The 57,671-nt window shown below is 60.4% G+C and carries 51 protein-coding genes and 1 pseudogene; 28 read left to right on the top strand and 24 right to left on the bottom strand.

Going from position 1 to position 57,671, the window contains the following annotated elements:
* Positions 1–500 precede the first annotated feature (500 nt).
* From WD430_RS19240 to WD430_RS19210, 7 genes are all read left to right on the top strand, one after another.
* On the top strand, positions 501–1,439 hold the full coding sequence (locus WD430_RS19240; protein WP_339106062.1) for a DMT family transporter: 939 nt from the start codon (positions 501–503) through the stop codon (positions 1,437–1,439).
* Positions 1,440–2,065: 626 nt separating this feature from the next.
* Entirely contained in the window at positions 2,066–4,129 is a 2,064-nt protein-coding gene (locus WD430_RS19235; protein WP_339106061.1) for an ATP-binding protein, read from the top strand.
* A 471-nt stretch (positions 4,130–4,600) separates the two neighbouring features.
* Positions 4,601–5,758 carry a hypothetical protein gene (locus WD430_RS19230; protein ID WP_339106060.1) on the top strand — a complete coding sequence of 386 codons (1,158 nt, stop codon included), beginning with the start codon at positions 4,601–4,603 and terminating at the stop codon, positions 5,756–5,758.
* A 493-nt stretch (positions 5,759–6,251) separates the two neighbouring features.
* Complete coding sequence (locus WD430_RS19225) at positions 6,252–6,905, top strand: ribonuclease HI family protein (protein ID WP_339106059.1); 654 nt, start codon at positions 6,252–6,254, stop codon at positions 6,903–6,905.
* 83 nt (positions 6,906–6,988) lie between these two features.
* Entirely contained in the window at positions 6,989–8,272 is a 1,284-nt protein-coding gene (locus tag WD430_RS19220; RefSeq protein ID WP_407067154.1) for a dicarboxylate/amino acid:cation symporter, read from the top strand.
* Positions 8,273–8,671: 399 nt separating this feature from the next.
* Complete coding sequence (locus tag WD430_RS19215; protein ID WP_339106056.1) at positions 8,672–8,965, top strand: hypothetical protein; 294 nt, start codon at positions 8,672–8,674, stop codon at positions 8,963–8,965.
* Positions 8,966–9,348: 383 nt separating this feature from the next.
* Positions 9,349–11,610: an AAA domain-containing protein gene (locus WD430_RS19210; RefSeq protein ID WP_339106055.1), complete on the top strand. Its 2,262-nt coding sequence runs from the start codon at positions 9,349–9,351 to the stop codon at positions 11,608–11,610.
* Between the two features lie 177 nt (positions 11,611–11,787).
* Here the strand turns inward: WD430_RS19210 and WD430_RS19205 are convergent.
* Positions 11,788–11,931: pseudogene (locus tag WD430_RS19205) on the bottom strand (PadR family transcriptional regulator); the annotation flags it as partial.
* Positions 11,932–12,107: 176 nt separating this feature from the next.
* Here WD430_RS19205 and WD430_RS19200 point away from each other — a divergent pair.
* Complete coding sequence (locus WD430_RS19200; RefSeq protein WP_339106054.1) at positions 12,108–12,758, top strand: hypothetical protein; 651 nt, start codon at positions 12,108–12,110, stop codon at positions 12,756–12,758.
* Between the two features lie 173 nt (positions 12,759–12,931).
* Positions 12,932–13,507, top strand: coding sequence for a DoxX family protein (locus WD430_RS19195; protein WP_339106053.1), 576 nt, complete (start codon positions 12,932–12,934; stop codon positions 13,505–13,507).
* Between the two features lie 63 nt (positions 13,508–13,570).
* Here WD430_RS19195 and WD430_RS19190 read toward each other — a convergent pair whose 3' ends face one another.
* From WD430_RS19190 to WD430_RS19180, 3 genes are read right to left on the bottom strand one after another with little or no spacing between them, the layout of a single operon-like run.
* Positions 13,571–14,569 (bottom strand): lysylphosphatidylglycerol synthase transmembrane domain-containing protein, encoded by a 999-nt coding sequence (locus tag WD430_RS19190; RefSeq protein ID WP_339106052.1) that lies wholly within the window; start codon positions 14,567–14,569, stop codon positions 13,571–13,573.
* Positions 14,566–15,246, bottom strand: coding sequence for a PHP domain-containing protein (locus WD430_RS19185; RefSeq protein WP_339106051.1), 681 nt, complete (start codon positions 15,244–15,246; stop codon positions 14,566–14,568). Before WD430_RS19185 ends, WD430_RS19190 begins: the two co-directional genes overlap by 4 nt.
* 60 nt (positions 15,247–15,306) lie before the next feature.
* Positions 15,307–16,221, bottom strand: a complete 915-nt coding sequence (locus WD430_RS19180) for a decaprenyl-phosphate phosphoribosyltransferase (RefSeq protein ID WP_339106049.1) — start codon at positions 16,219–16,221, stop codon at positions 15,307–15,309.
* 170 nt (positions 16,222–16,391) lie between these two features.
* Here WD430_RS19180 and WD430_RS19175 point away from each other — a divergent pair, with 170 nt between their 5' ends.
* Together WD430_RS19175 and WD430_RS19170 are read left to right on the top strand one after the other, a co-directional pair.
* Positions 16,392–17,483: an NAD-dependent epimerase/dehydratase family protein gene (locus tag WD430_RS19175; RefSeq protein ID WP_339106048.1), complete on the top strand. Its 1,092-nt coding sequence runs from the start codon at positions 16,392–16,394 to the stop codon at positions 17,481–17,483.
* 1 nt (position 17,484) lies between these two features.
* A complete protein-coding gene (locus WD430_RS19170) occupies positions 17,485–18,840 on the top strand; it encodes a DolP-mannose mannosyltransferase (RefSeq protein WP_339106047.1) in 1,356 nt (451 codons plus the stop codon).
* Positions 18,841–18,899: 59 nt separating this feature from the next.
* Here WD430_RS19170 and WD430_RS19165 read toward each other — a convergent pair whose 3' ends face one another.
* Positions 18,900–20,489, bottom strand: a complete 1,590-nt coding sequence (locus tag WD430_RS19165; protein ID WP_339106046.1) for a glycosyltransferase family 39 protein — start codon at positions 20,487–20,489, stop codon at positions 18,900–18,902.
* Positions 20,490–20,815: 326 nt separating this feature from the next.
* Here WD430_RS19165 and WD430_RS19160 point away from each other — a divergent pair, with 326 nt between their 5' ends.
* A complete protein-coding gene (locus WD430_RS19160) occupies positions 20,816–21,718 on the top strand; it encodes a DMT family transporter (RefSeq protein ID WP_407067153.1) in 903 nt (300 codons plus the stop codon).
* A gap of 105 nt (positions 21,719–21,823) precedes the next feature.
* Here the strand turns inward: WD430_RS19160 and WD430_RS19155 are convergent, their stop codons facing one another.
* From WD430_RS19155 to WD430_RS19130, 6 genes are all read right to left on the bottom strand, one after another.
* Complete coding sequence (locus WD430_RS19155; protein WP_339106043.1) at positions 21,824–23,788, bottom strand: ATP-binding protein; 1,965 nt, start codon at positions 23,786–23,788, stop codon at positions 21,824–21,826.
* Between the two features lie 66 nt (positions 23,789–23,854).
* A complete protein-coding gene (locus WD430_RS19150) occupies positions 23,855–24,415 on the bottom strand; it encodes a hypothetical protein (protein WP_339106042.1) in 561 nt (186 codons plus the stop codon).
* Positions 24,416–24,498: 83 nt separating this feature from the next.
* Positions 24,499–25,107, bottom strand: coding sequence for a metal-dependent hydrolase (locus WD430_RS19145; RefSeq protein WP_339106041.1), 609 nt, complete (start codon positions 25,105–25,107; stop codon positions 24,499–24,501).
* A 220-nt stretch (positions 25,108–25,327) separates the two neighbouring features.
* Positions 25,328–25,849, bottom strand: a complete 522-nt coding sequence (locus WD430_RS19140; RefSeq protein WP_339106040.1) for a pyridoxamine 5'-phosphate oxidase family protein — start codon at positions 25,847–25,849, stop codon at positions 25,328–25,330.
* Between the two features lie 67 nt (positions 25,850–25,916).
* Positions 25,917–27,281, bottom strand: coding sequence for a glutamate-1-semialdehyde 2,1-aminomutase (locus WD430_RS19135; protein ID WP_339106039.1), 1,365 nt, complete (start codon positions 27,279–27,281; stop codon positions 25,917–25,919).
* Positions 27,282–27,364: 83 nt separating this feature from the next.
* On the bottom strand, positions 27,365–27,730 hold the full coding sequence (locus WD430_RS19130) for a group 1 truncated hemoglobin (protein WP_339106038.1): 366 nt from the start codon (positions 27,728–27,730) through the stop codon (positions 27,365–27,367).
* A 382-nt stretch (positions 27,731–28,112) separates the two neighbouring features.
* Here WD430_RS19130 and WD430_RS19125 point away from each other — a divergent pair, with 382 nt between their 5' ends.
* The 5 genes from WD430_RS19125 to WD430_RS19100 all read left to right on the top strand — a co-directional run bounded on the left by WD430_RS19125 (position 28,113) and on the right by WD430_RS19100 (position 33,257).
* Positions 28,113–28,406 (top strand): PadR family transcriptional regulator, encoded by a 294-nt coding sequence (locus tag WD430_RS19125; RefSeq protein WP_339106037.1) that lies wholly within the window; start codon positions 28,113–28,115, stop codon positions 28,404–28,406.
* A 327-nt stretch (positions 28,407–28,733) separates the two neighbouring features.
* The gene (locus WD430_RS19120; RefSeq protein WP_339106036.1) at positions 28,734–28,955 is read left to right on the top strand and encodes a TRAM domain-containing protein; all 222 of its coding nucleotides are present in this window, start codon (positions 28,734–28,736) and stop codon (positions 28,953–28,955) included.
* Positions 28,956–29,860: 905 nt separating this feature from the next.
* On the top strand, positions 29,861–30,676 hold the full coding sequence (locus tag WD430_RS19110) for a PGF-CTERM sorting domain-containing protein (RefSeq protein ID WP_339106035.1): 816 nt from the start codon (positions 29,861–29,863) through the stop codon (positions 30,674–30,676).
* A 609-nt stretch (positions 30,677–31,285) separates the two neighbouring features.
* Entirely contained in the window at positions 31,286–31,549 is a 264-nt protein-coding gene (locus WD430_RS19105) for a hypothetical protein (RefSeq protein ID WP_339106034.1), read from the top strand.
* A gap of 358 nt (positions 31,550–31,907) precedes the next feature.
* Positions 31,908–33,257, top strand: coding sequence for an SGNH/GDSL hydrolase family protein (locus tag WD430_RS19100; RefSeq protein WP_339106033.1), 1,350 nt, complete (start codon positions 31,908–31,910; stop codon positions 33,255–33,257).
* An 880-nt stretch (positions 33,258–34,137) separates the two neighbouring features.
* Here WD430_RS19100 and WD430_RS19095 read toward each other — a convergent pair.
* The 4 genes from WD430_RS19095 to WD430_RS19080 all read right to left on the bottom strand — a co-directional run bounded on the left by WD430_RS19095 (position 34,138) and on the right by WD430_RS19080 (position 37,163).
* Positions 34,138–35,118 (bottom strand): sulfite exporter TauE/SafE family protein, encoded by a 981-nt coding sequence (locus tag WD430_RS19095; protein ID WP_339106032.1) that lies wholly within the window; start codon positions 35,116–35,118, stop codon positions 34,138–34,140.
* A gap of 2 nt (positions 35,119–35,120) precedes the next feature.
* Positions 35,121–35,363, bottom strand: coding sequence for a hypothetical protein (locus WD430_RS19090; RefSeq protein ID WP_339106176.1), 243 nt, complete (start codon positions 35,361–35,363; stop codon positions 35,121–35,123).
* Positions 35,356–36,843, bottom strand: a complete 1,488-nt coding sequence (locus tag WD430_RS19085) for an FAD-binding oxidoreductase (RefSeq protein WP_339106160.1) — start codon at positions 36,841–36,843, stop codon at positions 35,356–35,358. The genes WD430_RS19090 and WD430_RS19085 overlap by 8 nt, the downstream gene beginning before the upstream one ends.
* 173 nt (positions 36,844–37,016) lie before the next feature.
* Entirely contained in the window at positions 37,017–37,163 is a 147-nt protein-coding gene (locus WD430_RS19080) for a hypothetical protein (protein WP_339106175.1), read from the bottom strand.
* On the opposite strand from WD430_RS19080, the gene WD430_RS19075 reads away from it, so the two are divergent.
* Positions 37,107–37,904 (top strand): transcriptional regulator, encoded by a 798-nt coding sequence (locus tag WD430_RS19075; RefSeq protein ID WP_339106159.1) that lies wholly within the window; start codon positions 37,107–37,109, stop codon positions 37,902–37,904. The two genes, WD430_RS19080 and WD430_RS19075, sit on opposite strands and share 57 nt — an antisense overlap.
* A gap of 550 nt (positions 37,905–38,454) precedes the next feature.
* Here the strand turns inward: WD430_RS19075 and WD430_RS19070 are convergent.
* A complete protein-coding gene (locus WD430_RS19070; protein WP_339106031.1) occupies positions 38,455–39,186 on the bottom strand; it encodes a PspA/IM30 family protein in 732 nt (243 codons plus the stop codon).
* A 535-nt stretch (positions 39,187–39,721) separates the two neighbouring features.
* Here WD430_RS19070 and WD430_RS19065 point away from each other — a divergent pair.
* Complete coding sequence (locus WD430_RS19065; protein WP_339106030.1) at positions 39,722–40,591, top strand: hypothetical protein; 870 nt, start codon at positions 39,722–39,724, stop codon at positions 40,589–40,591.
* 527 nt (positions 40,592–41,118) lie between these two features.
* On the opposite strand, the gene WD430_RS19060 is transcribed toward WD430_RS19065, so the two are convergent.
* A complete protein-coding gene (locus tag WD430_RS19060; protein WP_339106158.1) occupies positions 41,119–41,190 on the bottom strand; it encodes a hypothetical protein in 72 nt (23 codons plus the stop codon).
* A 280-nt stretch (positions 41,191–41,470) separates the two neighbouring features.
* On the opposite strand from WD430_RS19060, the gene WD430_RS19055 reads away from it, so the two are divergent.
* Positions 41,471–42,304: an alpha/beta hydrolase gene (locus WD430_RS19055; protein ID WP_339106029.1), complete on the top strand. Its 834-nt coding sequence runs from the start codon at positions 41,471–41,473 to the stop codon at positions 42,302–42,304.
* Between the two features lie 14 nt (positions 42,305–42,318).
* On the opposite strand, the gene WD430_RS19050 is transcribed toward WD430_RS19055, so the two are convergent.
* Positions 42,319–43,224, bottom strand: a complete 906-nt coding sequence (locus WD430_RS19050) for a helix-turn-helix domain-containing protein (protein WP_339106028.1) — start codon at positions 43,222–43,224, stop codon at positions 42,319–42,321.
* 167 nt (positions 43,225–43,391) lie between these two features.
* Here WD430_RS19050 and WD430_RS19045 point away from each other — a divergent pair, with 167 nt between their 5' ends.
* Positions 43,392–44,474 carry a methyltransferase domain-containing protein gene (locus WD430_RS19045; protein WP_339106027.1) on the top strand — a complete coding sequence of 361 codons (1,083 nt, stop codon included), beginning with the start codon at positions 43,392–43,394 and terminating at the stop codon, positions 44,472–44,474.
* Between the two features lie 335 nt (positions 44,475–44,809).
* A complete protein-coding gene (locus WD430_RS19040; protein WP_339106026.1) occupies positions 44,810–45,895 on the top strand; it encodes an ATP-binding protein in 1,086 nt (361 codons plus the stop codon).
* 274 nt (positions 45,896–46,169) lie between these two features.
* On the opposite strand, the gene WD430_RS19035 is transcribed toward WD430_RS19040, so the two are convergent.
* A complete protein-coding gene (locus WD430_RS19035) occupies positions 46,170–47,240 on the bottom strand; it encodes a polysaccharide deacetylase family protein (RefSeq protein ID WP_339106025.1) in 1,071 nt (356 codons plus the stop codon).
* Positions 47,241–47,521: 281 nt separating this feature from the next.
* Here WD430_RS19035 and WD430_RS19030 point away from each other — a divergent pair, with 281 nt between their 5' ends.
* The 4 genes from WD430_RS19030 (at position 47,522) to WD430_RS19015 (ending at position 52,145) form a co-directional block, all read left to right on the top strand.
* A complete protein-coding gene (locus tag WD430_RS19030) occupies positions 47,522–49,054 on the top strand; it encodes a hypothetical protein (RefSeq protein WP_339106024.1) in 1,533 nt (510 codons plus the stop codon).
* A gap of 318 nt (positions 49,055–49,372) precedes the next feature.
* The gene (locus tag WD430_RS19025; protein ID WP_339106023.1) at positions 49,373–50,869 is read left to right on the top strand and encodes a sodium:solute symporter family protein; all 1,497 of its coding nucleotides are present in this window, start codon (positions 49,373–49,375) and stop codon (positions 50,867–50,869) included.
* A gap of 167 nt (positions 50,870–51,036) precedes the next feature.
* The gene (locus WD430_RS19020) at positions 51,037–51,387 is read left to right on the top strand and encodes a helix-turn-helix domain-containing protein (protein WP_339106022.1); all 351 of its coding nucleotides are present in this window, start codon (positions 51,037–51,039) and stop codon (positions 51,385–51,387) included.
* Entirely contained in the window at positions 51,384–52,145 is a 762-nt protein-coding gene (locus WD430_RS19015; RefSeq protein WP_339106021.1) for an MBL fold metallo-hydrolase, read from the top strand. Before WD430_RS19020 ends, WD430_RS19015 begins: the two co-directional genes overlap by 4 nt.
* Positions 52,146–52,183: 38 nt before the next feature.
* Here WD430_RS19015 and WD430_RS19010 read toward each other — a convergent pair whose 3' ends face one another.
* The 3 genes from WD430_RS19010 to WD430_RS19000 all read right to left on the bottom strand — a co-directional run bounded on the left by WD430_RS19010 (position 52,184) and on the right by WD430_RS19000 (position 53,583).
* A complete protein-coding gene (locus tag WD430_RS19010; RefSeq protein ID WP_339106020.1) occupies positions 52,184–52,516 on the bottom strand; it encodes a HalOD1 output domain-containing protein in 333 nt (110 codons plus the stop codon).
* A gap of 157 nt (positions 52,517–52,673) precedes the next feature.
* The gene (locus WD430_RS19005) at positions 52,674–53,078 is read right to left on the bottom strand and encodes a hypothetical protein (RefSeq protein ID WP_339106019.1); all 405 of its coding nucleotides are present in this window, start codon (positions 53,076–53,078) and stop codon (positions 52,674–52,676) included.
* 181 nt (positions 53,079–53,259) lie between these two features.
* Entirely contained in the window at positions 53,260–53,583 is a 324-nt protein-coding gene (locus WD430_RS19000) for a hypothetical protein (protein ID WP_339106018.1), read from the bottom strand.
* Positions 53,584–53,818: 235 nt separating this feature from the next.
* Between WD430_RS19000 and WD430_RS18995 the strand changes: the two genes are divergently transcribed.
* Together WD430_RS18995 and WD430_RS18990 are read left to right on the top strand one after the other, a co-directional pair.
* The gene (locus WD430_RS18995) at positions 53,819–54,973 is read left to right on the top strand and encodes a cobalamin-independent methionine synthase II family protein (RefSeq protein ID WP_339106017.1); all 1,155 of its coding nucleotides are present in this window, start codon (positions 53,819–53,821) and stop codon (positions 54,971–54,973) included.
* Positions 54,974–55,205: 232 nt separating this feature from the next.
* The gene (locus tag WD430_RS18990) at positions 55,206–55,526 is read left to right on the top strand and encodes a hypothetical protein (protein WP_339106016.1); all 321 of its coding nucleotides are present in this window, start codon (positions 55,206–55,208) and stop codon (positions 55,524–55,526) included.
* A gap of 21 nt (positions 55,527–55,547) precedes the next feature.
* Here WD430_RS18990 and WD430_RS18985 read toward each other — a convergent pair whose 3' ends face one another.
* Positions 55,548–56,039: a hypothetical protein gene (locus tag WD430_RS18985; RefSeq protein WP_339106015.1), complete on the bottom strand. Its 492-nt coding sequence runs from the start codon at positions 56,037–56,039 to the stop codon at positions 55,548–55,550.
* Positions 56,036–56,911, bottom strand: coding sequence for a ParA family protein (locus WD430_RS18980; protein ID WP_339106014.1), 876 nt, complete (start codon positions 56,909–56,911; stop codon positions 56,036–56,038). The genes WD430_RS18985 and WD430_RS18980 overlap by 4 nt, the downstream gene beginning before the upstream one ends.
* Positions 56,912–57,671: the final 760 nt, after the last annotated feature.

Raw genomic sequence — 57,671 nt, 5'->3', positions numbered from 1 at the left:
GTCGGCTCTATAGTGAAAATTAGCACTACTGCTCCGAAACGGACTCGAAATTTCTCTCCTGGCCCGGGGAGATCGCTCTCATTCCTTCTCTCTGTGGATATCACACGCTACAAGTAGATAGTACAGACGACCGATCACTAGATCAACGGCGGGGGAATCGACGGCCGCAGGGCCGAGATCTCTGAGGGCATCGTATACAATATAATATTTATTATAAATTCTGGGAGAATTATTTGGTTGGGAGGGTGATTATAGGACCGGAACGAATCGCTGGACACGATGGCCGCGCCAGCAAGGGAGCACGCCGGACGAGACGACCATCCTCGGATTCGACGCCAGTCTTTCAACCGCGTACACGAGGAACCGAAGAAGACGCCCGACGCGAGGGATGACGTGAGACGTGAGGTCGATTTCAGGAACGTAACGTGGCATAACGCAGTCTATGCCGTTTCGTTCTCCCGCGTCGTTGAGGCGGAACAGACGCACGACCTCCGGCTACGATGAGCTATTCTCTCTTCCACAATCGATATCGGAGCGCCGTCTTCTTCGTTATCTTAGCGGCCCTCTGGGGCGGCACGTATCCCGCGATAAAGATCGGTCTCGAGGATTTTCCGCCGCTCTTTTATGCCGCGTTACGACTCGACCTCGCTGCAATCGTGTTGCTTCTGTACGTCTCCCGTTCGTTCGATTACTGGTGGCCACGCGATGGTCGCGACTGGATAGCGGTTTTCTCTGGTGGGATCTTCACCCTCGCCGGACACAGCGTCCTCCAGAACGTCGGTCAACAAACAGTTCCGAGTGCAATCGCTGCGATCCTCGGCGGCTTGATTCCGGTGGTAACGATCGGCTTCGCCAAGATATTTCTCCCACAAGAGGAATTCGGTATACTCGAGTTGCTCGGTATTAGCCTCGGGTTCGTCGGAATTGCGGCGATTACTCGACCCGACCCAGCGAACCTTCTCGCAGCGGACACCATCGGCCAAGTGATCTTATTGCTGTCCGCCGCTGCATTCGCGCTCGGTGGCGTCCTCACTCAATGGGCGAACGCTGAGATGCCGTTCTCTCCGCGGACCGCGTGGGCGATGGTTATCGGCGCTCTCCTTACCCATGTCGCCAGTTCCGTGAGCCCGAACGAGTCTCTACAGCTCGTGCAGGTGTCTCCGCGAGGACTCGTCGCGCTCCTCTATCTTGGCGTATTCGTGAGCGCGATCGGGTATCTACTGTACTTTCATCTCCTCCCTCGGCTCGGGTCAGTCGAACTCAACCTCGTTACGTACGGAGCGGCAATATTCGGAACCGTATTCAGTTGGATGCTCTTCGACGAGCACGTTACCGTCCTTACCCTCGTTGGGTTCTGTCTCATCCTTCTCGGCTTTGTACTACTCAAACACGAGGCGTTCTACGAGGAATACAAAACCCGTAGAAAGCATTCAAACTAACTGCATCTCCCTCAGACAGAGGGAGGTAGAACCAAATCGGGCAACAGGCTGCCGGAATCGGTAGAGGTAGGAGATCGCTGAGTTCCGATTCTCGTGGTATCAGTCCTCGCTCAGTGCTTTCACTACAGTCGAGATTTCCCTGTACGACGACCCCGTCGAGAACGCTTCGGTCACGACCGCTCCGGGGCGATGACGCTGTCGCCTCCGACGGTCACACCGGGATTGATAACGGCCCGTCCACCGATCCAGACGATGTCACCGACTGGAACCGGGTTCGGGTACTCCGGCCCTTCGATTCGCTCGCTGTTCTGGAGTAACGACTACCGGCTATTTTCACTCAGTACGTGGGGTGACTCGAGGACGAAACACCGCGAGCGACACAGGAAAAGGAAACCGTCGCGCTCGCGGCTCGAGGTCAGCAGAAGTGTCGTCGCGCGGTACGCGACGGCTAGTTCGAGGACCGCGACGAGTTTCAGCTGTGGTCAGCGTCTCTGGCACGGAAGACTATCCCGTCAGCGTAGTGTGAGATAACCCCGATGCCCTCCTACGCGACCGCTTAAATCCGGAGCGAACGCAACTTCAGAAATCGACAGGGGTAAACCCCTTCCTGCAATATAACGCCACCAATGAGTCGCGGTGAGCGACATTCTATAAATGAGGTGATAGGAGAAGTCACCCGGGCGTTGATTCCGAACATCACCAAAAACGAGATACGACAACGCACTTGTGAGCAGTTCGCAGCGTCGGAGTTGTACTCCTTTGCGTGGATCGGTTGCTATGATCCAGAGAAAGAGGAGGTGATTCCGTCAGCCTCCGCCGGGATTGCGGAGAATACGCTCACTGGAATCACTCTCACTGAGGAGTCACCCCGAGCGAAACTGACAAAGGAAGCCGTGCGAACGCGGGAGCTCACAGTCGGACGGTATCCCGTTGACGATCCCCCGTCCGAGGATCGGCGTGACCGCGCCCACAAACACGACGACCGAACCTGCGCGGTCATCCCCCTCGTTTACGAAGAGACGCTGCACGGAGTCTTACATCTGGCTACCGACCGGTCGCACGGATTTGACGCAGTCGAGCGAGAATCGCTCGCAGAGTTAGGAGTGACAATCGCATACGCCTTCGAAAACGAGGCGTCGTCCGCGAATACTGATAGCACTGAGCGCAAGGAAACGGAAGCAGAGATGACGAAAGTGACCGTCGAGTCCGAGCAGGAGCGACGGCTTTACGAGACCATCATCTCCAGTACTCCCGACCTCGTCTACGCGTTCGACCTCGACTACCGCTTCATATTCGCTAACGACGCACTGCTGGAGATGTGGGGCCAAACCTTTGAAGAGTCCGTCGGGAAGACCCTGCGGGAAAACGGCTACGAGCCGTGGCACGCGGAGATGCACGAACGCGAGATCGACCAAGTCGTGGAAACGAAAGAACCCGTCCGCGGCGAAGTGGCGTTCCAACACGCCGAGCGCGGCCACCGAATCTACGACTACATCTTCGCACCGGTACTCAACGAGGAGGGGGAAGTCGAAGCCGTCGCCGGAACGACGCGCGACGTCACCGAGCGCAAGGAGGCCGAGGAGGCGCTTCAGGAGAGCGAGGAGCGATTCCGAGCGTTGGTCACCGCTAGCTCGGACGTAGTGTATCGCATGAGCCCCGATTGGACCGAAATGCATCACCTCGAAGGCAAGGAGTTCATCGCCGATACGCGCGAATCGACCGAGGATTGGCTTGATAGATACATTCACCCGGACGACCAGGAGCGTGTCATGGAGGCCATCGACGAAGCGATCCGGACCAAGAGCATCTTCGAACTGGAACATCAGGTAGAGCAGGTCGATGGGAGCCTGGGCTGGACGTTCTCGCGTGCGGTACCGATGCTGGATGAGGACGGTGACATCGTCGAGTGGGTCGGTATGGCGAGCGACATCACCGAGCGCAAAGAGTACGAGCGGAAACTCGAACAAACCAACGCCCAACTGAGACGCTCGAACGCGGAACTCAAGCGATTTGCCCACGCCGCCTCCCACGACCTCCAAGAGCCATTACGGATGGTCTCTAGCTATCTCCAGCTACTCGAAAATCGCTACGGGGACACCCTCGATGCTGACGCCAAGGAGTTCATCGAGTTCGCTGTCGATGGCGCAGACCGGATGCGGGAAATGGTCGATGCGCTGCTCGAATATTCCCGAATACATACCAATGAAAAGGACTTCGAGCCGATTGACTGCGAGACAGTCCTCGAGGAGGCGATGGAGAATCTCCAGATGGCAATCGCCGAAAGCGATGCCACCATCACGTCGGATGAACTGCCCACGGTGAGCGGCGATGAACGCCAACTCATTCAGCTCTTCCAGAACCTCCTCGATAACGCCATCACGTATGCAGGCGATGGCCCACCGACCGTCCACGTCTCCGCCGAGCGACGAGACGGCGAGTGGCTGTTTTCGGTCCGCGACGATGGGATCGGGATAGACCCAGCGGAAACAGACGACATCTTCGAAGTATTCAACCGCCTCCACACTCCTGACGAGTACGAGGGAACTGGTATCGGTCTCGCCATCTGCAAACGCATCGTGACGACTCACGATGGCCGTATCTGGGTCGAGTCCGACCCCGGCGAGGGGACGACGTTCTTCTTCACGATACCTGATAGTATCGCGGAAGGAACGGCACAGAAGGAGTGGTAACGGAGGAAGGGGTCTCGATTTCTCGGTCGAAGATGATCATAGCGATGGCTACCACACTCAATGAGGGGAGAACGCGGATTTGACGCGACGATACCGCCTGACGAGTAACTCTCTACCAGTACAAAGAACTGTTCGGACAACTGTGCGAGAGACAGCGCGCGGATCGGCTATACGAATCTCCGCAGATTCGGTCGTCCGATCTGGTCGGTACAGCGGCACCAATCAGTCAAGCAATTTACAGTGTGATTACTGGTTTCTGGGAATTCGAATAAACGATACTCCTTGGGGCCCCGAACCGACAATTGTGACAACCGATTTGTCGGACGGGAAAGTGTTGCATACGTTCGGAGTGGGGACGTCCGATGAATGAAAGCTGCTTGCCAAGATGATAAGTGTACTGATACCACGCCGGCGGCGTGATGAGCAGGACACAAACGAACCGCAGTACCGTTCCGTGGGAGTGAAAGTCTAATGGCGGTCATTGATACTCTCCTCGGAAGCGGCGTATTCGTGATGTTCCTCGCGGTCGTCGTTGGGATGGCGTTCGGCCGAATCGATTTCGGCCGTGGAATCAAGTTCGGCGTCGCGGGGCCGCTGTTTGCGGGGTTAGTACTCGGTCATTTCGGCTTCACGGTTCCGGATGCGTACTCGGGGCTAACGCTCGCCCTGTTCGTCGCCGCAGTCGGACTGATCGCCGCTCACGAGATCGAAGGGACTGTCAAGACGTACGGACTCAACTTCATCGTCATTTCGGTTCTGATGCCGACGATCGCCGTGGTCCTCACCTACGTGTGGGTGGTCCTCGTGTTCCCAGATGCGTCGACGGGCCTGATCATGGGCTCGTTCTCGGGGGCACTGACGAGCAGTCCCGGCCTCGGGTCGGCGGTCGAGGCACTCCCCGAGGCGGCCGCTCAGCAGTACCAGATCGGGCACTCCGTCGGTTACGTAGTCGGGGTACTCGTCATCGTGATGTTCCAACAGCTCTACCCGAGGGTGAGCGGTATGGATATTGACGACGAGAAACGGCAATTCTCCGAGAAGATACGTGATATCGGCGAGGAGGCGGCCGATATCGAGGTGATCACCTTTAGTGTGCTCGGATTCGCGCTCGTGCTGGTCGCGGGGTCGGTGCTCGGGAGCATTCCGATCCCGATGGGACCGATTGGCGTGATTACCCTCGGGACGACCGGTGGCGTGCTCATCACCGCCCTCGTCCTCGGGTATCTCGGCACGGTCGGGCCGGTCAATATGCGCATGGAAACGACGATCCTCTCTGAGATTCGGGCCTTCACGCTTGCGATGTTCCTCGCCGTGGTCGGGATCGACGCCGGGGCGGGACTGATCGAGACCATCGCGGAGTACGGCGTCGAAATCGTCGTGACCGCCGGACTCAACAGTATCGTCGCTATCATCGGTGGACTGGTTCTCACCAGGGTCGTTTGGGAGATGGACTGGATCCACGCCGCGGGCGGTATCACCGGCGGACACACGGACACGAAGGGACTCGCCGCGGCTATCGACGCCACCGACTCCGACGAGGTGGCTGCAGGATACGGAAACACCTACCCGTTCGCGCTCCTCGCAATGGTGATCTACGCGAAGGTTCTCGTGGCAGTTATTCCACTCTGAGGGTCGTTTCCCTCGTTCGATAAGCAGACCAACATTTTTCTCTGCGCTTCCTCGCTTCGCTCGGTCGGCAAAATGTCGATTAAAAGCATTCCTCCCTCCCCTCGGCTCGCGGTGGTTCGAGAGAGGTTCGCTCTCTCGTCATCAAGCGAACCCTTCAGTTTCGCGGACAGCGAGGGACCTCCGGTCCCTCAAGCAGTCGGCGCGAAGCGCCGACGACCTCGCGGAGCTTTGCTCCGCTCAGTCACGAAAGGCGCTTCGCGCCTTTCGATCGACTCCGCCGCTCGCCTATTCGCGGCCCTTCGCGCCGCGCTCTCCGGGTCGGTCGTCGGCCCGCTCGCTCACTGACTCGCGGCTTGCGCCGCTCCGGTGTCACCTGAAGAGATTATCCCGCTCGACCACCGAGGACCGATATGCAGTTGTGCGACCAGCCAACGAGATCATCCGGGAGCGAGGATGTGAGGGCCCGAAACCGAAGTCCGACGGGGGAAGTGACGTGACCGACGAACCCCTGCCGGTCGAACACCTCTCGCCGCTCGCCGCGCTCGTCGAGGAGGTACTCGCGGGCGTCGGCTACGAGGTGGCGGCCGCCATCGACGCCATCGACGACGCTGTCCCCGGCTACGGCGGTCTCTTCGACCCCGCGACCACTCCGGACGAGTTGCGTCGCGCGCTCGAGGGCCTGCTGGAGTCGGGACTCACCCGGCCATCCGTTCCTGAGCCGACGAGCGACGCGTTCGTCCTCTACGTCGACGGCAGTTCACGCGGTAACCCCGGACCCGCAGGTGCGGGCGCTGTCATCATGGACGCTGCGGAGGACCAGCTCGCCCGTCTCGGCCGACCCGTCGGCTCCCGGACGGGGAACAACACCGCCGAGTACGTCGCCCTCCAGCTCGGGCTCGCCGAACTGTTGGCTCGCTACGAGCCACGCAGGCTGGAAGTGCGCATCGATTCGATGACGGTCATCCGAGACGTCTGGGGTGGCGATGACCCGACGGAGCCGGGCGTCGAGACGTACAGCGAGGCCGTCGCGGCGGCACTGTCGAGCGTCCCGGACCACCGGTACACGCATCTGGCCGACAGCGACCCGAACCCCGCCGACGCACTGGCGACAGTGGGAGCCGATATCGCGGCCTTCGGACCCGGATAATAGACTGTTTCAAATAGAGTGACAAGGACAGCTGTTTAAATAACGGATCCCTGATTTCTGCCGTGTACTCAACAGCCGGTCAAGTGTGGCAGCGGTACCGGTCGGTGCCGTTGATCTATCGTATCACACTCGCATTCGTCCTCGGATCCGCAGCAGGGATCGCATTCGGCGAACAGATGACGATCGTCGAACCACTCGGAGACCTCTTCCTGCGACTCCTTAACATGCTGGTGATTCCGATCATCGTCTTCACGCTGCTGACCGGAATCCGTCAGCTATCGCCAGCTCGACTCGGCAAGATCGGTGGAGCGACTGTCGGCCTCTATGCGGTAACGACCACCATCGCAGGCATCATCGGACTCGTCGTCGCGAACGTCCTTCAACCTGGCCGTGGCGTCGAGTTCGCCGGCGGTGAGGCTTCGTCCCAGGCCCCTCCCTCGCTGACCGAGGTCGTACTCGGTATCGTCCCGAGCAACCCCATCACCGCAATGGCGGAAGGGAACTTGCTCGCAACCGTCTTCTTCGTGATCATCTTCGGCATCGCGCTCACCTATGTGCGTGCCCAACAGGAGGAACTCGCAGACCGTGTCGACTCGGTATTCGAGGCGTTCGAAATCGGCGCCGAGGCGATGTTTGTCATCGTTCGTGGTGTCCTCGAGTACGGTGTGATCGGCGTATTCGCACTCATGGCTGCCGGAATCGGCACCGAGGGAATCGGCGTGTTCTCGTCGCTCGGTGAACTCGTGCTCGCCGTCGCGATCGCGGTCGTCGTCCACATCACGTTCACGTACCTCCTCCTCCTCATGGGCGTCGTTGCTGACGTCTCACCGCTCGCGTTCCTCACCGGTTCGAAGGACGCGATGGTGACCGCCTTCGCTACCCGCACCTCGAGCGGCACACTCCCGGTGACGATGAGCAACGCCGAAGAAGACCTCCGCATCAAGGAGCGGATCTACTCGTTCGTACTCCCAGTTGGCGCCACAGCGAATATGGACGGTGCTGCCATCCGACAGGCGATTACCGTCGTATTCGCCGCGAACGTGGTCGGGCAACCACTCGCGCTCTCCGAGCAAGTACTCGTACTGATCGTCGTCGTACTCATCAGCATTGGTACCGCCGGCGTCCCCGGAGCGGGGATCGTTATGCTCACCGTAGTACTCAACCAGATCGGTCTCCCACTCGCGGTAGTCGGGTTCGTCGCTGGCGTCGACCCGATCCTCGGTCGCATCGCGACGATGAACAACGTAACTGGCGATCTCGCGGTTTCGACTGTCGTCGGCAAATGGAACGACGCGATCGACTTTGACAGCGGCGTCTGGACGCAGACGTCGACCGACACTGGAACTGTCGTCTCTGACGATGACTAGACGCAGGCGTATCGTCGGGCCATCCCGACCCTCGTTCAGAAAAGCCGCGCTCCGATACGTTCACCGCTGCGTTCGCATCCCCATCAGGCTGGGATTTTGAAGGCCCGACTCGCCACCCGACGCAACGGGTTCGACGTCGCGGAGACGCCACCGATCAGCGAAGAAGTTGATCCGATCGTCCAGACGCACCGAGCAGCTGTTCGAAGCGGAGCAGAGAAAAACAGCGGTGAGTGAGACGAACGGTTCGTCTCTTTTCGATTCCGGGTACTCGCTAGCGCTTGAGCGTGCGTCGGAGTGACTGGATTCTCTCACTGTCTACGGATAGTCACCACGGACGCGTATTGGACAGCTGTGTCGCAATGGACATACCTCTTTGTCCCTGGTTACAAGGCTGTATACATGGTCAGGGAAAATCCAGACATAGTTGAGAAATTATTAATTTCAGTAGTATTGCTATTTGCTCCAGTGATCATACTCGTATTGACAATCGGGTTCTTGATGCTCGCAGGGGGACTGGTTCTCGGTGAGCTCTCCGTGATAGAGCTACTCGAACTGTATATCCTCGAATTGATCCTGTTCACTGTGGGTTCCTATCTCCTCTTTCGGTTCCGGGAATACTTGGTCAAGGAACGACTCCCGAAGACTGTCGATAAGAGCGATGAACGGCGATCAGACGACAGTCCGGACAGATAAGGGGACACTGGAGAGGGTATTCCACCAATCGTCTGCCGAATATTTCTCCCTCCGTCTACATCTGATTTCGACTGCACAAAATCGGGCACTCCACAACCTGTACGTACCGCGGGTCACGCAGATTTTGCTTACTCACGCGCGGCGGCGATGGCGTTCAGGCAGTCGTCTCGAGGTGCTTCCGACGGAAACCCGACGGATGCTAGCTCGTTCGACACGTCCGAACCGTCGGAATCGTTCGAACTATCGGCATGTGACATCCGTTGGGAGCCACCCACGGAGACGCGGTATTGCCCCTGATCGCACGAGGAGCCGCCGAATCTCGCTTCGAATCCAGTGGTGATCCAACGCGAAGATTTAGGAGCGAGTAGTTCGATCTGCGCGACATGTCTCTCCTCTTCGAGAGCGCGATCGGCGACTTCGATCTCTCGGCTGCGACGCTCTATTCGCCGGCGGGCGACGATCTCGAGACGACGCGTGACGAACCCGTCCCGATCGACGGCATCGTCGAGTACGCGAGCTACCACGACCGACTCGACCATCCCGAGAAGGACGACTGGATCGCGATTCCGCTTCACGAACCCGACAGCGCCGCGCTGACGGGCGAGTATATCGCCTACACCGAGCACGCGCTGCACGGCGAGATCTTCGTCTACGACGGCGGCGACGACTACGATTCGATCGCGCGGGACGCGTTCGTCGAGTCGACGCTGGCCGGCCGGGTACGCTTCTGGCACTCCGACTACGCGCCCGACGATCCGCCGTCGTACTTCGACTCGCCGATCGCCGAACGCGAGCCGCCTCGGAACCCGCTCGCCGGCGACGACGCGGATTCGTTCTTCGACGAACTCGAGTCGTTCGTTCGGGCGGAGATGGACGCGCAACGCGACGTGAACCGGGAGAAAGCGGCCGGTTCGACGCCCGCGGCGCTCCGCGAGCAGGGGTTCGGCGCCGTTCCCTCGCTCTCGTCTCTCGGACGGCCGGACGACGGCGTCTACCGGTTCAGAATCGACACCGACGACGGACGCGACGAACGACCCGAGGATCGCTACCGGTACGTCCAGCGCGAGTTCGGCATCTTCGAGGGGAACGAAGTCCTGCTCTACCCGCCGAACGCGGAGCACGCACCGGACGCGTTCCCGATCGCGGCGACGGTTGATTCGATCGAGGGGCGGACCGTGAGTCTGGCCGTCGACTGGTACGCGATCGAGGACCGGTCGACCGTCGGCGGCTACCTCCGGCAGAAACGGCGGGGGTTCGCGGTGACGCTGCTGTTGAATCCCGTGCCGTACGACCGCGAACTCGAGGCGATCTCGCGCGTTCGCGAGCGCGACGACCACCGCGCCCTCCTGACGGGGGAGACGGCGGTGACCTTCGGCGACACCGCCGGCGTCAAGAGCACCCAACAGGACGTCGCGTTGAATCAGGAGCAGGAGCTCGCGGTCTCCTGTGCGCTCCTCGCGGATCACCTGTTCTGCATCCACGGGCCGCCGGGAACCGGAAAGACGCGAACGCTCGTCGAAGTCGTCAGGCGCTCCGTTCAGGCCGGCGACGACGTCCTCGTCTGTGCCGACTCGAACCAGGCGGTCGACAACCTCGTCGCCGGCTCGAGCACGGCGGAGACGGACGACGAGCGGTCGCTCCACGCCTACGCGCAGCACGGTGCCGAGGAGTTCGCACTCAGGCGGGTCAACGCCGGCAACTCGTCGAACGACGTTGTCAGCGAACGGTACGCGAGCTGCGACGGCCGGGCCGACGTCGTCGCCGCGACGAACAGCAGCGCGGCCACCCTCGATCGGGAGTTCGACGTGCTCGTCCTCGACGAGGCTACGCAGGCGACGTGTACCGCCTCCTGCATCCCGCTCGCGAGGGCGAACAAGGTCGTCCTCGCGGGCGATCACAAGCAGCTCCCGCCGTTCAGCGCGACCGAAGACCCGCCGGAGTCGGCGGCCGGGATGTCGCTGTTCGAGCACCTCTACGCCGACGGCGGCGTCTACGAGGGCGTCGGCGTCCAGTTGCGGACGCAGTACCGCATGCACCGCGACATCGCCTGGTTCTCGAACCGGCGGTTCTACGACCGGGCGCTGCGGCAGGGCCGCGACGTCGCGGCGCTCGAGGACCAACCGACGCTCGTCGGCTACGACGTCGGCGGCAGCGAGGAGACGATCGACCACTCGAAGCGCAACGACGCGGAGGCCCGACTCGTCGCGCACGTCGTCGACGAACTCCGCAGCGAGGCCGGACTCGAGGCCTCGGAGATCGGCGTCATCACGCCGTACACGGCACAGGTCGATGCGGTTCGGACGAAACTAACGTCACAGTTGGCTCGCGGCCGCGACGTCACCGTGGACACGATCGACTCCTTCCAGGGCAGCGAGAAGGTCGCGATCGTGATCTCGCTGGTCCGAAGCAACGCCGACGGTGAGGTCGGCTTCCTCGACCGTCCGCTCGACGGTCCACGGCGATTGAACGTGGCGATGACCCGCGCCGAACGGTTCTGCGCGCTCGTCGGCGACTGGTACACGTTGCGAGGTCCGCGGGACGGCGTTGGCGGCGGCACCGACCTCTACGACGATCTCCACTCGTTTCTCGAGAGTACCGGTCGGTTGCGACGGGTCGAACCGGAGTTCATCCCGGTTCCCGAGTGAGGATACTGATCGGCCACGATCGCCTTCACATCTCCTCGAGCACCCAGTCGTACTCGAGGTACTGGTCCTCCCACTCACGGCGGGCCCAGAGTACGTCTCGCCCGCGACTCGTGACGAGTAGGCGTTCGTTCGTCGATCCTTGATCTCCTTGTCGACAAGTCCGTTCTCGACGAGCGTGTCCAGGTTCGGATACAGCCGGCCGCAGTGGATCGGTTCCTCGCAGTAGTTCTCGAGTTCGTCTTCGACCGCGAGCCCGTGTGGCGCCTCCAATCCGGCGATCACGAACAACAGATCCCGCTGGAAACCAGTGAAATCGAACATTGATATATTTTTAATCATTGTCGCATTGACGGACGGACGCAGCGTTCGTCTCCCGCTTCGGTTCGCTCGCTTGCGAGGGCTCTGTGGTGGCCACCGAACGGGTATTTCGCTTCGGAACCCATCTGAAGGAGAAGATTTCAACGGAACTAATTATCCACTGAGAGACGATTTCCGCAATGCCCGCTGCGAACGCTATCGAACGACCGACCGAGGCTCTCACCGTCGCGAAGCGATATCTCAGACGCGAGCGGTTCCTCAATGCGCTCGTCGTCGCGCTCGTCGTATCGCTGTACGTCGGGACGTTCCTGCTCACCTCACTACTGCCGGCGATCGTCGTCGGAGCCGTATCGCTCGTCATCGCACGCGCTCCGATTCTTCGGTCTCGCGGGACGGTTCGACTCCGGACCGACGACGGTCCGGAAACGGTCCTTGAGAAGTTCAGCGGTCCGACGCCGCCCGTACTCGCCTTTCAATGGGGCGTCGCAGACGAGGTCATTACGAGAGAGCGCACGGCAGTCTACCGGACCTCGTATCTATTCGGCCTCCGCTCCGCCGATGTGACTGTTCGGACGGAGACGGAGACTGCACCGGACGGAACGTACCGAGTCGAGTCAGAGCTCGTGGTGAACGACCAACCGTGGGCGACGTACACGTCGACGATCAGTGACGAAACCGACCACACGATCGTCGACGTCGAGTATACCTCGAACCGGCGCTTCGGACTGCGACGCGTTCCCCAACAATTCCTCGCGGAACGGTACCGTGAGGATGCGCTCGCAGTTCAAGGATACACCGTCGTCGATCGCGACGCTTATTTCGGTCTCTGACGGCGGAATTCGCGACCTCTCCGGTTTTCGTGGCGACGGGAACAACGACACGAGCGAAGCGATCGGCGAGGATAGGATCTGTATAACTTATGAGAAACCATGCTATCACGTGTTCAAATATTTTTATATAGTTATCAAACCTCTATAGAAGTAGGAAGTTCGTTTCCGATACCATGACTACATCCGCAATCTCCCCAGACGCTCGCAACACCTTCGAGAGCACGATCGGCGGCTACACGGTCGGCGGCCGCGCCCACAGCCTGTCGGCGTGGTTCGTCCTCTCGCTTCGACTCATGATGGGTTGGGCCTTCGCGTACTCCGGTTTCACCAAGATCACCGCGGCCGAACCGTTCAGCGCCGGGGGCTACCTGGCCAACGTCGCGGCGACCAACGGCAACCCGCTGGCGGACGCGTTCACCTGGATGGCCGCGACGCCGTGGTTCGTCGAGTTCGCGAACGTCGCCGTCCCGTGGGGCGAGCTGTTCATCGGCCTCGGACTGCTCGTCGGTGCGTTTGTCCGCCTCGCGGCGTTCTTCGGCGCGCTGATGATGCTCATGTTCTACTTCGGAAACTGGGACATCGCGCACGGCGTCATCAACGGTGACTTCGCGTACATGCTCGTGTTCCTCGCCGTCGCCGCCTTCGGCGCCGGCCGGATCCTCGGCCTGGACCGACTCATCGAGAACTACGACCTCGGCGGCCAGACGCTCATCGAGCGCTACCCCGCCCTCGAGTACGTCCTCGGCTGATCTTTTCGGACGCTTCTGGACTGTTGCTCTCTTGAGTCTCGTCTGGCTGAATCGAATCGCCGATCACTCTTTTTGGGGCGTACGAGTCGCCTTGTACGTGAGAAACACGGCCGTGCCGAGCGCCGCGGCGTACCACAGCGTCCCCACGCGGATCACGACCGTCGCAGCGGCCGCGACGGCTTCGGGGTAGCCGAACGTGACCAGCACGCCGACCATCGACGCCTCCGCCGCCGCGAGTCCGCCGGGGAGCATCGACACCGCGCCGACGACCGATCCGAGGCCGAAGACGAACAGACCGATCACGAGTCCGGCTTCGACGCCGAACCCGTCGAGTACCAGCCAGAGCGCGACGCCCTCTAACCCCCACGCCGCGAGGCTGAACAGCGTCGAGACGACCAGTGGTCGGAGCCGGAACAGGCGGTACGCGCTCTCGTAGAACTGCTCGAGTTCGGTCGCGTACTCGCCGACGACCGGGAGCGACTCGAGCCGTCTGAGGACCGCCAGACAGGCCCGTCGCCACTGGAGTAGGCCGATTCCGGCTCCGATGGCGCCGAGGACGAGAGCGATCGGGAGCGACGAGCGACTGTAGACCAGCAGGCCGAGTGCGGCCATGGCGCTGAGCGCGATCAGGTCAGTGATTCGCTCGGCGCCGACGACGGAAGTGGTCTTGCTCGCGGGGACGCCCCGTTTGTCCCGGAGGAACCACGCCTTCCAGACCTCGCCGGCCTTCCCCGGCGTGACGACCATCATCAGGCCGCTGAAGAAGGTGATCGCGCTCGCGTCGAGCGGCACGTCCACCTCGAGGCGCCGGAGGTAGTAGTGCCACTTGGCGAAGCGGAAGCCGTAGCCGACGGTCGTCAGGCCGATGACGGCCCCGAACGTCCGCCAGCGCAGCGTGGCGAGCGCGCTCGTCACGTCGCCGACGTCCGCGTAGGCGGCGAGGCCGAGGAAGACGGCGACCGAGAGCAGTGCCGTCAGCCAGACGCCGTGGTCGCGGACGACCCGCCGGCACCGATCGACGACGGTCCCCCCGATTCCACCGGCCTCGCCGCTCGTCGTCACGGGAATCGCCCTGACGTGAGGATCCCGACGGCGCGACTGGAGGCGGTGCGAAACTGGTGGAGTTTCGTCGCGACGTGCCCCGAGAGGTAGCGTCCGCGACCGCCCGGCCGCACGCGTCCCTCGCGGACGGCGTCAACGAGCGACCCGCCGCCCTCGACGACCGTGTAGGCGCGGTCGACCTCCATCGGGAAGTGGGCGTCGCTCCCGCCGGTCGTTGGGAGGTCGTGGGCGGCCGCGAACGACGCCGCCCGGTCGTTGAACCGGCGGCGGACGCAGCGGGAGTTCATCGCTTCGATCCCGTCGACGACATCGGCGAGAGCCTCGAGGTCCGTCTTGTAGTACTGTCGGAGCGTGTCGAACGGATGCGAGAGGACGGCGACGCCGCCCTGTTCGTGGACGCGGTCGATCACCGTCAGCGGATCCGTTCGGGGCGGCGCCTCCGTCACGTCGAGGGCCAGCAGGTGGCCCTCGGTCGTCGTCACTTCGACGCCGGCGATCACCTCGAGATCGGCCGGCGCGGCGTCCCGAACGGCGTCGACGTTGGCGAGTGTGTCGTGGTCCGTGACGGCGATGCCGTCGAGTCCGGCGTCGGCCGCCGCTTCGGCCACGCGTTCCGGGGGCGTGCTCGAGCAGGGCGAGGCGTTCGTGTGGACCTGGAGATCGTATCGTCGTGTCATGGTAGGCTTGGTGCGGAGCGGGGTGAGACGGTCATCTCGGTTCGGTGTGGAGTGAAACGGTCACGCGATCACCTCGAGGAGTCGCGGCGGAACCCCGTAAAGGACCGCGATGACGAGGAGCCCCCAGAGGACGAGGTTGACGAAAAACGGGGGGTCGCCGAAGAGGAACTTCGGGTCACCGCCCAGATTCCGCGTGTGGGCGAGGAAGTGGTAGCGAAAGGCCGCGAAGAAGGCGAAGGGGAGCGTGGTCATCATCCACAGTCCGCCGCGGAAGAACGTGTAGAGCGAGTAGGAGACGACCAGCGCGGCGAGCACGGTGACGAGCAACTGGTCGAGCGTCTCCTCGGTGTACTCGGCGAGGGTCGCGCGCGACGCGGCCGGATCGTCGCTGACGATCATCTCGTGGCGGCGCTTGCCGAGCGCGAGCATCAGCGCCCCGAGGAACGTACAGACGACGAGCCAGGGGCTCAGGTAGACGTCGATGGCGACGACGCCGGCGACGGCCCGCAGGACGAATCCGATGGCGATGACCATCACGTCAACGATGACGATTTCCTTCAGAACCGCGGAGTAGAGCGCGTTCTGTGCGAGGTACGTGCTAACGACGAGGAGGAACAGCGGGCCGAGGTGCCAGGAGAGGCCGAGCCCGCCGACGAACAGCAGGGCCGCGAACGTCACCGCCACGGAGACCGGCACCTGCCCGCTGGCGATCGGTCGGTGTTTCTTCCGCGGGTGGTTGCGGTCCTCCTCGACGTCGAGGATATCGTTGCCGATGTACGTCGCGCCCGCGACGGCACAGAAGGCGACGATTCCGAGGACGACGTTCGTGACGGCGACCGGATCGAACAGACTCTTGGAGAAGACGAGCCCCAGAAGCAGGATGCCCTGCTTGTACCACTGCCAGGGCCGCATCTCCTTTACCAGTCCAGAGACGGTCCCCACGAACCGACGCCTGTCGGTGTAGGCGCGGGCCATCTGTCTCTTCGACTTCACATGACGGCAAAAAGTCCCGGCTTGCCTGTGACTCCCACACATCATATATCACGCGCTGGATGTCTCGGTTTCAATCGACTCGAGACTGTACGGATTCGATACACCTCGGTACACTATTGACCCATCGTATCGACGTTCAGCGTGATATCACGATGAGCGATAGTGAGCGTGCCAGCGACGACTCGAACGGCTCGCTTCTCGTCACCGGGGGGACTGGATTCCTCGGCCTGCACGCGTGCCAGTACTTCCGTGATCAGGGATGGGACGTCACCGCGTTCGATCTCAAGCCGTTCGAGCCGGAAGACGATACGGACGGAATCGACTTCGTCGAAGGCGACGTTCGAAGCGAGGCGTCCGTCGCCGATGCACTCGAGGAGAGCGATGCCACCGCGGTGGTGCACACGGCGGCCGCGCTCCCACTGTGGGACGACGACCGTATCCGAGAGACGACCATCGACGGAACGCGGAACGTGCTCTGGGCGGCGAACGACGCCGACGTCGAGCGGATCTGTTACGTCTCCTCGACGGCGGTGTACGGGACCCACGACACGCATCCCATCACCGAGGAGTCGCCGCTAGACGGAGTCGGCGCATACGGCGAGGCCAAGATCGAGGCCGAGAAGGTCTGTCAGGACTTCCGCCGCATGGGGATGTGCGTCCCGATCGTTCGCCCGAAGACGTTCATCGGCCCGAAACGACTCGGCGTGTTTCAGGTGCTGTTCGACTGGATCGAGGACGGCGCCAACGTCCCGCTCGTCGGCTGGGGGAACAACCGCTACCAGCTGTTGCACGTCCGCGACCTCGTCACCGCCATCGAACTGCTGCTCACCGAAGACGAGGACGCGGTCAACGACACGTTCAACGTCGGGACCGACGAGTTCGGCACGATGAAGGAGGACTTCCAGGCCCCGATCGACTACGCGGGGACGGGGAAACGCACCATCGGGACGCCCGCCTTTCTCACGGTCGCGGTCCTCCGCGTGCTGGACGAACTGAACCTCTCCCCGCTGTATCCGTGGGTCTACGAGACTGCCCACGAGGACTCCTACGTCTCCGTCGAGAAGCTGACGGACCTCGGCTGGGAACCCGAGTACTCCAACCGGGAGGCGCTCGTGGAGACCTACGAGTGGTACCTCGAGAACTACGAGGCCGACGAGGAGACCGACGAGAGCGGCCTCGACCACCGCGTCGCGTGGGACCAGGGCGCCCTCGCCGTCGCGAAGAAGATCTCACAGCGGATCTGAGATGCCCCCTCGGTCACGGTTGCTGTCTCGCAGTACGTGGCTCGCCGTCCTCGGACCGATCGTTGTCGTCCTGTTCGTCGCCGGGTTCGGTAGGCACCTGCTCGTCGACTGGCCGACGATCGCGACCGACCCGGCGTTCTTCCAGCACACGGGCTGGTACGTCCTCAAGGGCGGCGTTCCGTACGTCGACGTCTGGGACGTGAACCCGCCCGTTCCGTTCGGAATCGCGGCCGTGCTCGCCGCCCTCTCGGGCGGGAACATGCTCGTGCTGCATGGCCTCGGAGCGACGCTCACGACGCTCATCGCAGCCGCGAGCGTCCTGCTCGTCGCCTGGATCGCCCGCCACGTGACCGGGGACGACGCAGCGGCGATCGCCGCCGGTCTCGCGATGCTCGTCGTGCCGGAGCTCTTCCTCCTCTCCCCGGAAGGCGTCCGGGCACAGTTCTATGCGCTGTTTTTCGGCGTCCTCGCGCTCGCACTGGCGCTCCGCGACCGGCCGTTCCTCGCCGGCACCGCCGCGGCGCTGAGCGCCGGGTCGTGGCAGTCCGGGGCGGTTTTTGCGATGCTGATCGTCGGGATAGCGTATCAGCGAACCGGCGCCAAGGGCGCGCTCAGGGCGATCGCGGGCGGCGGCGTCGTGACCGGTGCCGTCGTCCTCGCGTTCGCGGCCACGGAGGGGCTCGTTCCCATGGTCGTCCAGACGGTGGTCGCCCCGCTGACCGCCGGATCGTCGTACACCCTGGCCGAGCGCGTCTACACGATACTGCTAGTGTTCGGCTACGGGTCGCTGCTCGTCCCGGTCGCGCTCTACGGCTGGGCGCGCGCCGCCGTCAGCGACGTCCGAGAGCGGTGGTGGATTCCGGCGGGCGGTTTGCTGCTCGCCTTCCAGGTGCTGTTCGTCGATCTGGACGGTTCGACGGACGCGTTCCTCTGGCTCGCCTTCGTCGCACTCGGCGTCGCCGTCGCGGTAGAACGCGTGACCGTGGGAGGATCGGTGACGACGAATCGACGCAATGACGACGCGTCCCGTTCCGTCCGCCGGTGGACGGCGGTCGCCGCCGTCGCGGTGATCGCGCTGCTCGTTCTCTCGGGTCTCGCCTGGCACTTCGGCTCACCGGCCTCGCAGTCGACGCTCCAGACGCGACAGGAGGCGGCCGAGCCGGAGGGGGAGTCCCTGCCGATAACGCCGGGCGACGGGAACGTCCCGTCGATGCAGACGATCTACTGGGAGCAGGCGAAACCGGAGACCTGTCACTACCGGCTGAGCTGGAACGAGGTGCGGTGGATCGCGATGACCGACGACCGACTGGATAGGCGACAGTGCGACGGGTGGCCGAGTCGAACCGATCGCGGCTAGGATTCGGCGCGTTCGGACTCGAGCGAGCGTGATCGACGAGCGGGCCGCCGGCGGCAGGTCTAGCCGCCGTTCGATGTTCGCTCGAGCTGGACCACGGCGATGCCGTTGTACCGGTTCACCTCGACGGGGCCGCGGTAGTCGTCGCGGCTCGCCACGGCGTCGACGATCCGCTGATTCGTCGACGAATCGGTGTACGAGAGCACGATCCAGACGTCGTCGCGTCCGTCGACGGACGACCTGATTTCGTCGGCCGACGCGTCGGGCGGGATCCGAACCGTGGGCACGTCCGCCGCGTCGAAGTAGTAGCCGAACGTCCGCTCGGTGAACGGTCTGCTCACGAGGACGACGTCGTCGCCGTCGACGTTCGACTCGACGTCGGCGGCGGCCGCCCGCCACTGCTCTTTCTGGTCGTCCTGATAGTACGTTGGGAGGGGCGCGACGAGGCCGACGAGGAGCACCCCGACGACGACGTACCGAAGCGACGGGCGGGAGAGCGTCCGCACGCCGACCGCGATCAGGAGGAAAAACGCCAGCGACGCCCCGATCGAGTAGCGGTCCACGAAGATCGGCGTGACGACGTGCGAGAGGGCGATCGGAACGAGCACCGGCACGACGAACCAGAGGAGGACCACGTACACGGCGTTTATCGATGGATTCTCCCGGTCGGTCTCCGTCACGCCCCGGTCGGCCTCTGTCGTCGCACCCCGGCCGATCGCCGTCACCGCGTCTCGGGCGCTCGAGAGCGCGAGCACCAGACAGCCCGCGACGACGAGCGAGACGAACAGCGGGTACGATTCGCCGAACAGGTGGCCGCCGAGGTACGCGGCGAACGTCTCTCTGACGGTCTCGGCGGTCGGCAGCGGAATCCAGGAGACGTTGCCCGCATCGCCGCCGCCGGCCGCCACCGTCCGGCGGAGCAACCGCACCAACCACGGGAGGAGGAGCAATGCGGTTATTCCCTCGAGGGCGATCCAGCGGCGGAGTGTCAGTCGCGACCGGGGAACGGTCCGGACCAGCGGCCGAGAGAAGACGTACGCGTTCTGGGCGAGTATCGCGAACAGCCCGAAGACGTGCGTGTACCCGAGGAGGATCGTGGAGACGACGTACCCGATATCGTCCCGAACGCCGCTCTCGTCGGTCGATCTCTCCGCCTGTATTCGCACGAACCAGTAGAGCGAGAGCGCGGTCAGCAGCGCGAGCAGATTGTACATTCGCACCTCCTGGGAGTACCAGACGTGGAACGGTGAGACGGCGACGAGCACCGCCGCGATCGCTCCGACTTCCCTGTCGAAGAGCCGTCGACCGACCCCGTAGAGGACGACGACGGTGGCGATTCCGACGAGGGCCGACAGCAGTCGCGTGGCCAGTTCGCTCGTTCCGAAGAGCGCCGACCAGCCGGACAGGAGGAGATAGTAGAACGGCGGATGGGGATCGTTCCCCGGGACGCTGATCAGGAGTTCGGACGGCGTGTTCGACGTGACGATCGTCACCGAGACGACTTCGTCGACCCAGTAACTCTCGGACTCCAGCCGAAACAGCCGGAGCGCAGCAGCGAGGAGTGCGATCGGATACAGTTCGATCGGAACGCCCGCCAACGAGCGGTCACCGAGTCTCTCCCCGTCGGTCTCGGTCGGCGGGGACGGCGACATAGTTCCGATAGCAACGACCCGAGGTATGAATGTTGGCCGGACGGAGCGATTCGACCGGCAACCGTAGCGGAACTCGGACGGACGCCGACCGGCATCGTGTCGCTCGCGGCGACGGTGATCCCGCCCCAGCCGTCGAACTCGAGTGGAACGAAGGCGATGCCGTGCAACAGACCGAACGACAGTGAGTATCAATCCCGTGAACTGATCGGTCGGATTCGACAGAATATTTCTACCCGCGGAAGAATTCGATACGAGAGAACTGTTTCAGTTCGTTGAATCCCGGTATGAATCAGTGGACGACATCGCTGGAAGAGCGGGTTGACCCGATGATCGGCGTCGCCGTCGCGATCGCCGCCATCAGTACGAGTGCGATCCTCGTCCGGTGGAGCGGTGCGCCGAGCGTCGTGAAGGCGTTCTACCGCGTGCTGTTCATGGCGGTCGCCGTCGCGCCGTTCGCGCTCCGCGACGCCGACGCCCTCCGAGCGATCTCGAGGCGCGACCTCGTCTTCGCGGTCGTCTCGGGACTGGCGCTGGCCGCCCACTTCGCGAGCTTTTTCGAGAGTCTGGAGTTGACCACGGTGGCCGCGTCGGTGACGCTGATCACTACCCAGCCGATATTCGTCGGCGTCGCCGCGGCGGCGCTCCTCGACGAGCGACTCACCCCGCGGATGATCGGCGGGATGGCCGTCGCGCTCGCGGGCGCGTTCTGTATGTCGGTGGGGCCGCTCGTCGTCGACCCGCTACTCGGCGGCGGCGACATCGTCGCGGCGCTCGGGACCGCGTTCGCGGGGAGCGCGACCCAACTCTACGGCAACGCCCTCGCGCTCGCCGGCGCGGTCGTCGGTGCCGTCTATACGCTTTCGGGCCGCTCACTCCGCCAGCGGCTTCCGCTGTTCGCCTACACGTTCGTCGTCTACGCCGTGTGTGCCGCCGCCCTCGGCTTCCTCGCCGTCGGGACCGATGCGCCGCTCCTCGGCTATCCGCAGACGGAATGGGTCCTCTTCCTCGCGATGGCCCTGTTCCCGGGCATGTTCGGCCACACGGTCATCAACTGGGCGCTGAAGTACGTCGAGTCGAGCGTCGTGAGCGTCTCGTTACTGGGCGAGCCCGTCGGGAGCACGATCCTCGCGCTCGCGTTGCTCGGTGAGGTTCCGGAAGCCGTGACGGTTCTCGGCGGCGCCGTCGTGCTACTCGGAATCTACGTCACGAACCGCGGACGGGCGATGTGAACCGTCGGTGTCTCCCGAATACGCGATAGTTTGGATGGCAGAACGATATCAGTAGGAAAGTGCGTTCGAGTCACCGACGAGCGATCGAACAACGAGTCTCCGAGATCAGTGCTGCTCGCCGCGATCGGACCCCTCCACCGCGCGGTCGTCCGCCGCCGGCAGGGTGACCGAGAACGTCGATCCCTCGCCGGGTTCGGACTCGAGCCAGATCTCGCCGCCGTGGCGTTCGACGATGCGCTCACAGAGCGCGAGTCCGATTCCCGTGCCGGCGTGCTCGTCGTGCGTATGGAGTCGCTGAAACACCTCGAAGATCCGCTGTTGATCGTCGGGGTCGACGCCGATTCCCTCGTCACGCACTGAGACGATCCACTCCGATCCGTCGCGTGTCACCGAGAGTTCGACGCGAGGCGGTTCGTCGCCGCTGTATTCGATCGCGTTGTCCAGCAGATTCTGGAACAACTGCCGGAGCTGGTCGGCGTCCCCGACGACGGTGGGGAGGTCCTCGGTCGTGATCTCGGCGCCGCTCCCCCCGATCTGAAGCTGACAGTCCGTTCGGACGTCATCGACGACGGCCTCGAGATCGACGGGTTCGAACGGGTCGCCCCGCGTCTCGATTCGCGAGTACTCGAGCAGGCTATCGATCATCGCCCGCATGCGCTCGGCACCGTCGACCGCGTAGTCGATGAACTCCTCGCACTCCGCGTCGAGTTCGTCCGCGTACCGGTCCTCGATGAGTTGCAGGTAGCTCGAGACCATCCGTAACGGTTCCTGGAGGTCGTGGCTGGCGGCGTAGGCGAACTGCTCGAGCCGCTCGTTCGACGCTTCGAGCTCCGCCGCGGCCCGCTTTCGCGTCGTGATATCGGTGAGCGCGCCGGGGAACTTGACCGGATTCCCGTCCTCGTCGCACCTGACGTGTCCGCGAGCGGACACCCACCGGAGCTCGTCGTCGGCGTTCCGGACGCGATACTCGGCTTCGAACTCGCCACAGGAGTCGAGGGCCGCCTCGATTTTCTCCTCCACTCGATCCCGGTCGTCCTCGTGGATCGTCGAGAGGAATCGCTCGAGCGGCTCGCCCTCGCGGGCGGCCTCGGGATCGACGCCGAACGTCTCTGCGAAAGAGTCGCCCGTAGCTATCTCGTCGTCGGGAATCGACCACTCCCAGGTGCCGACGGCGCCGGCTTCGGTCGCCGCCTCGAGTCTCGATTTGGCGTCGTGTAAGAACCGTTCGCGCTCCCGCTGTGCGAGCCTCGAACTCACCCAACTGCTCAGGAGTTCGACGAACGTGACTTCCCAGTCGGAGAACTCCTCGGATCGGGCCTCCGTCCCGTAGAAGCAAAACGTCCCGTAGGCGTCCTCGCCGGAGAAGACCGGCGCGCCGAGGTAGCAGGCGATCCCCCACTCCGGGTCCGCGAACTCCGGGGCCTGCGCCTCGACGTCCCTGAGGACGAGCGTCTGTTCGGTCTCGACGACGTGTTTGCAGTTGGGCAACTCGTCGACGGGAACCGTCGCCCCGGCCTCGAGTTCGACGTCAGCCGGGACATCGATCGCTTCGAAGACGTAGTCGTCGCCGTCCACGCACGAGAATGTCGCGTAGTCCGTTCCGACCGTCTCTCGAACAACTTCCAGGAGATCGTCGATCTGTTCGATGAACGGTCGGTCGGGCTCGGCGATGATCTCGTACGCGCGCCGCAGGGCCTCCTCGCGGTGCTCGAGTTCCTTCTGTCGGTGGACGTCGTCAGTGATGTCGTGCAGGGCGACGGACAGCCCCGTCTCGGAGGGGACGGCTCGCACCTCGAACCAGGCGTCGAGCGGGGAGTGGTACGCCTCGAACGTCACGGACTCCTGGTCGTCCATCGCGCGTTCGAACCGGCTTCGAAACGACGGGACCAGTGCGTCGGGAATCGCCTCCCAGAGCTTCGTTCCGAGCAGTTCCGCCTCGGTCCCCTCGAGAACTCGCTCGGCTTTCTCCTCTATGTACGTGACGCGCCACTCCGCGTCGAGCGCGAAGACCGCGTCCGTGAATCTCGCGTAGACATCGGCCGGCGAGGTGGGTTCGAAAGAGGGGGTCACGACTGTATCACTCGTTGTAGAACCGAAGACGCGGACGTGGAAAAGCCCTGTCCCACCGGAACCGATCTACGCGTCGCCCGGTTCGACGTCACCGAGGACGCGATCGCCGAACGCGACCACGAGTACGGCGCCGACCAGATCGAAGACGAGATCGAGGACGGTGTCGGTCCGCCCGTACGTGACGAGAATCGGTTCGAGACCGGAGCGATCGGCCGCGGTGTGAATAGCGTACTCGAGGAGTTCCCACAGCACACCGAGACCCGCGACGACGGCGACGACTCGCGGACCGGGATCACGTCCCCGCCGCCGGCTGATCGCGAAGACGACGGCACCCAGAATCGTCGCGGAGTGGGTGTGCGTGAGATGATCCCACCACTCGACGTCGTCATACGGGCCCAGCATTCCGACGGCGTGGGTGACCATTGCGGTATCGACGTACACGCGCTGCCACGGCCGGAGTTCGACGTCGTACAGCCGTTCAGCGAAATCGGGGAGGTACGTGCCGATGGCGGCGGCGACGGCGTTCACGACCGCCCCCGGGTTCCGCCGTCGGATTCCGACGAGGCCCACCACCAGCAGTGCGTATCGAATCCCTCGTTCCACCTCACGCTCGGCCGACGTCCTCATTGGTTACGCGATACTCACAATCGTGAGCGTATATAGATATCGTGACGAATTGCTACGCGTGTCTCGAGACGGCCGGACCCGCGCTACTGTGCCCCGCGGTAGCGCTCTGGGACGTACGGGAGTACCGGTGCCGGCAGCAGGGAGACGAGGTATTCGGCGAGGCCCGCGAAGTGCTTTCGGAACAGGACGTAGACGGCCGACACCGACAGCAGTGTGAGCACGACGACGGGAACGGGACCGTCGGCTGCGAGGAACACCGGCACTGCCGCGATTCCGGCGAGTCCGAGGTCCTCCGGGGAGCCGTCGTAGCGGACCCAGCGACGAGGCCGAATCCAGCGCCGGTGATAGTGGCTGTAGACCGCCCGCTCGGAACCGCCCTGCCACGGCCGGAGCTCGAGACCCCCGCCCGCGGCGTCGGCCGCGGCGTGGAGCGCCGCCGCAGCGAGCGCAACGGCGAGTGCGACGGTCGCCGGCGACGGCGTGAGAAGCGCGAGCGCGAGCCCCAGAGCGGTCGCGACGGCCGCGTAGACGGGATAGTGGAACGTCTTCCGGTGGCCGGCATAGAGATCGAGGTCCGGGACCAGGCCGCCAATCAGTCCGGCCGCGAAGGCGGTCGGGGCGAGCTCGGGGGCAACTACAAGGACGGGAAGAGCCAAGGCCATCCCCCAGAGCGCGTGAGTCGTCGCCATCATTCTGACCTCCTATAGTGGTCGGAATGATATATGTATTTCCCGCGGCCACGAGCGGATTCGACGACCGCGTTGATCGCTGGGACGGTACAACGCTGGTCCGATGATAGCGTTCGACCGGCGATCGACTGCCGGCCCCGATGTCGGTCTCGCCGTGATCTACCGCGGACGTCTCGAGTACCCGGTTCCGTCGCAACGCTATCGAGACGGCGTCGACGACTAATCACTCAGAGGGGCCGCTTTCGTCCGAGAACACCCACCGAGTCGCGTCGATCGGGTAGTTTTCCCACGCGAACACCGCGTCCGGATGGACGGCGAAGAACGGTGTTCCGTGACGGATATCGTATTTTTCCGTATACGCCGAATCGATCCGTTCGACGAGCGCCCCGTCCGTCGTTTCGTCGTCGATCCGCTCCGCGGTTCCCTCGAGAATGACGACCGCTTCGGCGTCCTCTCGGTGCACGACGATCTCTGCGTTCGCCGCGAGATTTCGAACCCATCGAGTCCGTTCGCCGCCGCCGCAGTAGAAGGTGTCCTCGAGCCAGACGCCCCACGTCGGTCGCGCGTGCGGTTTCCCGTCGGGACGGATCGTCGTGATCCAGTAGAACCGATCCGAAGCCATGTTCTCTGCCACGAACGCCCACGTGAGCATGCCGTCCTCGCTCTCGGGAATTCCGTAACTCTCCTCGGTCGCGGGACGCGACCGCTGTGATTCGTCGGGAGACGCTGCGTCGTTCTCGTCCATCAGTACCGATACAGAGGCGATGGAGAAGCTTAAGCGAGAGTTATCGCCCGTGTACGGGCCGCTATCGTCAGTTCGACTGCGAGAGGACGTCCTGATACGCCTCGAGTGTCCGCTCGATGTCGGCCTCGGTGTGAGCGTAGCTGACGAACTGACTCTCGAACTGGTTCGGCGTGAGCAACACGTCTCGATCGGCCATCGCCGGCCAGAAGATCCGTTTCCACCGGTCGGTTTTACCGGCCGCGACGTCCGCACCCGTTTTCGGGCTCAGTTCGAATCGCGGACAGTCCGGACGCTGTTTGCAACCGGCCGTACAGTGGCCGGCCATCGTTTCGGGTGCCTCTCGAGTGAACAGGAGCTTGAACATCGAATCCGTTCCCGCGACGGTGTATTCGGGTGCGTGATCCTCGACGATATCCTGAAGACCGGCTCGGAGCCGTTCTCCGAGTTCGTTGACGTGCGTATAGACGTCGTGTTCCTTCGCGAACCGGAGCGTCTCGAGTCCGGCGACCATCGTTACGGGGTGTCCGTTGAACGTCCCGGACTCGAAGACCGATCCCGTCGGAGTGAACGCCTGCATGATCTCGGCTCGCCCACCGATCGCCCCGACCGGAAATCCGCCGCCGATGACCTTCGCGAACGTCGTGAGATCGGGTTCCACGTTGTACTTCCCCTGTGCGCACTCTAATCCGCCGACACGGAACCCGGTGATGACCTCGTCGAAGATCAGCAGCGATCCGTAGTCGTCACAGAGATCCCGAAGCGTCTCGTGGTAGCCCTCGACCGGCAGGACGATGCCGTGGTTCCCCAGCAGCGGTTCGGTGAGAACGGCCGCGATCTCCGATCCGTGACGTTCGAAGACGTCGCGAATCGCCGCTTCGTCGTTGAACGGAACCGGAATCGTCTCGTCGACGAACGCGGGCGGAACACCCGCACTGCTTGGACTCCGTTCCTCGACGTCTCCGTCGACCAGGAACGATTCGTGACCGCCGTGGTAGCCCCCCTGCATCACGACGATTTTGTTGCGGTCAGTGTGGCCCCGCGCGAGTCGGACGGCTGCAGCCGTCGCCTCCGTACCGGAATTCACGAACCGAAGCCGGTCGACGCTGTCGACGTGGTCGATGATGAATTCGGCGAGTTCGACCTCCACCTCGGTCGGGATGCCGTACATCGGACCGTCAGTGACCGTCTCCGTGACCGCCTCGTGAACGGGTTCGGGCAAATCGTGACCGAGTAGCAGCGGCCCGTACCCCATGATATAATCGAGATACCGATTGCCGTCGGTATCGACGACGTGGGCGCCGTCACCGTGCTCAACGAACGCCGGTGTCGGCCGTGGATCGGCCCTGACGGGCGAGTTGACGCCACCGACAAGCGACTCGAGCGCTCGATCGTATAGCCGGTACGTGGACTCGGAACCGTCGTTATGAGACATCTCTATCCGTTATTATTTTTCCTCGAACTACAATCCGTTGATAAAATCGATACCCCTGTACCGGAGATCGAACGGTTCCGAGATCAGTCGGCCGCTGTGACGATCGCGTCCTGGTAGCTCGCGATTTCCTCGAGGACTGCCTGCCGATCGCTCTCCCCGACATCGAATTCAGCGAGCGCGTCGTCGAGATGGGTCGCGATCGCCTGGAAATCCGATGGGGTGATGCCCATATCCGCGTGGACGGTCTTCATCTCTCCGCCCGAGTACTCGACCGGGCCACCGGTGACCGAACTGATAAACTGGGCCTGGTGTGCGCGTTGTTTCTGCATATCGACGTCGTCGAAGTAGCCTGCGACCTGTTCGTCTGCCATGACGTGATCGTAGAATTCGTTGACGACCGCTGTGATCGCGTCTTCGCCACCGAGTCGCTCGTAGAGCGTTTCGCTCATCGATGGCGTGTACTGACTTGAGACAGGTAAAATTCGGTCCGAACAGGTTCGGGTCGAATGCCGATTGAGAGCGGTACAGAGAGTGTTGAACGACGGTTCGATACCGGGGTTGCGTCCGTAGCCGTCGAATGACTGGTAGAGTTCGTCCGCGAGTTCGCCCGCTCTAATCCACCAGCACCGTTCTCACTGAATATGTGGACGAACTCGACATCGACGGGCCCGACAGGGAACGGTTTGAGCCAGACGATAACGCACACGCGTCTCCGAGTCCGTTCGACTGAGCCGAGTGAACCCGCTGTGACCGAGTGAGCCAACCGTTCGATATATCCCTTCACTTATCTGTTTACGGAATTATTATACATCTATAGGGAGGAGTACCGGTATGTACGATCTCACCGGATTCCAGCGCGACCTGCTGTACACGATCGCCGGCCAGGATGAACCGCACGGGCTTGCGCTCAAAGAGGAACTCGAGGACTATTACGAGAAGGAGATCCATCACGGGCGACTCTATCCGAATCTCGACGAACTCGTTAACAAGGGACTCGTCGACAAAGGCGAAGTCGACCGGCGAACGAATTACTACACGATCACCGCTCGCGGTCAACGCGAGCTCGAGGCTCGGCGGGAGTGGGAAGACCAATACGTCGGCGAGTTGCTCTCGAAATCGGAGTAACGGAACTGGGAGTCGTGTCTCGAGGAGTTCGTGTATCGCCGTTCGTCTCGAGCGGTGGACCAGCATTCGACTTCATATAGCCGTCTCTACTGAGTTGCAACGGATCCGAACCGAACGTCAGAGTGTGGAAGGCGTGGAGTGTTCGCTCCGAAGCCTCGGACGAGGATCCGTTTCAGTCAAAGGAGGAGAATGCGGACGAATCGTCGGTGAGAGGCAACTTCCGTACAGGTATTGTGTTGACCGAGGCAGGGAACCGGCTTCTCGAGGGGCCCACCGCAAACCAGATACCGAAACACCGATATACACGTTCCACGTTAACATTCCTCGATGCACCCAGTAGAACCAGGCGACGAACGGCGCATCCAGATCAAAGAGTTCGGCGAAGAAGGCGACGGTATCGGCTACATCGACGGCTTCGTCATCGTCGTCCCCGACGCCGGGATCGGCCAATGGGTCACCGTCACCATCGACACCGTCCACGACAACTTCGCGCTCGCATCAGTCCGCGACGACGAACCTGACATCATACTCGACCACCCACTACCATAATAGCTCCTCACTGGACAGAGCGACAGACACGCCCAGCCAGTTCCGGATCACACTGCGGGCAGCAGCCAGCTTCCAGGCCTAACTGGACAGGAGGTCGTCCACGTACTGCTCCTCCCAGGCACGCCGGGCCTCGGTCTCTCGGTTCCCGCGCCGAGTAATCGAGGACACGTTCGTTCGGAAAAGCACTATCCTTCCTCTGCAGTTACCACTTTGCCTGCGTCCTTCAGCGGTCACATGGCTGGAGCCGCCAAACAGTAACCTGCAGACTGAGCAGTAGTCTTCCCGAAACCATTTATGGAGTCTACTATCTCGGATGGGGAGACCTCTATATAAATAATTTATGCATTTAGGGTTCTCAATTTGATACTACTATATGAGAATAGACCGACATGATACGTTCACTCCGAGAATTCCGACTGACGAAATCGGTGCGTAACGAGCAGTCCGATTCCGAGGAGCGCAATGAGGATCGGGTTGGCGGTGGCGGCGGCGAACGCTGCTTCGAAGAGCGAACGTCGGCGCCCGTAGTAGACGACACCCCCGGCGGCCGCGTAAAACTCGATAATTCCGACCCCCGTATAGACGCCGCATCTCACGGGAGAGACGCAGTCTCGAATCACCGTTTCGCTGCTCGAAACTATCGTCTAAATGACGTATAGAATGAAACTGTCCTGAAATCATCGCTAACTCGATTATAAATATAGCCGTGTGGGGCCGAGAAAGGCGATAGCCAACGGACCCAGAATACGGAGGGATACTCACCCTCGCAGATTCGAAACGACCGCATAGCGAAACAGAGACGGCGTCGACTCGAGGCGAAGTAGCCGCGGAACAGGACTGGTCACCGCTCCCGGATTCGCATGCGACCAATACCAACTGTGACCACCCGCCGCGATCTCCGCCGAATGCACGCCGTGAAACCGCCGGTACTGCACACCGGAGGCCGACGGCGTGGTACTGCAGACGGCGCCGGCGATTCGATGGAAATCCGCTCAGACACACCCGAAAACATGACATTCGAAATACCAACCCGAGAAACGCGATGGACCGTACTCGCCGCAGTGATGATCGCATCGATGGTCGCTCTATCGACAGTCGCTGCGGGCGCAGCAACCGCGGCCGCTGCAGATGCCGACGACGGTGCTGATACTGACCTCGAGATGACGGTCGATGCACCGAATTCGATCGAAACGACTGGATCGAGCACGTTCGACGTCACCGTGAACACAGCCGATGGCGAGCCAGCCACGACTGACGTCGTCTTCGAAATCAGTGGTGAGGGGATCCAGGAAGAAGTGACTGCCAGCACCGACGACACGGGGTCTGTCACCTTCACTGCTGAAGGGATTGCCCTCTCTGAAGGGGAATATGAGTGGACAGTCACCGCCGGTGACGAGGAACGTTCAGGGACACTCACTGTTACCGGTACCGCGGACGACGGTGCTACCGACGATACTGCTGATAACGACACCGAAGCTGCCGGCAACGATACTGCTGGCAACAACACTACTGCTTCAGAGAACGACACCGCTGCTGACAATACTACTGACAACGACAGCGAAGTCGCTGACAACGACACCGAAGCTGCCGGCAACGACAGCGAAACCGCTGACAACGACAGCGAAACCGAGGAGGACGAATCAGTTCCCGGCTTCGGCATCGCCGGTACGCTCTCTGCCCTGGTTGCAGGGACGTTGCTGTTAATCCGTCAGCGTAGCTAAGCACCCAGCGACCGGGACTCGGCACCTTTTGCCGACGTGTGACTTCTTTGCGGCGTGTCCGATACGTTGATGACCCTCACGTAGAGCGGCCATTGGAGAAGACTGAAATCGATTTCCCCCACAATTCGCGCATATAGTCTTCTTCCCCTTCTCACCAGGTGGGTAGACGTCTACCGAGACACCGCAATCTGAGACGGTCTGTGGCGACTCGAGCGGCCGGCCTTCGGGCTCGTTCGGAAACTGAACCCGGGGTTCGACTCGAGTAGAGGAGGCAAGTGACGCAGACCGAACGGTGCTCCATGAGCGTTCGAACGAACGTCTCTCCGGCCACTTTCCGGGAAAGCGAACTCATCGGTCTCTGATCGGAGGGGCTTGAGTCACTCGTGAGTGAGCGAGCGAACCACTTTGAAACGGCGCGTAAGAAACTGATAGCGACGAAGCGACGATTCACCCTCGAGCGAGCCAGCTGTCACGTCACCAAGTTCGGGAACGGAAGTTGCATCCGCGACCCATGACGGGCCGAGTGATCTAATTCGCATCCGTACCAGTGCCCGCTGTCGGCCATTGAAGGCCGAACGTTTAAATGCTCGACTATGGCAGCCACTGCCAATGCATTCTGAGGAATCTCTCAACTCTGCGTCCGAACAGATCATCAAGCAGGACGAAACCTACACGCATGAACGGCATGGCCTCGTCAAAGTCACCGGGATCTGGCAGGGCGTCCACAGCGTCGATCAGGCACGGAACACGACGGAGGAGAGCACGATCGTCATCCGGTACGCTCTCCTCGAGTCATCAAACCACCGGCCGACTCCCGATCTCGCTGATACGCTCGCCGAGTTTCTCGACGCGATCGACACGCAGAGCTACTGAACGGCTGGTTCATTGGAGTCGTCGTGCTGAACTCATCCTCTGTATTCAGCATGACTCGCGGAACATCATTTGAAACTGGTAGGAATCTCAGCAGTGACGTCGAATCTGAAAACCTCCGTGAAGATCCTGAGCAGGGGAGAATTCGAGACGCTTGCAGAGTCAAAAAGTCGCGACAGCGGTGAGCGAGTAGGGTGGGGTAGTTCATCTGATAGATTAGGGTAGAAACTGAGCGAAGTTCTTCGAGTGTTTCTCTGATTGTACCCAGAACAGGTAGGTATACTATTACTAAATATCACCCACCGGTGATTTGGCGTGGAATGGTAGTACGAAACAATGTCCAGCAGGGTGGGTACGGACAATGACTGGGTCGACCCGACGCGAGACGTTGAAGTCGCTCGGTGCGGTCTCGGGGCTGGTACTCGGCGGCACCGGCGCCAATGTGCTGACCGGCGATTCGCCGACGGAGAACGGGACGCCACCGGGACGTTCCGGCACTGAGTTCGTGGGAACGTGGACGGCGAGCCCGATGGCACCGACCGACGAGGGACTCTCCCAGGAGGGATTCGAGGACGAGACGCTTCGGCTGATGGTCCGGACGAGTGTCGGAGGGAACGGCGTCCGTATCCGCCTGTCCAATACGTTCGGTGACGAACCGGTCACGTTCGACCGAGCGTCTGTGGGGATACGAGCCGAGTCCGGTAGTGCTGCGATCGAATCGGGGACGCTCCGACAACTGACATTCGGCGGTGATGCCGACGTGACGATCACGGCCGGGGGTCGCGTCTTGAGTGATCCAGTGGACCTGCACGTCGAACCGGAGCAGGACCTGGCGGTCACCCTCTACGCGGCGGAACCGACAGGTCCCGCAACCCTGCACCACCTCGGGACCAAGACGTCCTTCGTCTCGGAGAGCGGCGACCACACGGATGAGACCGGTGCCGACGCGTTCGCGACGGAGATCTCCCAGTGGTTCTATCTCGACGGAGTCGAGGTGATCGCACCGGAGACGAACGGCGCGATCGTCTGCCTAGGCAACTCGATCACCGACGGCTTCGAATCGACCCGCGACGCCAACGCGACCTATCCCGACTTCCTCGCCGAGCGAATCAACGAGAGCGAGAGCCTACAGAAATCGGTGTTGAACGCCGGTATTTCCGCTAACCGCGTGCTCAGTAGGGGCGTCGGTGAAAACGCTCTCGCCCGGTTCGACCGAGACGTTATCGCCCAGACGGGCGTGACCGACGTGCTCCTATTGGAGGGAATCAACGATATCGGAGCTGGGGCGAGTCCCGAAGTCGAAATGGTGACGGCCGAGGAACTAATCGACGGCTATCAGCAGCTCATCCGCCGGGCCCACGCGAAGGGCCTGCGCATCGTTGGCGGAACCCTGACGCCGATGAAAGATAACCCGTACTACACGCCTGAGAGCGAGGAGATTCGACAGACGGTCAACGAGTTCATACGGACGAGCGGCGCCTTCGATGGCGTCGTCGACTTCGACAAGGCCATCCGGGACCCCGATAATCCCGAGCGGATACTTCCGGAGTACAATAGCGGTGATAACATCCATCCGGGGGACGCGGGGTACGAGGCGATGGCAGAGGCGGTCGACCTCTCGCTGTTCCAGGGCCGCGGTCGCGGCCGAAACGGTGGAGAGAGGCGCGGCAAGAACGAGGGCCGCGGACGGAATCTTGGCAACGCGGACTGAAGGCGCCACGCGAGTCAGCCCGGCGGTGATCCAGCCGGCACAGCCAACGCGGTCGCTTCGTCCGCGTACTGTTGCCGTTCCACGGCAGGGTAAGTGGCGGAAATAGCCGCATCAAGACTGGTGTCCACGGCTAGGGCTGACTATAGGACCTGATCACTGCCCAACCGGGAGGTCAGCGGTCTACGAGAGGGTGCTCTCTTGCACGGGCGGCTGTAAGCGTGGTCTCGTTACTGGCTGGTCTCTCGTTCGCTAGGTCGGCGTAGGTCCCTGCTCGAGACAGGTTCCAGAGCGGTCTCCGAGGACACCATACGACAGCGTCGTCGCGATCCGAGAGCGAGTGCTGGACGAGCTGTATCTTCTCGAGGCGTCGCCGACCGAAGATGACGATCATCTCGACGTCGTCGTATTCGTAACAGTAGATAGTAGACAATTTCGTTATTTAGAACTTCCACTGACGCTGAATCGACTCATCCAATAACTATAGATGCCAACATTTTGCTCTGCGCTCCCTCGCTAGCGCTCGGTCGCTCGGCAAAATGTTGATTAAAAGCACTCCTCCCTCCCCGACATGTCGGTCGTTGGCCCGCCCGCTCACTGACTCGCGGCTTGCGCCGCTCGTCTTTCCGCGGCGCGAAGCGCCGCGCATCCGTTCGCGCGCGGTGAGTGAACACTGCTCCGCCTGTACTTACTGCGAGTTTCACGACTAACACTGAATAAAGAAACCGTACTACCAGCTGATAACACCTACGTAGCCGCGGGGATCACCTTCCCGGTTCACGAAGTGGTCCGAGGCCCACTCCATCCCAGTGAAGAATAATACTGCGAATGGCCTATTTCGAAATGGGCTAGTTTGGAATTGGCTATACCGATGGTTAGTGGGTCAGGGGTGACCCACGCTCTCGAGCTCCCTGAGCGCAGCGATCGACGTGCAGACGATCGCACCACTGACCAAGACCGCGGTTCCAAAGATGAGGACTAGACTCACGGTTTCAAACATCTCAACGCCATACACAGCACTCACCTGCTTACTTCCGGTAGCGACACTCCCTGAGAGCAGCATCACTGCGAAGTATCCCTTGCTGTCAGCCTCGTTGACCAGCCGCGTCGCACTCGCACCGATGCGAGCACCGAGCGCGCTCCCGCCGAGTAACGCGGCGACAACGGGAATATTGACGGCGTTCGACTGGGCGTAGACGAACGTCCCGAACGCACCCGAAACCGAGATCTGGAGGAGGCTAGTCCCAGCAGCGATTGCAGTGGGAATGCCGAACCCGGTGACCATGACGGGGAGCAGAAGGAATCCCCCACCGACGCCGAGACATCCGGAAAGAATGCCGATGACTAACCCAACAACGAGGATAACCCACACCGAGACGGTTACACCGCCAGGGAGCGACACCATCGGTGGGAGTTCGATGGCCTGAACCGTGGTAGCGACTCGGCCCGTTCCCACATCTGTCCCGTCAGTACGGGCATCTCGGAGGACAGAGAGGCCGACGGCACCGAGAAGTCCGACGTACACCACGCTGATGACGACGTCAGCGCTGCCGAGATCAGCAAGCAAGAACACGATCCGAGTGCCGATCTCGATACCGAACGTCATTCCGAGAATCATCACCGCCGCCAGTGTGTAGCTGACCTGGCCGTGATCGCGGTGTCTGAGCGCACCGATGACACCGGTGCCGAAGACGAACGCGAGTCCGCTCCCGACGGCCACCGGTGCCGGATATCCGACCACCAACAGCGCTGGCGTCACGAGGAACGACCCGCCCATCCCGAAGAAGCCGAAGAGAATGCCGATGAGCAGGCCGAATCCGACGAAGAGACCGATCATCGAGATACCGAGGCCGAGAAGTTCCATGATCAGGTGCTCACGAGGATTTTACGGGCGGCCGGGCTAGCCACCCGCGCCAACGCCCCGTATCCGACGTACAGCACGAGTGCCTCCGCCAGAACGAAACCAACTGTGGCAGCAGCCTGCTCGGACTCACCGAACACGGGAGCGACTAGCAGGATGCTCAGCGACACCGCTAGTAGACTCATCAGCACGATCCAGCCTGTCGGTACCTGCCAGACTGTCGTACATTCGGTGTCTAGATTACTCATGGCATTCCCCGCTGTCGACTCGAGCGTTTTCGGACGGCGCGATGTTCTGATTGAGGCGGAACAGGTTCGTCGGGTCGTACTCGTCCTTGAGCGCGACCAACCGCTCGTACGCCGGTCCGAACGTGGACCGCATCATGTCGTCGCCCTCCTCGAGGAAGCCCGGGAAGTTCAGGTACACCGAGCCGTCCGAGAACTGGCGCATGTCCTCGAGACAGTCGCGCACCCACTCGACGTTGACGTCGTCGTCCTCCGGGCGTACCCAGTTCGCTTCGACGCCCAGCAGGAAGGGCGCGTGTCGCCCCGCGAACGCGCTGTCCTCGACGCCGACCCGAGCGATTGCGCCACCTAACTGCCAGACGTCCACCGTCGAGAGCGGTGACGGCGCCACATCGGACCAGTAGACGATTCGATCGATGGCGGACGCCGAGAGGCCCTCGAGGTACAGCGACTTCCAGTAGTAGCGCATCCCGTCGGGGTAGTCCTCGTCGAAGAGTCGCTGGAGCTCGACGTACGGCATCGGTCCGCTGAAGTCGGCGATCGGCTCGGCGATCTCTCGCAAGGGCGCCAGTGCGCGCTCGCCGTCCGCGACCGAGCCCGCGTAACAGCCCGCGATTGCGATCTTGAGTTCGTCCACCGTGTCCGTCGGGAAGAGGTCCTCGTCGGGCATCACACCGGACAGAGTGAGCAAGCTGACTTCCGGGGGCGCATCCGCGACGTAGTCGCGGTAGGCTTCCAATACCTCGACCGTTCGGTCACCCGAATAGAACACGAGGCAAATCGCCACGTCCGGGCCGACCGGGTGGAGGTCGAACTCGAAGTCGGTGACCACTCCGAAGTTGCCGCCGCCGCGGAGTCCCCAGAGGAGGTCCGGGTTCTTGTCCTCGCTGGCGGTCAGGTAATCACCGTCCGCCGTGACCAGAGTTACGGATACGAGGTTGTCACAGGTCAAGCCGTACTTGCAGCGGAGATGACCGATGCCGCCACCGAGCGTCAATCCCGCGACCCCTGTCTCCGAGACGGCCCCACCAGGCGTTGCCAGCCCGAAGGCTTGGGTTTCGTGGTCCACGTCCGCCCATGTAGCACCAGACTGAACCCGCGCCGTCCGTGCGTCAGGGTCTACCCACACGCCCCTCATCTCGGAGAGATCGATCACGAGCCCGTCGTCGCAGACGGCGGTTCCGGCGACGTTATGGCCACCACCACGTACCGCGACCAAGAGATCGTATTCGCGCGCGAAGTCCACCGCGCTGATGACGTCTCCGACGCCTCGACATCGGGCAATCAGGGCCGGATGCCTGTCGATCATCCCGTTCCACACCGAGCGCGCGTCGTCGTAGTCAGCGTCCGCAGAACGGCTATGCCGTTCTGATGGGCTCGAGGGAGCGCCGCTCTTTCGAACGTCACCGGCACGGATCAGATCGCCGTGGAATTCTGCTTCGAACCGTTCGATCCGTTCGATTGGGATAGCTTGTTGTACCATATAGAAGTGGACGCCAGCACGGGTGTTGGCCTCACCCATCGAGTAGGATTCGGCGTCGAGAGCACCGTTTCAGGCAGTGAGACGAATTCCGGAGCGCGTACGGGCTAGAGTTACTACCAGTGACAACTATTGTCTAGCAAGTGAGTCACATGGTTCCTGACCAAGACGACCGATTAGATGACGATGGCCGTCCGCCACCCGGATCGCCGGTTCTGGAGGCGATCCTGGAAAACGAACGGAACCGCCGCTATCTCGGCGAGCGTCTGGACGCCGCGGGCGATCGCGTCGATACGGATCTGCTCGGCGACATCGTCCGGCACGGTCCGATCCTCGAAGTACTGTTAGAGGAACCGCTCGATCGCCGGGAAATCGAAGCGCGCCTCGACGTCTCGCGGGCGACGAGTCACCGCTACACGCAGTGGCTCGACGAGCGGGGATTCGTCGAGAAGGAAAATGGCCGATTTCAGTTGACCTGGCGCGGCACAGTCATCGCCGAGGAGGCCCTCCGGTTCGAGGCGAACGTGCGGACCGCACACAGGATGACGCCGCTTCTGGATGCAGTCTGTGAGGATCACCGTGACTTCGTCCTCGAACCGTTCGTGGACGCGACAATCACTGTCGCGAAACCGGACGATCCCTACAAGCCCATCGAGCGGTTCATCGCGCTCGTCAGTGAGTCCGACACCTTCCGGGGATTCAATACGACGCACATGGCTCCGCTGATCCTCGGTGAGTTTCACCAGCAAGTGTTCGAGGAAACCGGCACCGAAATCATCTACCTCCCGCATATCGTCGAGAAACTCTTCGAGACGTACCCCGAACGTGCCCAAGAAGCGATCGATAGTGGGCATCTAGCCCTCCGGACGCGCGATGAACTGCCGTACGGGCTCGCGCTCTTCGACGACCGCGTTGGAATCGGTGGGTACGACGACGAGACGGGCCTGATGCAGGTGTTCGTCGATACGGACGCACCGATCGCATGGGAGTGGGCCGAGCGCGTCTACGCGTCAGTGAGAGCCGATTCCAGTCCACTCGACGCGAAGCCAGATCTGAGTCAGTGATACGGCACTCGATGTGACGGAAACGATTGACGACGGAATCTATGATCGGCGAGACCGCTACCTCGAAGAAGCCGAAACCGGGATGGTAGCATAATCACGATTTGCTCAGCCTCTCGGGTCAAGGTCAACGCCTAGGCAACCCTGACCGACACCGGAAGGGAATACTCCACCCGGTGGCCGGTAAGAGAGCATGTGGTGACTCCTTACCTCGGTGGGTGCGGTGGGTGCCGTGCTGATTTCTTACCGGCATATCTTGGTACCTAGTACCACAGAATAATTCTACTACTTGCATGAGACTATGACACTCAGCACGATACTATGAAGAACCGTGTACTATTACGGTTTGGCCTATTTCGAGATCGGTCGTGTATGTCCAGAGTGTCTGTAAACGCGGTTTCTCAGACGGACTTTTAGGCAGCAATGATATGCTGAATGTAAATTACGAGTAGCTGAGGGCTGAATACGATGCGCAGTCCAGACGAAGAAGTTACCAGAACGGGCATCTACAAATCAGATAGATGCCAGGACCAGTATCCTGAATATAGAGTATCTATTCAGCAAGGTGATCCGTCTGGGACTCCACGTCTCGTCCCAGTTGGACTTTCAGATCCTCGAGTTCCTGTTCGATTCTGTTATCGGTCGAGAGACGCTCCAGTTCGCGATCGATCTCGTCGCCTTCGGCGAGTATATCGTCGAGTGCGCCGGTCTCCTCCAGTTCCTCGAGGGCGGCCGCCCGCGCTTCCATCTGTTCGGTGCGTTCGGTCGCGCGTTCGATGGTGCGGTTCACGTCCGCTAGCTCACCGCCGACGCCGCTGAACGCCTCGGCAACGCGGGCGGAGGCCCGGGCGGCATCGTGGCGGGCCTTCAACACCTCCTTCTGTGTTCGGAAGCCCTCGATTCGCCCGCGGAGCGTGACTTGTCGTTCGACCATCTGGTCCTGCGTCGCTTGGAGACGCGCGATCTGTTCTTCCAGATCCGCGATCTGCTCGGTGGTCGTATGCTTCTTTTCGAGCGCACGCCTGGCCAGATCGTCTCGCTCTTGGCGGATCGCTTCACGGACCTGACCGTCGTGTTTCTCGACGTTCGATCGGAGGCGTGTGCGGTGCATTTCCAGGCGTTTCTTCTGGGTCGTTACTTCAGCGATTCCACGGTTGATCGCCTGCAACTCGTCGCGCAGCTGTTCGTACGAGTAGTCCAGTTCAGCCGAGGGATCGGAAACCCGGTTCAACAGCGCATTCGCCCACGACCGTACGGCGAACGAGAGCCGTCCGAAGAGGCTCACAGAACCCCCTCACTCTGACCAAGTTCGCGTGATCGATCGGTACCAACTATCGACATACGAGAACTACGAGAGAGATCCATTTAAGTGTTGGAGGAGGGTAGACGAGAGCCGCTACGACTACGTCCGCCTACTTTGGTTGCCGTATCAAGGCGTTGTTCGAGCTCAATATCGAGCAGGCGGGGAATGAACGGGTCGCCCTGTATTCACCATGACTCGCTGGACATCAGTGGAAACTGCCAGAAGCCTCAACGGTATGTCCGCACATGTAGTTACCGTTCAGTACAGGGAAAGTAGTTACCGAAGCAGCTATCGATCTATCCGAACTCTTCCAAAAGTCGCCTACTAAATATAGAGAAGGAGTCCATCACAACAGCAGCCCACAACTCATTTCTCCTTGCCGAACCCCACCGCTTCTTTGCCGTGGCGTCTTGACTTCACGAGCCACAACTAAGCAGCCCTCTGACTGTCCAGATAGCGACCGACTACAGCACCTTCAAAATATAAGGTTTATACTGGAGGTCTACCAGCATATATTGTGGTTGCGCCTGTCAAATTATCTGGGACGACAGCGCCAAGACAGGCTTTTGAGTCTGTGATCGCAATCGACGAAACCGGTATACACGAAGACAGGATACCGACTGTTGTAAGCGCCTCACTCATCGACAGGGAACAGTCAGTCCATATCGTGAAGGAACTTCTCAGTGCCGGTGCTGAGCCTTGGCTACAAAAATCGACAGACTTGGATACCGATGATATCTACAGGTTCTTCAGACAAACTGAGATACCGACCCGAGCGCGAGCAGCTTGGGGGTCACCTAATCGCGGCCAGCGGGCACTCATGGCTGTCGAGGCGATAAAAGAAGTCGTCCCAGCAGGGGTCTCACGCGACGGCGACATGACTAACTGTCTCGTCATACTGGATGGTCGTGTCTCAAACTTCGGGGGGAAACAGAATATCCTACGCTCTCGATCTGAGATACTTGACGACTACTTTGAGAACCAGAACAACGTCAGCATCGCTTTCGCCACACTTGAAAAAGGCGACAGAACATACCCTGAAGTCACTGTGGCGGATTGCGCCTGCAACGTATTTCGCCATCGAATAGAACAGGAGGAGGCAGTTGAACCAATAGACAACGTCCAGCGATTCGACAGTTCACGGTCTGTCCCGTCCGTTAATTTTGAGGACCGTGTTTATGAACTGGCTCCGAAAGGCGTCGCTCAGAAGAACACGTTTGAGTCGAAGGTGGCGGCGTGGCTGACAGGACACCGTCCATCAGAAGACGTACTCGGAGAGCTGTCACAGCGACAATTTGAGAATCTCGTGGAGAACCATATTGACGATGAAGATGTCTCTCAGTACGTTATCAACACCAGAAACCAACTGGGGAGTCAACAGGCGTGAGCCACTACCTCACTGCCCTTCCCAGGCCACGCACCACGGAACCGTGGTGTTGACCTGCTCCCGTGTTCATCTGGAATGTAGTACCCGTGCTACAAAAACATTCTGCTCTTAGAGCGGCCATGTAAATGTCTTGAGGGTCGGAGCAACCGTCCCCCTTGTGTCAATACCGATTTGATTCGCGTAGGTTGCCGTGCTGCATACGCGCTCCGTATCTCGCACGTCTGTCTGAACACCCCTTTGAGCGGGTAGAACTCTCGGTGCTCAGTCCGCATCTGCAGTGTACGGTTGGTTCACCGGTGTAACCGCGAAATAATCGATATCGTCGTGCCAAACCCATCCTCTGTATCGCGTACACCGCTTCTGACATCATCTCGGTAGTTCAGTGACTCTCTGCAAGATAGATAGTGCGAATGTGACAGACAATCTAATTCGATCTCCGAAAGTGGTGAACGCTCAGTAGATGTCTTGTCGGCGCCCGAGACGATGTCTGCGTAGTCGTTGATCTCGTCGATGTTGGAGTAGTTCCCTTAGAGGTGCTCGTGGCACTCGTGGAGCTGCCGCTCAAGGTCCTGATCGATAGTCGACACGCGGGCATAGATGGCCGCTTTTATCGATATCTATTCGTCACTCTCGATTTGCCGTAAAGACCCCCTCTACCTGACAGAGTAGTGGACAGGTATACCTTCTGGACAGCCGCTTGTGGGTTAGCTACTGATGGACTCCACTCCACGCAGAAACAGTGAGCGTTCTACCATAGCCTCGGTAGGCCACCGTATCGAGCAAGCCCTGGCGAGTCGTGCTTCCCGTTCAGACCGTGGGGATTTTTCACAAGATGACTCTATGTGATTGCGTCGCATAGATGACGAGGGTGAACCACCCATGGAAGAAGCAACACCACCAGACACGGGTGGTGACATGGAAACAGTCGCGTCCGCAGACGGGACGGAGATTGCCTTCGAGCGGACGGGAAGCGGGCCACCGCTCGTGCTCGTCCACGGGGGCGTCTGTGACCACAGATTCTGGGAGTTATCCGACGTTCGCGCCACCTTCGCGGACCACTTCACGGTCTACGCGATGGATTGTCGCGGTGTCGGTGAGAGCGGGGACGCAGACGAGTACGACCTGGAACGGGAGTTCGAAGACGTGGCTGCGATCGTCGAGGCGATCGACGAACCCGTAACCCTCCTCGGGCACTCATCGGGAGGACTCTTATCGCTCGAGGCGGCCCTGCGAACCGATAACCTACACAAACTCGTCCTGTACGAGCCACCCATTACGTTCGACGATCGGGAACTCTACTCCGAGGAGGTGCTCGCGGAAATGGAGCGGCTGCTGGACGACGGTGAAAACGAGCAGGTACTTGTCCTGTTCCTCCGAGAAATCGCTCAATCCACGCCGGAGGAAATCGACGCGCAACGCTCAGCCCCGGACTGGCAGGACCTCGTGGACGCGGCACACGTCTGGTCCCGCAGCGTAGCAGCGGTCGGCGAGTACGAGTTCAATGCAGCCAGGTTCGCCGATATGACGACGCCGACGTTGCTGTTGTCCGGCAGCGAGAGCCCTCCACTCTTGAAAGATGCGACGGCCCCGGTCAACGACGCGCTCCCGAACAGCCGGATCGTTACCTTCGATGGGCACGCACACGAGGCGATGCTCACCGGACCGGACCGCTTCCTCGAAGCGGTACTTAGATTCATCCGTGAAGAGAACTAACGACTGGCGATTGGTTACCGATCCCCCGAGTTGTCGAACGGAGTCGAGTCGGCCTTGATCGACGCGTAGACCCGTTCAGCCCACTCACGGGCGAGGGGTGAGTCCGTATCGACGAACGCCTGCATCAGGCCCGTCTCGTCGTCGTACCCACCGATCCCGACGCGTTCATCGAAGAGCGCGAGTCCATAGGGCAATTTCTCGCGGGTTCGGAGGGTAAACTGCCCGCGGTCGATCGCCTCGCCCGTTCGGGCCGGGTACGTGTCCGATAGTTTCTCGACGATGTGGGGTGGGTGAATGATCTCGCTTTCAGTGGCATCGAATATCTGGTGGTAGAACTCACCGAGACTCAACGGTGCCATGTGTGTCGTATTGAATCCCCGGAACGTCTCCGACTCGCTCACGAGCGAGATGAATCGTTCGATTGGTCGGTAGGGATCCTCCGGTTCCGCGACGGTGACGGTCGCGTCGACCATCGGTTCGATGGCGAACTCCGCGTGGTGCGGACAGATCATGTCCAATAGCGGCCCCATCCGATGGACGGCGCTCACGTTCGCCTCGAACCGGAGCACCTCGTCGGTGACTGCCTCGCCGTGTCCCGTCAACTGGAACCGACTATCGACTTTCTCGACGAACCCCTGTTCGTCGAGCCACTTCGTCAGGCGGTGACTCGTCGCCCGCGAGACGTCGAGGCGCGCTTCGATCTCCCGACGGTCCAGGGGCTCCTCGCGGAGCGCTTCGAGGACTGGGCCGTGCCGGACGATATCACCGAGCCGGGCCGTGTCGATGCGGGAACCGGCCGCGTCCATGCGCTTGCCGAGATACTTCTGGTTCCGCGCGTTCTGCAGGACGGCCTCCAGAATCGGTGATGCAGGCGGTTTGAATACAAGGTCGGATGTTCTGTCATCTTCAGGGGGATGCATGCCATTCACTGTCGTGATATACGATGGCACAGGTAGTAATGTTATCCCGTGCGATCACGATTCGGTTCACACCCTGAAACGTTCACTCACGTCCTGAAACGGCGTTCAGTCGGTCAGACACTATCTCCGTAGATGAGGCCAATATGTCTGCCGTACACAGTCCTAGCATGGCATCACCGACTCTCGCCGACGAACCGATCGATGAAGAAAAATTAGACGAACTCGTCGGAATGGCCGTCACCGAGCTCGGAGCGGCGTATTACGCGCCGCTGCTCGTCATCGGCGACAGGCTCGGTCTCTACGAAGCGTTGGCCAACGGCGGACCACTCACGCCCGGCGAGTTGGCCGAGCGGACCGACACCGTGGAGCCGTACGTCACCGAGTGGCTCGCCGCTGGAGCGGCTGGCGGGTACGTCACCTACGATTCCGAGACGGAGCGCTACAGCCTCACTCCAGAACAGACGGCACTGCTGGCCGACGAAGACAGCCCCGCGTTCCTCGCCGGTGGGTTCCAGGGGTTGATGGGCTATCAGAAACGCCTCTCGGAGCTCGAGGCCGACTTCCGAACCGGTGAGGGCATCGGCTGGCACGAGCAAGATGAAGACGTGTGCCGTGGCACGGAGCGCTTCTACCGGCCCAGTTACGAGACGAATCTCGTCGACGAGTGGATCCCCGAGATCGACGGAATAGACGAGAGGCTCACGGCGGGCGCGCGCGTCGCAGATGTGGGATGTGGTCACGGTGCATCGACGATCATCATGGCCGAGGCCTACCCCGATTCGGAGTTCGTCGCCATCGATTACCACGATCACTCGATCGAAGTGGCCCGCGAGCGAGCCAAAGAAGCCGGTGTTGCAGACCGTATCAGCTTCGAGGTGGCGACGGCGACGGAGTATGACGGGACCGACTACGACCTCGTGATGATGTTCGACGCGTATCACGACATGGGTGATCCGGTCGGCGTGGCGTCACACGTCCGGGAGACGCTCACCGACGACGGGGTGTGGATGTTGATCGAGCCCTTCGCCGACGATCGAGTCGAGGACAACCTGAATCCGATCGGCAGGGCGTTCTACTGCGCCTCGACGATGGCCTGCGTCCCGAATTCGCTCGGCCAGGGGGGCGACCCCGTCTTGGGAGCACAGGCTGGCGAAGCGCGTCTCCGTGAGGTGATCACTGCGGGCGGATTCACGAGCGTCCGCCGGGCGACCGAGACGCCGTTCAACCTCGTACTCGAAGCCAGGCCGTGATGATTAACTCCGCCCCAGCTGGACGCGAGTCTCGATGGGACACATCCCCTATGCGACTACCGAAGGCTCGCCCATTCAGGCGTCAAGCGGCGAAATTCGGGCGTCTGAAAGGGGGGGGGGGCAATTCTAGTGAACTCTCCATGGGTCTCTTGGACAAGTCAAATAGCGGCGCGCTGAATACAGCGGTTGCGTTCAGCACGATGGCCTCGTTTGTTTCACGACGAAACACCGGAACCAGCCGCTCAGTAGAAAACACGTATTGATTGCAGAGATTGTTTCGGCGTCTGCAACCAAAACAGGACCAACCTTATCCCCGTAGTCAACGGAAAACGAATATGAATGGCCGGGAGCCAGAGACTCTTATTCCAGCGGCTGTAGACACACTCCCGATTAACTTTGCAATCCTCGATGACGAAGGGATGATCCTGTATACAAATCACGCATGGCAGGAGTTCGGCGAAGCGAATGACATCGAACTTCGACCAGATACGATCGGAACCAACTATCTGACGATCACCAGACAAGCGGAGACGGAGACGGCACGAACGGCTGCCGCCGGGTTATCCGAGATTCTAACGGGCGAACGAGAGCTCTTCGAGTTCGAATACCCGTGCCACTCTCCCGACGAACAACGTTGGTTTCTCATGCGGGCGGCATCGTTCACTAACAGCGACCAGAGATACGTCGCTGTTGCCCATTTCGACATCACTGATCGGTATACGTATCAGCGTCGGTTAGAAGAGTCCAACGAGCGTCTCCAGCAGTTCGCCTACGTTGCCTCCCACGACCTGCAAGAGCCGTTACGGATGGTCACGAGCTACCTCCAGCTGCTCGAGCAGCGATATAGCGATGAGCTCGACGAAGACGCCAAAGAGTTCATCGAGTTCGCAGTTGACGGTGCCGAACGGATGGAGGCAATGATCGAGGGGCTGCTTGCGTACTCTAGAGTCGAAACGCAGGGACAGTCCTTCGATTCGGTCGATCTCGAGGCAGTACTGGACGATGTGTTGACGGACCTCCGTATCCGGATCGACGAAACTGGTGCCGATATCGCTGTTGAATCGCTACCGACTGTCAGCGGTGACGCCAGCCAACTCCGCCAACTCTTCCAGAACCTGCTGGAAAACGCGCTCCAGTACAGCGGCGAGCAGAAACCTCGAGTATCAATCTCTGCAATGCGTAACGAGGACGAGTGGGTAATTTCGGTCAGTGACAAGGGGATCGGTATCGATCAAGAAGATACAGACCGTGTTTTCGAGGTGTTCCAGCGACTCCATAGCCACGAGGAGTACGACGGGACAGGGATCGGCCTCGCACTCTGTCGACGAATTATCAAACGCCACGGGGGCGAGATCTGGGTCGACTCCGAACCCGGCGAGGGAGCGACGTTTTCGTTTACGCTTTCGGCACCCGATACGTGAACGCTTTTTGAGGATTACCCCCGCTATATTCGCGCTGTAAGTTCAGCAGGGAGAGTTCGAACTACCACAACTTCTGTTAGGTGTGATGTGACCGGCCCAGAGGATACGTTCAGCACCCAAATCTCAGTTCTTCCATTCGGTTCTCATCGAACCATCCGTGTACGTAATGATGGTTACGTCATCGTCCAGCGTGACGACAAACCTGCGAACCTCTCCGTTTCCGTGGGTGCAACCCCCAGTGGGGGAACCCCACGGCTTTAGCCGTGGGAGGATGTCAGTAAGCAGCTTTTCGGCTGATCGCATCTTCGAACGTGATCACTTCAATGCCGAGCTCGTCGCACCACTCAAGTGTTTCCGCGATGCGATCCTGTGTCACTTCCTCACGATGGGTGTGGGCACCGAGAACGCCATATACATTCTCTTCAGCGATCTGTGTGAGGTCAGCATACACCTGATCTCGATCGACGTGTTCGGCAAAGTACGCTCGGTTCGTGTCGAATGGATCAAACGGGATATCGTTCACTGGTGTACCGGGATTCACATTCAACACGCCCTCGTAGTACTCTCGGACGATATCGAGGTGCCGATCATCGATGACATCGTGCGGGGCTAAAAACGTCGTCGGGCTGAATTCTGCTAACGCCTTCTTCGAATCAGCGAGCTGACTGCGGACGAATGGTTCCGTATACCGCTCGACTGTCTCTTCAGCGGTGAACGAGGTATCGATCGGCTCGTCAAGCTCTAAGTAGCGCCCAATATCGTCGTCATCCGACTCAACGACCGTCCGTTGTACGAGCTTCTCACCATCAGTGACTTCAATTGGATCCCCCAGCAAGAACCCGTGCTGACCTCGTCCTTCGGGGTAGATACGGTCATCGCCCGGTGACACGTCCTCAACGAGGTTGAACGAGGTGACCGCTACATGGGTGGCTGTGTGGGACGCAATTTCCCAGCCGGCATCAGCGAGTCTCGTCACCTCGTCAGCATTCATCCACCGCTCGTCGTTCCCTCTCATCCACTCGGAGACGATGCCGACTGTCGCTGGCGCGTCATACGTCTCATGTGCCGGAAATGCTTGTTCTAGATCGTCGTTCGGTCCATCGTCATAGATGAATGTGACCGCCCCATTCTCGAACCACTCATCTTCTCCTCCATTTTTCGACGCGCCACCATCATCATTGTTGACTTGATCGGAGTCAGTTTTGTCGGAAGAAGATACGGACTCATTTTCAGTCTCGCCATTCTCACTAGCGTCAGAACGAAAACACCCAGCTATACTGGCGATTCCGAGGGTCGCAGTCCCCCGCAGAACTGTTCTCCGCCCCACCGAATTAGAGTTATCCATATGTCCATACCAGTTTACATTTGCCCTCATAAATTTTGCGTCTGACAACCGACTACTAAATTCCATTAGCTACCCCCGAAAATAAGAATCGCAGACGCTCGTGAGAAGGCATCGAGTGGTCCGCTAATGACGTTGATCGAGAGGGCGATATCTACTGGACCTAATCGGTACCTACTATGGTCATCTCCAGTTGCAGTTTTTCAAATACACGGTAGACAGACAATTCTGTTCGTAATAGAGTAAATAACAGAATAATCTCTTCTCATCGATTAAATCGCGTCATGGCAGAAAATCACGAGAACCACGACGAAATGAAGCGGCGAGGCTACCTCAAAGGAATCGCAGCGACTGGACTCAGCGTCGGCGCGCTCGGTGCGGCGACCGGCAGCACGCACGCGGACTCAGACGAGACTCACGACGTCAACGGTGACTGCGTGTACCTAATCTTCGGGGCCGATGCATCGGAGGACGAGCTCGACTCATGGGTCGGTGATCACAAAGACACGATCGCCGCAGGATCACAGGACTCCACCGCACAGGTCATCCAGTACCAGGACGTTTCCCAGCTCAACGTCAATCAGCAGGGCAACGCCGTCAGTATTGCCCTCGACGGCGGCGAGGCGACGGCGAGTCAGCAGACCGACCAGAACAACAGCAACACTCAGGATGGGAGCGCCAAGTCGGTAAACGTCGATGAGGTGACGAACAGCGAGACGTTCACCAATGCCAGCAACGTATACGTCGTCTTCGCCGAAGAGACCGAATGTCGGAAGTTCAACGGCTGGGTTGTTAGCGAGGATACCTACCAGAGCGAGCAGTCCGCTCGAGCAACGATCGAGCAGACGCAGGAGGTCGACCAGTACAACTACAGCAGCCAGAGCACTGCCATCGCTATCGCTCACAATGGTAGCTGCGTCCGAGCGTATCAGCAAAGCGAACAGGCAAATGAGAACTACCAGCACGCCGAGGCCGCTGCGGTGAACATCGGTGACGCTGACAACCAAGACGCGGAGACATCAGTCGAACAGTCACAGGAGGTTTCGCAGCTCAATGTGAGCGAACAGGGTGTTGCCATCGCGATTGCCGTCGGCAGCGACAGTGTCGCGGAGGCGTATCAGGTGAGTTCCCAGTTCAACCATAACGAGCAAGTTGCCGACGCCACTGCGATCAACTTCGATTCGATGTCGGTCGACGAAGTCACTGCTAGCGCGAATATGGTCGGCGAGCTCTCGGACGAGAAGATGAACCGGTCGGACGACGGCTCGAGCCAGTCGAACACGCAGGACGCGTCCGCGGATATCACGCAGGTCCAGAGCGTCGGGCAGGAGAATATCAGCTTACAGAATGCCGCGGTCGCTGTCGGAATCAACGACAGCAACGCGACGGCTCGCCAGAAGAGCTACCAGGGGAACTTCAATGCACAGGTCGCATCGGCGGAGGGACTGAACGTTGAAGATTCCCACTGCAGCACGGCCGCAGCAGTAAGCGGGGAGGATACAAACGGCGACGAGTCGTGGGCGATCGCCTACGAAAACGGAGAGAACGAGACTGCACAACAAGTGGCTGCCGCCGAAGTGAACCAGCTACAGTTCGTCGAGCAATTGAACGTCAACGAACAGCACGGAGCGATTGCGTACGCTACTGACAACGGTGATGCAGTGGCGGAACAGCTGAACTTCCAGCTGAACGAAAATGTGCAGGTGGCCGAGGCGAGTGCTGTCAACGAAGACGCAGATGACGACGACGGGAAAGGCAAAAAGGGCGGGAAGAAAGAGAAGAAAAAGGACAAAGAAACCAACAAGAAATCCTGCTAGAAGATCCACGTCAGCGTCTGCTCACGGAGACGCTACTGTTACTATTCTTATCAGTTTATTCACCTAAAACGGTAAAATATTAGACGAGCGACTCGCGGACATCGATTGCGCATCCTCGAGATGCTCCCCACGCCCGCGGTAAGTATAGGTCGAGCAGACACCTGACTAGTTAGTCATCAATCTAGTGACTTCTAAAAGTACGTATTGTATAGCGGGAGTGTATTCACCATATAGACAGAAATTCCTCAAATTTTGTTTTATATATTGTGGAACAGTGAATATAATACGGTGGGCGTTATCGTATGCGACTAATACGAAATGATCGATCCGCTAGTCGCGGCGATGATCGGCTACTTTCTGCTCACTATCCTTATCGCCTGGTGGAGCGGACGAGGGGCGGGTGCGGGCTACGTCGAGTTTACGCTCGCCGGTAAGAACCTCGGCCTCATCCCCTTCACGATGACGTATTTCGCCACGTTCGTCGGTGGGGGCCTCACCATGGGAATCGCACAAAAAGCGTTCCTCGACGGCATCAGCGCCCAGTGGTATGCGATGACCCAGGGGATCGCCTGGATCACGATCTCGCTGGTAATCGGCTATCTCTACGCATTCGATGTCGTTAGTGTCCCAGAACTCTTGGGGCGTGTCTTCGGTTCTTCTACGAAATACTTCGCGGCTCTCGCTACGGTGATCGGACAAATCGCGTTGACGGCAGGACAGACGATCGGCATGGCGACTATCATCGCGACGGTCACCGAGATCCCGCTTAATGTAGCGTTCTGGATGAGTACTCTCGTCTTCGTCGGTATCACCGCCTGGGGTGGTATGAATTCGGTCGCGTGGGCGGATACACTCCATGGGATCATTATCATCGTCGGCATGGCTGTCGCGATACCGGTTGCGCTCGCAAACACCGGCGGCGTCAGCGCAGTCACCAGTGGTCTCCCGACAGGACATACCGACTGGTTCGGCGTCGGACTCATTCAAATCGGGACGTGGTATCTCCTGTACATCACCGTCGCCGGTGCACAGCAACACCTCCTCCAACGGACGTGGTCAGCGAAAGACGCTGACACTGCCAAGCGCGGCGTCTTTCTCGCCGGGCTCGTGATCACTGGCTACGGTATTCTGACCGCTACTGCGGGGCTGATCGCATACGCACAGGGCGCAGAGATCGATTCCTCGATGGCGTTCGCTTGGACGCTGCAAAATACCATGCATCCCGTTCTTGGCGGAATTCTGTTGGCCGCCGCTGTCGGAGCAGTGATGAGCGGGGCCGACTCGATGCTACTCGCCGGAGCAACTACCTTCGTAAACGACATCTATATCCCGTGGCGGGGAGGGATGGAGAACGTTTCTCAGATGCATCTCGTGCGGATCACGCGTCTGGTGATTCTGGCCTTCGGGATTGGTGCTGCGGTCATTGCGCTCAGTGGCGTCGAAATCGTCGTCATCGACAACCTCGGAATGGGCGTCATGTCGGTGTTGTTCGCAGGCGTACTCGCATTGTTCTGGCAGCATACCGATCGGCGAGCTGGCTTTCCTGGCCTTCTCGTCGGAGGGCTAGTCTTCGTCGTCTGGCAGTTTCTCCTCGGGGAACCCGAATTCTTCGGCGAGGGATCGGTCGAGGCGGCAGTTCCTGGAACGCTCGCTGCATTGTTCACGATCGCCATCCTCAGTTACACGTGGTACGGCAGTGAGACGTTCACAGTGGAAGAGATCCGGCACGCGGCGACACGTGACATGAACCGGTTCAGCCAGCAAGATCTGATATCGAGTGACACTGATACCGACACTCCGTCCACGGACGATTGAACGGCTATTCTTCGCGGATTGATTATGCGCTCGGAGCGCCGCGGCAACCAGTCTCGCTGGCGTTTCCTCGTCGACGATACGGTAGGCGGGATTCATGACGAAATCTGCAGAAATCGTCGAGATGGATCGTCCCTGTCTCTCACTGTCAAACGACTCGAGACGCCCCCGTGTCTACTCGGGACGGTCGCGTACAACTGAACCTCACGCCCGAACAGAAGTCGGCGTTCGAAGCCGCCATCGAACACGGATACTACGAAGTCCCACGACAGCGTTCGGTCACCGAGATCGCAGCCGAAGTTGGCGTCTCGAGTTCGACGTTCCACTACCGACTGAACCGGGCCGAGGTGTGGTTGGCTTACCAGTTCGCGGCGGATTCGGTAGCTGTCGACGCCGACACCGATATCGATCCCGAGGACATCGAGTTCAGACGGAGAGTGTACACCACACTCGGAACCGGTGCGGTTGAAATATTTCGAGTAAATCCTAACCCTCCGCTCGCCGAAGGATCTCTCGTATGACAACCGATTCCGACATCAGCGTCCATCTCGTTCGGAACGCCACCGTCCTCGCGACCATTGATGGGACGACGTTCCTCGTCGATCCGATGTTCACACCAAAAGGCGAGATGCCGACCGTGACGGATAACCCGGCGGTTCCTGAGTCCCTCACGACAGCAAACCAACGCAAGAATCCGCTCGTGGCGCTGCCTGACGTCGACCTATCGTACGACGCAGTGGTTGTCACCCACCGACATCCTGACCACTTCGACGAGGCGGCGAAAGAGGAACTCGACGCGGACGTCCCGTTGTTCTGTCAGCCCGAGGAAGCGGACGCCTTCGCCGACGAGGGGTTCACCGACGTACGGCCCGTTGACGACGAGGTATCCTTCGACGGCGTCACCATCCACCGGACGCCCGGTCGCCACGGCCACGGGGAGTTAGCTGAGGGGATGGGACCGGTCTCCGGATTCGTCTTCGAAGCCGACGAGACGCTATACCTCGCCGGCGACACGATCTGGTACGAGCCGGTTGCACAGACACTCGAGCAGTTCGATCCCGATATGGTCGTTCTCAACGGCGGCGAAGCACAGTTCGAACAGGGTGAACCCATCACGATGGGCGTCGAAGACGTCTCCGCCGTCCGTGACGCCACCGACGCCACAGTCGCCGTTGTTCACATGGAGGCCATCAATCACTGCTTGCTCTCTCGTGACGAACTGCGAGCGGAGACAGAGGACGTTCTCGTTCCCGAAGACGGAGAGCAGCTTTCCCTGTAAAACAGCTACGGAGAGACCGCTGATACGGTGATGTCAATTCACTCAAATATTGGCGATGGAGTGTCTGGTCCAGTTGGATCACAAACCCGTATTTGACCATCGTCGCGAACGAAAACGTTCCATCCATCAACGGTGAAAGCGAGGACTTGTTCTCCTGAGTAGGGAGCATTCGAATGGCACTCAAATAACTTGTTGAGTGCCTCCGTATCGATCGTCTCGTACAATGGCTCAAGCTCTTCTGGCTCGGTATCTGTCACCACTGCAATTGTTCTAATGACTGCATCAGAAGGGGTCATGTCGCTGTCCCTGTCAAAGTGGTGAACTCCTATCGGCGTACAATCACACTGTAACGATAGTTGGTCCTGATTCATTGGCGGTCCTACTCTAGTACTGGACTTCAGTTTAGGGGGTCGAATACCCAAAGAGCGATTTCATCTGTACTGATCACTACCGTTTTGTTCAGCCGTTCTAATTGACATTGATTTAGCCGACAGCTATGGATGTGAACGTACTGCAGACAAAACGTCATCACTCTCCGAAATACTCCTGTTGTTCCCGTTCAAGTCGCTGGCAGCCGATCACTAATGGCTCGGGAATGTCGGTCGAGGTTTCGTGCAACGCCTTGAATACGGTAGCGACTTGATCGAATCGAGATCCACGAGTTGCAGTTAACGGTTCTGTCTCCCAGTTAATGAACCCCCGATCAGCCAACATCGGTAAATGTTGGTGGTGCAACTCCTGGCGAAGCGCGTTAGGATCAGCAGGAACATTAGGATTTACCGCACTTTCTGGTAACGGAACTGATTGGTCTGATGGCGCATCTAATAACGAGACGATAAGTTGACGGCGCGGTTCTGCTGAAAGAGCCTTGAAAACGGAATTCCAACCCTCAATGATGCGCTGTCCATTTTCAATTCGAGCATCGAGTCCCATCTTACCAAATTAGTTGGCTTACCCCAATATAAATAGTCCCCCCAAACGATAGGAATAGGCGATAATATCTCTTATCGGTGTTCGAAATATGCTATTTTTCTTTGAACAGTGTAATAATTCTAATCATGACGATCACTTTGTCTGCGAATCGAACATACTCGAGTCCGCATCGCGCTCGGAATCAATCGTCTGAGTCGGGAGCCGACGATTGGTTGTCCGTCGGTTCAGGCTGCAACTGGCGAACGAGATTGAGATGCATCAGGTGGAGATGCATCCCGATCCCGTACAGGATGGTTCCCAGTCCGACGAACGTGAGCGGCATGAGTATCGACTCGACCGCCTGAGACGGACTGTCGAGATTCGCGGGAAGGACGACGATAACGGCCAACAGGAACGCACTGAGAATGATCAGTAATCCAGTCCGGACCGCACGAGAGTACCGTCCGACCTGTTGAATTCGTTCTTCGATCTCCTCTTGAGAGGGTGGTGCTGTCTCGCGAGCCATCACTTGGATTCATAGTGGCTGACGAGCGCCTTTAACGCTACACCAGCAACACACTGGCAAGAATTGTGTCGCGTATGGGGTCACTCGAGGCGATCGACTCGTCCGAGTCGACCGGCGGACTGATCGGGAGAGAGGACTCCGGCGAGATCGTCGACTCGGTTGCCACAGGCTTCATCGGCCATGTAATACCACCAGTTATATTATTGCCTCGAACTATTACTCTAGTGAGTACGCAATGACGAATACCGACAATCGGATCCGGACGACACACATCGGTAGCCTCCCGCGGCCCCCGGAGTTACTGGAACTGCTCAAGGATCGGCAGGACGGCGAGGACGTCGACGAAGACGAGTGGACCGCCACCGTCGCAGACGCCACGCGAAACGTCCTCGAGCGCCAGGCCGAGGCCGGACTGGACGTCGTCAACAACGGCGAGCAGCCTCGAGTTTCGTTCAATTGGTACGTCGCAGACCGACTGAGCGGGATCGACGGCAAGCGCGAGCAGGAACTGTGGGCGGACCTCCAGGAGTTCCCGGAGTATGCCGAGGAGACGTTCGAGACCGACGTCATCGACCTCGCGATGCAGCCCGTCGTCACCGGTCCCGTCGAGTACACCGGCCACGAGGAGGCCGAAGCCGAACTCGAGGAATTCCGCGATGCGCTCGAGACCGTCGATGCGGACTTCGAGGGGACGTTCATGACCTCGGCGTCGCCGAGCATCGTCGCGACCACCCACGTCGACGACCACTACGACTCGTACGAGGAGTTCCTCTTCGCCGTCGCGGACGCGATGCGCGAGGAGTACGAACTGATCGCGGAGACCGGGATGACCCTCCAGATCGACGCACCCGAACTCCTGACGATCGGGCAGACCGCGGCCTACGCGGACGAGTCCCTCGAGGACATCAGGGACGCCACGCGTCTCCACGTCGAGGCGCTCAACGAGGCCCTCGAGAACGTCCCCGCAGAGCAGGTCCGTCTCCACACCTGCTGGGGGAGCTACGAAGGACCCCACCACCTCGATACGGACCTGGTCGAGATGCTACCGGAGATCTACGAGGCCGACATCACGGGCCTGAGTATCGAACAGGCTAACCCCCGCCACCAGCACGAGTACCGCGCGTTCGCCGAGCAGCCGCTTCCGGACGGCTGGACGCTGATGCCCGGCGTCGTCGACGTGAAAACGAACATCATCGACCACCCGGAGACGATCGCGGACCGCCTCGAGCGCGTCGCCGACGCGGTCGACGATTCGACGCCGCTAGTCGCCGCGCCCGACTGCGGATTCGGTACGCAGGCTGGCCTCGGAATGGTCGATCCCGAGATTGCGTGGGCCAAACTCGAAGCACTCGTCGAGGGCGCCGAGATCGCGACCGAGCGCGTCTGCTGATTGCCGTCAGTCTCAGTGATCTAATTTTCTCTCCGCTTGGTGCGAGGAGACCGTAGCCGAACAATGATCGAGACTCGGGGATTGAGTACTGGATACGACCGTTCTACTGGAGGCGACCGAGCACAGATCCTCGAGAGAGCAAAATTGCGCTCGAAATGGGATGGGTCGCGTTGTCGGTTCATACTGGCAGTTTCGCGCGGGCATACTACGTCAGCGGATAGCTTGAACTGAGGTGGGAACGGACGAACGTGGGAGAGAGAATGCCGGCGGAAGAACCGTACCCGAGAAGGGCGAAGAGGTCGGCATGCTGGACGCCGACGATCTCCGCTCCATCGACGAAACGATCCTCGACTACCTCGCGGACGGTCGCGTCACGCCCGTCTACTGTCAGAAGCGATTGGAGGACGAGAACCTGAAGTTCACTCGAGGGTATGTCCACGAGCGGCTCGCTCGACTCAGCGAACACGACCACGTCCGTAACCTGTACGAGACCGGCCTCTACGAGTTAGTCGATGATCCTCGAGAGAGCGAGGGTGAGGTCTCTAAAAGTTAGTGTAGTGAGAATATCGAGACGCTACTCGAAATCGTATCCCCACTCGCGAAGCTGATCGGCGACCTCGTCGATCCGCTCGAGGCCGACGACTAGTGCGGCTTCGCGGAGATCGGCCTTCTTGACCGACTCACCGAGCACTTCCTCGACGTCCAGCCGCGCGTCCCGCTCGCGGTCGAGGGAGGACTTCTGAAGGTGCAGTTGAACGGTCTTCTTCCGACCGTCCGTGATACTGTTGCGCTCGTAGATCCACGGCAAGCCGCTGCTAGCCGTCGTCGGTTCGCTGTCCGCCGATGACTCGCTGTCGGCAGTCGATTCGCCGTCCGTCGCCGTTTCACTGTCTGTCTCTCGAGACTGTTCGTGACCGGCGGTCTCCGCGGGCTCGGACTCGTCTCGGGATGCCGTCTCGGTCGACTCAGTTTCCGACGCTGACGTGGCGGTCTCGGGCTCGTCATCGTCACCGCTATCGTCACTGAACGGATCGTCGGCGCTCGCGCCGCTCTTGAATCCGGTCATGCTGTCACCTCTTCTTCGAGCGCACCGGGCTCAGGCGGGTTCGGGGCTTCGATTCCGCGCTGCTCCTCGAGATAGCGGGCGAGGCGATCGAGCTGTGCGAGCGTCTCGAGTTCGTGATCCCGCGGGTAGTCGCGGTGCTCGCGCTGGTACTCGAACGCCGAACACTGCTGCTTCCAGCAGCCTTCCATCAGCGCCGTTCGATCACCGATCACTTCTGGCGTCGGGAACGCGATCTCGTCGAGCAGTTCCATCTGGTCGTTCGTTCCCTTGAATCCGTTCGGCACCGCGGCGAGGACGCCCACTTCGATGCCCATTTGATCGGCGAAGTTCGTCGCGAGCTGCTGGAGGCCGTCGACCGACGCTTCCCCCTTCGCGGAGGGCTCGACCGGGATCACGAGATTCCGCGTCGCGTAAATCGCATTGTAGAGGTGATCCGACTCGGTCGCTGGCGGGTCACAGATCAGGACGTCGTACTTCTCGCCGACGTCACCTTCCTGGAGAACGCGCTGGAGTTGGGCGTAAATATTATACGCGTCTCCGAGTTTCTCGGCCTGTTGTTTTTCGCGGGCGAGGAAATCGGGGAGATCCGAGAGCAGGTTGTGTTCTGGAATGATATCGATTCCCTCGGCGGATCGAATCAGATCATCGAACGACCCTCGGGGACTGCCGACCATGTGGCGAACGAGATTGTCGGCTTCGTGATCGGCGCGGTCGTCGTCGACGCCGAGCAGTCGGCTGAGGTCGCCGTCCTGGGGATCCATCGGGACGACGAGGACGTCGAGCCCCGCTCGAGCGTGTGCAGCAGCGAGATTCGCTGTGAGCGAGGACTTCCCGACGCCTCCGGCTTCGCTGTAAACCGTGTACGAGAGCATAAGAAACGCTGATGTTCTGCTTTGATATGAATGTTCTCCATATAAGCTACCTAAGTACGGTAACTAAGTAAGGTACCTAAGATACATATCTTAGATAGCTATCCAAGAACCTTAAGCCAGTGTCTTCTACCCCAGCCATAGTTGGATTAGATAGCTATCACTGGTTGGTCCGACGAGAGGCGCGATACCTGTCTAAGGAGAGTGAGATATCTAAGAAACATAGATAAGTGTCTTAGATCGATATCCTTGACCTCATTCGTAGTCGCGTATGCTTGCTCGCAACGAGTGGAACCTTGAAAAGCGCATTATCTGACCACCCAAGCAAAAGATGAGGTCTATGTTTCTTAGATATGTATCTTAGCCACCGGAGGCACCGGTTTAGCGCTCGGGACCAGCACAGTTGGCAGACGAACCGGTAGTTTCGTCGGTCAACCATGCAGGTAGGCGTAGATCAATGCCGCCAGAGCAACTCAGCAGTTCGCGACTCGAAGCGGGAGAGACAGTGAGAGACAGACGCGGTCCGATGGACCGATTCCAATTCGCCTCACACGCGACTCGATGGTACTATCCGTATGGGAAGGACTAAACAGGTTACTCTGGATATGGGTTCTGTTTCAATCCAATTCACCAACAAAAGCCCTAAGAAACTAATCTAAGAATGTTGTCTAAGAGTCTGCGGATATTCGGGATCACCCAACGAAAGTATGAGAAGGTCGTGCGTCTATGTGACAACTTCCGCCAGTCCATGTCAGCAGTTGAG

Source organism: Haloterrigena sp. KLK7 (assembly GCF_037914945.1).
GTDB classification, from domain to species: domain Archaea; phylum Halobacteriota; class Halobacteria; order Halobacteriales; family Natrialbaceae; genus Haloterrigena; species Haloterrigena salinisoli.
Note: the sequence above shows the minus strand (reverse complement) of the source record. Positions and strands in the feature narration are given on the sequence as shown.

Coding starts and splice junctions, on each gene's coding strand:
- WD430_RS19240 (WP_339106062.1), top strand. CDS start 501: ATGAGCTATTCTCTCTTCCACAATCGATATCGGAGCGCCGTCTTCTTC.
- WD430_RS19235 (WP_339106061.1), top strand. CDS start 2,066: ATGAGTCGCGGTGAGCGACATTCTATAAATGAGGTGATAGGAGAAGTC.
- WD430_RS19230 (WP_339106060.1), top strand. CDS start 4,601: ATGGCGGTCATTGATACTCTCCTCGGAAGCGGCGTATTCGTGATGTTC.
- WD430_RS19215 (WP_339106056.1), top strand. CDS start 8,672: ATGGTCAGGGAAAATCCAGACATAGTTGAGAAATTATTAATTTCAGTA.
- WD430_RS19210 (WP_339106055.1), top strand. CDS start 9,349: ATGTCTCTCCTCTTCGAGAGCGCGATCGGCGACTTCGATCTCTCGGCT.
- WD430_RS19200 (WP_339106054.1), top strand. CDS start 12,108: ATGCCCGCTGCGAACGCTATCGAACGACCGACCGAGGCTCTCACCGTC.
- WD430_RS19195 (WP_339106053.1), top strand. CDS start 12,932: ATGACTACATCCGCAATCTCCCCAGACGCTCGCAACACCTTCGAGAGC.
- WD430_RS19185 (WP_339106051.1), bottom strand. CDS start 15,246: ATGACACGACGATACGATCTCCAGGTCCACACGAACGCCTCGCCCTGC.
- WD430_RS19180 (WP_339106049.1), bottom strand. CDS start 16,221: ATGGCCCGCGCCTACACCGACAGGCGTCGGTTCGTGGGGACCGTCTCT.
- WD430_RS19175 (WP_339106048.1), top strand. CDS start 16,392: ATGAGCGATAGTGAGCGTGCCAGCGACGACTCGAACGGCTCGCTTCTC.
- WD430_RS19170 (WP_339106047.1), top strand. CDS start 17,485: ATGCCCCCTCGGTCACGGTTGCTGTCTCGCAGTACGTGGCTCGCCGTC.
- WD430_RS19165 (WP_339106046.1), bottom strand. CDS start 20,489: ATGTCGCCGTCCCCGCCGACCGAGACCGACGGGGAGAGACTCGGTGAC.
- WD430_RS19160 (WP_407067153.1), top strand. CDS start 20,816: ATGATCGGCGTCGCCGTCGCGATCGCCGCCATCAGTACGAGTGCGATC.
- WD430_RS19150 (WP_339106042.1), bottom strand. CDS start 24,415: ATGAGGACGTCGGCCGAGCGTGAGGTGGAACGAGGGATTCGATACGCA.
- WD430_RS19145 (WP_339106041.1), bottom strand. CDS start 25,107: ATGATGGCGACGACTCACGCGCTCTGGGGGATGGCCTTGGCTCTTCCC.
- WD430_RS19140 (WP_339106040.1), bottom strand. CDS start 25,849: ATGGACGAGAACGACGCAGCGTCTCCCGACGAATCACAGCGGTCGCGT.
- WD430_RS19135 (WP_339106039.1), bottom strand. CDS start 27,281: ATGTCTCATAACGACGGTTCCGAGTCCACGTACCGGCTATACGATCGA.
- WD430_RS19130 (WP_339106038.1), bottom strand. CDS start 27,730: ATGAGCGAAACGCTCTACGAGCGACTCGGTGGCGAAGACGCGATCACA.
- WD430_RS19125 (WP_339106037.1), top strand. CDS start 28,113: ATGTACGATCTCACCGGATTCCAGCGCGACCTGCTGTACACGATCGCC.
- WD430_RS19120 (WP_339106036.1), top strand. CDS start 28,734: ATGCACCCAGTAGAACCAGGCGACGAACGGCGCATCCAGATCAAAGAG.
- WD430_RS19110 (WP_339106035.1), top strand. CDS start 29,861: ATGCACGCCGTGAAACCGCCGGTACTGCACACCGGAGGCCGACGGCGT.
- WD430_RS19105 (WP_339106034.1), top strand. CDS start 31,286: ATGCATTCTGAGGAATCTCTCAACTCTGCGTCCGAACAGATCATCAAG.
- WD430_RS19100 (WP_339106033.1), top strand. CDS start 31,908: ATGACTGGGTCGACCCGACGCGAGACGTTGAAGTCGCTCGGTGCGGTC.
- WD430_RS19095 (WP_339106032.1), bottom strand. CDS start 35,118: ATGGAACTTCTCGGCCTCGGTATCTCGATGATCGGTCTCTTCGTCGGA.
- WD430_RS19090 (WP_339106176.1), bottom strand. CDS start 35,363: ATGAGTAATCTAGACACCGAATGTACGACAGTCTGGCAGGTACCGACA.
- WD430_RS19085 (WP_339106160.1), bottom strand. CDS start 36,843: ATGGTACAACAAGCTATCCCAATCGAACGGATCGAACGGTTCGAAGCA.
- WD430_RS19055 (WP_339106029.1), top strand. CDS start 41,471: ATGGAAGAAGCAACACCACCAGACACGGGTGGTGACATGGAAACAGTC.
- WD430_RS19050 (WP_339106028.1), bottom strand. CDS start 43,224: ATGCATCCCCCTGAAGATGACAGAACATCCGACCTTGTATTCAAACCG.
- WD430_RS19045 (WP_339106027.1), top strand. CDS start 43,392: ATGGCATCACCGACTCTCGCCGACGAACCGATCGATGAAGAAAAATTA.
- WD430_RS19040 (WP_339106026.1), top strand. CDS start 44,810: ATGAATGGCCGGGAGCCAGAGACTCTTATTCCAGCGGCTGTAGACACA.
- WD430_RS19035 (WP_339106025.1), bottom strand. CDS start 47,240: ATGGATAACTCTAATTCGGTGGGGCGGAGAACAGTTCTGCGGGGGACT.
- WD430_RS19030 (WP_339106024.1), top strand. CDS start 47,522: ATGGCAGAAAATCACGAGAACCACGACGAAATGAAGCGGCGAGGCTAC.
- WD430_RS19025 (WP_339106023.1), top strand. CDS start 49,373: ATGATCGATCCGCTAGTCGCGGCGATGATCGGCTACTTTCTGCTCACT.
- WD430_RS19015 (WP_339106021.1), top strand. CDS start 51,384: ATGACAACCGATTCCGACATCAGCGTCCATCTCGTTCGGAACGCCACC.
- WD430_RS19010 (WP_339106020.1), bottom strand. CDS start 52,516: ATGAATCAGGACCAACTATCGTTACAGTGTGATTGTACGCCGATAGGA.
- WD430_RS19005 (WP_339106019.1), bottom strand. CDS start 53,078: ATGGGACTCGATGCTCGAATTGAAAATGGACAGCGCATCATTGAGGGT.
- WD430_RS19000 (WP_339106018.1), bottom strand. CDS start 53,583: ATGGCTCGCGAGACAGCACCACCCTCTCAAGAGGAGATCGAAGAACGA.
- WD430_RS18995 (WP_339106017.1), top strand. CDS start 53,819: ATGACGAATACCGACAATCGGATCCGGACGACACACATCGGTAGCCTC.
- WD430_RS18985 (WP_339106015.1), bottom strand. CDS start 56,039: ATGACCGGATTCAAGAGCGGCGCGAGCGCCGACGATCCGTTCAGTGAC.
- WD430_RS18980 (WP_339106014.1), bottom strand. CDS start 56,911: ATGCTCTCGTACACGGTTTACAGCGAAGCCGGAGGCGTCGGGAAGTCC.